54 protein-coding genes and 4 pseudogenes are annotated in these 56,181 nt (G+C 63.9%); 48 read left to right on the forward strand and 10 right to left on the reverse strand.

Going from position 1 to position 56,181, the window contains the following annotated elements:
- Positions 1-104: 104 nt before the first annotated feature.
- The 31 genes and pseudogenes from B597_RS24685 (at position 105) to B597_RS24830 (ending at position 27,324) form a co-directional block, all read left to right on the forward strand.
- A complete protein-coding gene (locus tag B597_RS24685) occupies positions 105-932 on the forward strand; it encodes a DUF932 domain-containing protein (RefSeq protein ID WP_003296474.1) in 828 nt (275 codons plus the stop codon).
- A 98-nt stretch (positions 933-1,030) separates the two neighbouring features.
- Positions 1,031-1,723, forward strand: a complete 693-nt coding sequence (locus B597_RS24690; protein ID WP_003296475.1) for a DUF3275 family protein — start codon at positions 1,031-1,033, stop codon at positions 1,721-1,723.
- A gap of 89 nt (positions 1,724-1,812) precedes the next feature.
- Positions 1,813-2,154 (forward strand): hypothetical protein, encoded by a 342-nt coding sequence (locus tag B597_RS24695; protein WP_003296476.1) that lies wholly within the window; start codon positions 1,813-1,815, stop codon positions 2,152-2,154.
- 83 nt (positions 2,155-2,237) lie between these two features.
- Positions 2,238-2,894, forward strand: coding sequence for a hypothetical protein (locus B597_RS24700; protein ID WP_003296477.1), 657 nt, complete (start codon positions 2,238-2,240; stop codon positions 2,892-2,894).
- A gap of 66 nt (positions 2,895-2,960) precedes the next feature.
- Positions 2,961-4,070, forward strand: a complete 1,110-nt coding sequence (locus B597_RS24705; RefSeq protein WP_003296478.1) for a DUF6094 domain-containing protein — start codon at positions 2,961-2,963, stop codon at positions 4,068-4,070.
- A gap of 55 nt (positions 4,071-4,125) precedes the next feature.
- A complete protein-coding gene (locus B597_RS24710; RefSeq protein ID WP_003296479.1) occupies positions 4,126-4,446 on the forward strand; it encodes a hypothetical protein in 321 nt (106 codons plus the stop codon).
- Between the two features lie 86 nt (positions 4,447-4,532).
- Positions 4,533-4,841, forward strand: a complete 309-nt coding sequence (locus B597_RS24715; protein ID WP_015879476.1) for a hypothetical protein — start codon at positions 4,533-4,535, stop codon at positions 4,839-4,841.
- Between the two features lie 96 nt (positions 4,842-4,937).
- Positions 4,938-7,223: a helicase-related protein gene (locus B597_RS24720; protein WP_024161563.1), complete on the forward strand. Its 2,286-nt coding sequence runs from the start codon at positions 4,938-4,940 to the stop codon at positions 7,221-7,223.
- Positions 7,224-7,360: 137 nt separating this feature from the next.
- A complete protein-coding gene (locus tag B597_RS24725) occupies positions 7,361-7,924 on the forward strand; it encodes a PFGI-1 class ICE element type IV pilus protein PilL2 (RefSeq protein ID WP_003296482.1) in 564 nt (187 codons plus the stop codon).
- Positions 7,921-8,568, forward strand: a complete 648-nt coding sequence (locus tag B597_RS24730) for a hypothetical protein (protein ID WP_003296483.1) — start codon at positions 7,921-7,923, stop codon at positions 8,566-8,568. Before B597_RS24725 ends, B597_RS24730 begins: the two co-directional genes overlap by 4 nt.
- Positions 8,569-8,580: 12 nt before the next feature.
- Positions 8,581-9,309, forward strand: a complete 729-nt coding sequence (locus B597_RS24735; protein ID WP_003296484.1) for a TIGR03759 family integrating conjugative element protein — start codon at positions 8,581-8,583, stop codon at positions 9,307-9,309.
- Positions 9,291-9,881, forward strand: coding sequence for a transglycosylase SLT domain-containing protein (locus B597_RS24740; protein WP_024161564.1), 591 nt, complete (start codon positions 9,291-9,293; stop codon positions 9,879-9,881). Before B597_RS24735 ends, B597_RS24740 begins: the two co-directional genes overlap by 19 nt.
- Entirely contained in the window at positions 9,878-10,423 is a 546-nt protein-coding gene (locus B597_RS24745) for an integrating conjugative element protein (protein WP_003296487.1), read from the forward strand. The genes B597_RS24740 and B597_RS24745 overlap by 4 nt, the downstream gene beginning before the upstream one ends.
- Positions 10,424-10,427: 4 nt before the next feature.
- A complete protein-coding gene (gene traD, locus B597_RS24750; protein ID WP_003296488.1) occupies positions 10,428-12,617 on the forward strand; it encodes a type IV conjugative transfer system coupling protein TraD in 2,190 nt (729 codons plus the stop codon).
- Positions 12,614-13,363: a TIGR03747 family integrating conjugative element membrane protein gene (locus B597_RS24755; RefSeq protein ID WP_003296489.1), complete on the forward strand. Its 750-nt coding sequence runs from the start codon at positions 12,614-12,616 to the stop codon at positions 13,361-13,363. Before traD ends, B597_RS24755 begins: the two co-directional genes overlap by 4 nt.
- A 278-nt stretch (positions 13,364-13,641) precedes the next feature.
- Entirely contained in the window at positions 13,642-14,019 is a 378-nt protein-coding gene (locus B597_RS24760) for an integrative conjugative element protein, RAQPRD family (RefSeq protein WP_015879489.1), read from the forward strand.
- Positions 14,016-14,249, forward strand: coding sequence for a TIGR03758 family integrating conjugative element protein (locus B597_RS24765; RefSeq protein ID WP_003296490.1), 234 nt, complete (start codon positions 14,016-14,018; stop codon positions 14,247-14,249). The genes B597_RS24760 and B597_RS24765 overlap by 4 nt, the downstream gene beginning before the upstream one ends.
- A 16-nt stretch (positions 14,250-14,265) precedes the next feature.
- The gene (locus B597_RS24770) at positions 14,266-14,628 is read left to right on the forward strand and encodes a TIGR03745 family integrating conjugative element membrane protein (RefSeq protein WP_015879490.1); all 363 of its coding nucleotides are present in this window, start codon (positions 14,266-14,268) and stop codon (positions 14,626-14,628) included.
- Between the two features lie 10 nt (positions 14,629-14,638).
- Complete coding sequence (locus tag B597_RS24775; protein WP_003296492.1) at positions 14,639-15,037, forward strand: TIGR03750 family conjugal transfer protein; 399 nt, start codon at positions 14,639-14,641, stop codon at positions 15,035-15,037.
- Positions 15,034-15,714 carry a PFL_4703 family integrating conjugative element protein gene (locus B597_RS24780; RefSeq protein WP_015879492.1) on the forward strand — a complete coding sequence of 227 codons (681 nt, stop codon included), beginning with the start codon at positions 15,034-15,036 and terminating at the stop codon, positions 15,712-15,714. Before B597_RS24775 ends, B597_RS24780 begins: the two co-directional genes overlap by 4 nt.
- Positions 15,711-16,613: a TIGR03749 family integrating conjugative element protein gene (locus B597_RS24785; protein WP_003296493.1), complete on the forward strand. Its 903-nt coding sequence runs from the start codon at positions 15,711-15,713 to the stop codon at positions 16,611-16,613. Before B597_RS24780 ends, B597_RS24785 begins: the two co-directional genes overlap by 4 nt.
- Entirely contained in the window at positions 16,603-18,012 is a 1,410-nt protein-coding gene (locus B597_RS24790; protein ID WP_015879493.1) for a TIGR03752 family integrating conjugative element protein, read from the forward strand. Before B597_RS24785 ends, B597_RS24790 begins: the two co-directional genes overlap by 11 nt.
- Positions 17,993-18,427, forward strand: coding sequence for a TIGR03751 family conjugal transfer lipoprotein (locus tag B597_RS24795; RefSeq protein ID WP_003296495.1), 435 nt, complete (start codon positions 17,993-17,995; stop codon positions 18,425-18,427). The genes B597_RS24790 and B597_RS24795 overlap by 20 nt, the downstream gene beginning before the upstream one ends.
- Positions 18,427-21,303, forward strand: coding sequence for a conjugative transfer ATPase (locus B597_RS24800; protein ID WP_024161565.1), 2,877 nt, complete (start codon positions 18,427-18,429; stop codon positions 21,301-21,303). The genes B597_RS24795 and B597_RS24800 overlap by 1 nt, the downstream gene beginning before the upstream one ends.
- 15 nt (positions 21,304-21,318) lie before the next feature.
- The gene (locus tag B597_RS24805; protein WP_024161566.1) at positions 21,319-22,080 is read left to right on the forward strand and encodes a DsbA family protein; all 762 of its coding nucleotides are present in this window, start codon (positions 21,319-21,321) and stop codon (positions 22,078-22,080) included.
- A 210-nt stretch (positions 22,081-22,290) separates the two neighbouring features.
- Positions 22,291-22,482 (forward strand): annotated as a pseudogene (locus B597_RS46155) (JAB domain-containing protein); the annotation flags it as partial.
- A gap of 210 nt (positions 22,483-22,692) precedes the next feature.
- The gene (locus B597_RS24810; protein WP_003296501.1) at positions 22,693-23,118 is read left to right on the forward strand and encodes a TIGR03757 family integrating conjugative element protein; all 426 of its coding nucleotides are present in this window, start codon (positions 22,693-22,695) and stop codon (positions 23,116-23,118) included.
- Positions 23,115-24,047 carry a TIGR03756 family integrating conjugative element protein gene (locus B597_RS24815; protein ID WP_003296502.1) on the forward strand — a complete coding sequence of 311 codons (933 nt, stop codon included), beginning with the start codon at positions 23,115-23,117 and terminating at the stop codon, positions 24,045-24,047. Before B597_RS24810 ends, B597_RS24815 begins: the two co-directional genes overlap by 4 nt.
- A gap of 10 nt (positions 24,048-24,057) precedes the next feature.
- Complete coding sequence (locus B597_RS24820) at positions 24,058-25,455, forward strand: integrating conjugative element protein (RefSeq protein ID WP_024161568.1); 1,398 nt, start codon at positions 24,058-24,060, stop codon at positions 25,453-25,455.
- A complete protein-coding gene (locus B597_RS24825; protein ID WP_003296505.1) occupies positions 25,452-25,802 on the forward strand; it encodes a hypothetical protein in 351 nt (116 codons plus the stop codon). Before B597_RS24820 ends, B597_RS24825 begins: the two co-directional genes overlap by 4 nt.
- A 13-nt stretch (positions 25,803-25,815) precedes the next feature.
- Positions 25,816-27,324: a conjugal transfer protein TraG N-terminal domain-containing protein gene (locus B597_RS24830; RefSeq protein ID WP_003296506.1), complete on the forward strand. Its 1,509-nt coding sequence runs from the start codon at positions 25,816-25,818 to the stop codon at positions 27,322-27,324.
- A 26-nt stretch (positions 27,325-27,350) separates the two neighbouring features.
- Here B597_RS24830 and B597_RS24835 read toward each other — a convergent pair whose 3' ends face one another.
- The 3 genes from B597_RS24835 to B597_RS24845 are packed head-to-tail and all read right to left on the reverse strand — an operon-like array spanning position 27,351 to position 28,525.
- Positions 27,351-27,722 carry a DUF3742 family protein gene (locus B597_RS24835; protein ID WP_024161569.1) on the reverse strand — a complete coding sequence of 124 codons (372 nt, stop codon included), beginning with the start codon at positions 27,720-27,722 and terminating at the stop codon, positions 27,351-27,353.
- A gap of 27 nt (positions 27,723-27,749) precedes the next feature.
- Positions 27,750-28,208 carry a type II toxin-antitoxin system YhaV family toxin gene (locus B597_RS24840; RefSeq protein ID WP_003296509.1) on the reverse strand — a complete coding sequence of 153 codons (459 nt, stop codon included), beginning with the start codon at positions 28,206-28,208 and terminating at the stop codon, positions 27,750-27,752.
- Entirely contained in the window at positions 28,208-28,525 is a 318-nt protein-coding gene (locus tag B597_RS24845; protein WP_003296510.1) for a type II toxin-antitoxin system PrlF family antitoxin, read from the reverse strand. The genes B597_RS24840 and B597_RS24845 overlap by 1 nt, the downstream gene beginning before the upstream one ends.
- Positions 28,526-28,831: 306 nt before the next feature.
- Between B597_RS24845 and mobH the strand changes: the two genes are divergently transcribed.
- Positions 28,832-30,634 carry a MobH family relaxase gene (gene mobH, locus B597_RS24850; RefSeq protein WP_003296511.1) on the forward strand — a complete coding sequence of 601 codons (1,803 nt, stop codon included), beginning with the start codon at positions 28,832-28,834 and terminating at the stop codon, positions 30,632-30,634.
- A gap of 292 nt (positions 30,635-30,926) precedes the next feature.
- Here mobH and B597_RS24855 read toward each other — a convergent pair whose 3' ends face one another.
- Genes B597_RS24855 through B597_RS24865 form a run of 3 tightly spaced genes read right to left on the reverse strand, consistent with a single transcriptional unit; the run spans position 30,927 to position 33,066 of the window.
- Positions 30,927-31,634, reverse strand: coding sequence for a hypothetical protein (locus tag B597_RS24855; RefSeq protein WP_003296512.1), 708 nt, complete (start codon positions 31,632-31,634; stop codon positions 30,927-30,929).
- A gap of 48 nt (positions 31,635-31,682) precedes the next feature.
- Entirely contained in the window at positions 31,683-32,291 is a 609-nt protein-coding gene (locus B597_RS24860) for a sll1863 family stress response protein (RefSeq protein ID WP_003296513.1), read from the reverse strand.
- A gap of 37 nt (positions 32,292-32,328) precedes the next feature.
- Positions 32,329-33,066 (reverse strand): CerR family C-terminal domain-containing protein, encoded by a 738-nt coding sequence (locus tag B597_RS24865; protein WP_223123710.1) that lies wholly within the window; start codon positions 33,064-33,066, stop codon positions 32,329-32,331.
- Between the two features lie 22 nt (positions 33,067-33,088).
- On the opposite strand from B597_RS24865, the pseudogene B597_RS47480 reads away from it, so the two are divergent.
- A pseudogene (locus tag B597_RS47480) lies at positions 33,089-33,298 on the forward strand (transposase); the annotation flags it as partial.
- 160 nt (positions 33,299-33,458) lie between these two features.
- Here B597_RS47480 and B597_RS47230 read toward each other — a convergent pair.
- Positions 33,459-33,656 (reverse strand): annotated as a pseudogene (locus B597_RS47230) (DUF3363 domain-containing protein); the annotation flags it as partial.
- Positions 33,657-33,922: 266 nt separating this feature from the next.
- Here B597_RS47230 and B597_RS24875 point away from each other — a divergent pair.
- Complete coding sequence (locus tag B597_RS24875; RefSeq protein ID WP_082321452.1) at positions 33,923-34,198, forward strand: helix-turn-helix domain-containing protein; 276 nt, start codon at positions 33,923-33,925, stop codon at positions 34,196-34,198.
- A gap of 27 nt (positions 34,199-34,225) precedes the next feature.
- Here B597_RS24875 and B597_RS24880 read toward each other — a convergent pair whose 3' ends face one another.
- A complete protein-coding gene (locus tag B597_RS24880; protein ID WP_024161572.1) occupies positions 34,226-34,975 on the reverse strand; it encodes an SDR family oxidoreductase in 750 nt (249 codons plus the stop codon).
- Positions 34,976-35,146: 171 nt separating this feature from the next.
- On the opposite strand from B597_RS24880, the gene B597_RS24885 reads away from it, so the two are divergent.
- Together B597_RS24885 and B597_RS46170 are read left to right on the forward strand one after the other, a co-directional pair.
- A complete protein-coding gene (locus B597_RS24885; RefSeq protein ID WP_226924937.1) occupies positions 35,147-35,455 on the forward strand; it encodes a winged helix-turn-helix transcriptional regulator in 309 nt (102 codons plus the stop codon).
- A 143-nt stretch (positions 35,456-35,598) separates the two neighbouring features.
- Positions 35,599-35,769, forward strand: a pseudogene (locus tag B597_RS46170) (nitroreductase family protein); the annotation flags it as partial.
- A gap of 78 nt (positions 35,770-35,847) precedes the next feature.
- On the opposite strand, the gene B597_RS24890 reads toward B597_RS46170, so the two are convergent.
- The gene (locus B597_RS24890; RefSeq protein WP_024161574.1) at positions 35,848-37,794 is read right to left on the reverse strand and encodes an esterase/lipase family protein; all 1,947 of its coding nucleotides are present in this window, start codon (positions 37,792-37,794) and stop codon (positions 35,848-35,850) included.
- The gene (locus tag B597_RS24895; protein WP_024161575.1) at positions 37,791-38,834 is read right to left on the reverse strand and encodes an Lnb N-terminal periplasmic domain-containing protein; all 1,044 of its coding nucleotides are present in this window, start codon (positions 38,832-38,834) and stop codon (positions 37,791-37,793) included. Before B597_RS24895 ends, B597_RS24890 begins: the two co-directional genes overlap by 4 nt.
- A gap of 415 nt (positions 38,835-39,249) precedes the next feature.
- Between B597_RS24895 and B597_RS24900 the strand changes: the two genes are divergently transcribed.
- The 12 genes from B597_RS24900 to B597_RS24955 all read left to right on the forward strand — a co-directional run bounded on the left by B597_RS24900 (position 39,250) and on the right by B597_RS24955 (position 56,098).
- Positions 39,250-40,737, forward strand: a complete 1,488-nt coding sequence (locus B597_RS24900; protein WP_024161576.1) for an efflux transporter outer membrane subunit — start codon at positions 39,250-39,252, stop codon at positions 40,735-40,737.
- Positions 40,738-40,751: 14 nt separating this feature from the next.
- Positions 40,752-41,831 (forward strand): HlyD family secretion protein, encoded by a 1,080-nt coding sequence (locus B597_RS24905; RefSeq protein ID WP_003296523.1) that lies wholly within the window; start codon positions 40,752-40,754, stop codon positions 41,829-41,831.
- Between the two features lie 3 nt (positions 41,832-41,834).
- Positions 41,835-44,597 (forward strand): ribosome-associated ATPase/putative transporter RbbA, encoded by a 2,763-nt coding sequence (gene rbbA, locus B597_RS24910; RefSeq protein WP_003296524.1) that lies wholly within the window; start codon positions 41,835-41,837, stop codon positions 44,595-44,597.
- A 1-nt stretch (position 44,598) separates the two neighbouring features.
- On the forward strand, positions 44,599-45,729 hold the full coding sequence (locus B597_RS24915; RefSeq protein ID WP_003296525.1) for an ABC transporter permease: 1,131 nt from the start codon (positions 44,599-44,601) through the stop codon (positions 45,727-45,729).
- A gap of 47 nt (positions 45,730-45,776) precedes the next feature.
- Positions 45,777-46,238, forward strand: coding sequence for a phasin family protein (locus tag B597_RS24920; RefSeq protein ID WP_003296526.1), 462 nt, complete (start codon positions 45,777-45,779; stop codon positions 46,236-46,238).
- Positions 46,228-46,974 carry an acetoacetyl-CoA reductase gene (gene phbB, locus B597_RS24925; protein WP_003296527.1) on the forward strand — a complete coding sequence of 249 codons (747 nt, stop codon included), beginning with the start codon at positions 46,228-46,230 and terminating at the stop codon, positions 46,972-46,974. Before B597_RS24920 ends, phbB begins: the two co-directional genes overlap by 11 nt.
- 73 nt (positions 46,975-47,047) lie before the next feature.
- Positions 47,048-49,429, forward strand: coding sequence for a DUF3141 domain-containing protein (locus B597_RS24930; RefSeq protein WP_226924938.1), 2,382 nt, complete (start codon positions 47,048-47,050; stop codon positions 49,427-49,429).
- The gene (locus tag B597_RS24935; protein WP_024161578.1) at positions 49,426-50,850 is read left to right on the forward strand and encodes a bifunctional enoyl-CoA hydratase/phosphate acetyltransferase; all 1,425 of its coding nucleotides are present in this window, start codon (positions 49,426-49,428) and stop codon (positions 50,848-50,850) included. The genes B597_RS24930 and B597_RS24935 overlap by 4 nt, the downstream gene beginning before the upstream one ends.
- Positions 50,851-50,893: 43 nt before the next feature.
- A complete protein-coding gene (locus B597_RS24940; protein WP_003296530.1) occupies positions 50,894-51,646 on the forward strand; it encodes an SDR family NAD(P)-dependent oxidoreductase in 753 nt (250 codons plus the stop codon).
- Positions 51,647-51,722: 76 nt separating this feature from the next.
- On the forward strand, positions 51,723-52,964 hold the full coding sequence (locus B597_RS24945) for an acetate/propionate family kinase (RefSeq protein WP_003296531.1): 1,242 nt from the start codon (positions 51,723-51,725) through the stop codon (positions 52,962-52,964).
- Positions 52,961-54,166: a sodium/glutamate symporter gene (gene gltS, locus B597_RS24950; protein ID WP_003296532.1), complete on the forward strand. Its 1,206-nt coding sequence runs from the start codon at positions 52,961-52,963 to the stop codon at positions 54,164-54,166. The genes B597_RS24945 and gltS overlap by 4 nt, the downstream gene beginning before the upstream one ends.
- Positions 54,167-54,346: 180 nt before the next feature.
- Positions 54,347-56,098 carry a PHA/PHB synthase family protein gene (locus tag B597_RS24955; protein WP_024161580.1) on the forward strand — a complete coding sequence of 584 codons (1,752 nt, stop codon included), beginning with the start codon at positions 54,347-54,349 and terminating at the stop codon, positions 56,096-56,098.
- The last annotated feature ends 83 nt before the right edge of the window (positions 56,099-56,181 follow it).

Raw genomic sequence — 56,181 nt, forward strand, 5'->3', positions numbered from 1 at the left:
TGCCTGCAGGCCACTGACGTGGCGCGTGGGCGTTCGTCTTTTCATCCCCGCAGTCCGTTCCGCACCGTGCGGATTCGGCTGCATAACAATCCCAGGAGAATGCCATGTCTCTCGCATCCCGTTTCGCACCGCGCTCACCGGTACTGCGCTCGGACCGTCCTCTGTTGGACGACCAGATTCGCGCCGTGGTGCCGTCGATCTTTGCGGAAACACCACACGAAAGCCGTTCCCAGCGGTACAGCTACATCCCGACGGCCACCGTGCTGTCGGAACTTCGTCAGGAGGGGTTCCTGCCCTTCATGGTGTGCCAGACACGTGTCCGCAACGAGGACCGCCGCGAGTACACCAAACACCTGATCCGCCTTCGCCACGCCAGCCAGATCAATGGCGACGAAGCCAACGAGATCATCTTGTTGAACTCGCACGATGGCACCAGCAGCTATCAGATGCTGGCAGGTCAGTTTCGATTCGTCTGCCAGAACGGGCTGGTCTGCGGCGACACGTTCGCGGACATCCGAGTGCCTCACAAGGGCGATGTCGCGGGCCAGGTCATCGAAGGTGCCTACGAAGTCCTGAAAGGCTTCGAGCGGGTGCAGGAAGCGCGCGAGAGCATGCGCGCGATCACGCTGGAGGCCGGGGAGGACGACGTTTTCGCCCGTTCGGCCCTGGCGCTCAAGTACGACGATCCGGACAAGCCCGCGCCTGTCACGGAGAGTCAGTTGTTGGTCCCCAGACGCTGGGACGATCGCAAGAGCGACCTCTGGTCGATCTTCAACCGCGTCCAGGAAAACCTCGTCAAGGGAGGGCTGACCGGACGCACTGCGAACGGCCGCCGCCAGCGTACCCGCCCTGTACAGGGTATCGATCAGAACCTGCGCCTGAACCGCGCCCTCTGGATGCTCGCCGAAGGCATGCGCCAGTTGAAGTCCTGAGCCACTACTCGGACCTCGCCCGTCAGGGCGGGTCCATTTTCTTCCTGACCCGTTGCGCGCCGCGCAAGACGGTTCCATTCATCACAAGGAGATACGCCATGGCTACAGCAGCCGTTCAATCCGATCCGCCCCTCATCGTCCGCGGCCAACTCGCCATCCGCACCATCCCGGGCCGCAACGGACGGTTCACGGTCGGTCGCCTCACGACCCGCCTTGGACTGTTCCATGTGAAAGACCCGGAACTGGAGCAGTACCCCGAAGGGAAGTACGAGGGTGAGTTCGTCATCCGCTACATCTATCCGAAGGCCTATCCGGTTGGCGATGGCATGCGCTTTGAAATCCGCGCCAACCTGGACGGCATGACCCTGTCGGGCATCGACAAGCTGAGCAAGGCCGAGGCTCGCGCCTTCGCCGCACAGGACGTCGATCCGCTCGATGAAGAGCTGGGCACGCCACCGGCGACAACGCCGGCAGCAGCCGAGAAATCCAAGTCCCGGTCCAAGCCGGAGCCCGCGCCCGTGCAGGCATCGAAAGACCCGCTGGTCGATACCACGCCATTCGGCGTCGATACGCCGTCCGCCACCGTGGCCGCTTCGGGTGGTCCCGAGAGCGACGACGCGGCGCTGTTCGGCATTCTCTGGCCGTTGGAAGAGTCGGTGAAACTCGACTCGACCATCGATCGCCGCACCCTGCGTCTGCAGATCGCGCGGCTCAACCAGTTGGGCTATGCCTTCGACGCCACGGCCCAGCAATGGAACCTGCAACTCGCACCCGAACCGCAGGCTGCCTGATCGTCCTGCCGCATCCGCGGCATTTCATCCACCCGCCGGGGCGACCCCGATGGGGAGGTTCCCGGCTATTTCAATCGAGGAGCTTCACCATGAGTCGGCACTACTTCGACACATTCCACAAAGGATTTCCCGTCACCGTACTACTCGGCTGGGATCGGCCGATGAACTACTTCTTCTTAGTCATCGAGAAGCCAACCGAGTTGATCGACGACACCATGAAGGTCGAGAGCGACGACTTCTTGTACAGCAATCTGCACGAGAGCGATCCGTTCAACCATGACCTGGACTACTACCGTGAGGTCTTACGTCATTTTCAGATCCTTGTGCCGGAAAGCCTGTTCATCGAGGTCCAGCACGACGCTGAGAGAAATGTCGGCAACCGCGTAGTCAAGCATCAGGCCGACGGTTCGTTCACCGAACGTGAACTCTGAGTAGTCCGCGTTCTTTCATCCCTAACGGGGCATTCACTGCCCCTGCGGGTGGTGGTGCCCCTGACTTCATTGAGGACTCCACCATGTCTGCACCTTCATCCCCACAGTTGCTGTACCGCATCGACGAATGCGGCGACGTGATGGCCGATGCTTGCGTCTGCGGCGAAGACGGCGATCTGGTCTTTCTATCGGTCTGGGCGCGGGACACCGCGATCCAGCAGTTTCTCGCCCGGCTCACCTTGGGCCGCGACGAGGATGGACTGGACCAGTTCCATCTCGTCACCGACCAGGGCGGCTCCGTGCCCGTGTTCGTTCCCTCGGTCGAGCGTCTGGAAAAGCGCTTGACCCGCAGCTATCGCCGCACCCTGTTCGGGTCGCTCGTCAATCTCTGGCTGTTCGATCGGCGCTGCATCCGGCCGGACAAGGCCACCACCAGCGCGCTCGCACTGTTGCCGCGCGCGGCGGCCGATCCTACGTCGCGCCTCTGGCTGCTCGTCAAGGAGACGTGCCCGCTGCCCTTGCTGGATCACTGGCAAGGGACGGTGCTGGCACTGCTGCGAGACCGCGACATGCTCCGCGACCTGCCGACGGCCCTCGGGCCGCTGCGTGGATTTCGTCTGGGGCTGGATGTGCCAGCGCTCACCGAAGCACTGAGCAGCCTGATCCGCCAGGGCGTACTGACCGCCCATCCGCTCCCGCAGCCGGCGACCACCCAAGGGTCGCTGGAAGCGGTGGCCTGACCCACGGCAGGTGCGTGCGACCGGCGCGCACCCGCTTTCCTTCATCCCCGCTACAGGAGATTTCTTATGGCACTCATGTTCCCGCGGCTCGCCCGCAATTTCGTCAAGGCCGGCTACTTTCCGACCGACGAACCCACGCTCGAAAGAGCGCTCAGCGCACTGGCGTCCGGCGACGGGCCGATGTGCATCCTCGATCCTTGTGCAGGCGAAGGCGTCGCCATCGCGGAGGCTGCGCATGCCCTCGGGCGTGACCAGGTCACCGCCTATGCGGTGGAGTTCGACCCGGAGCGCGCCAACCATGCGCGTCTGCTCGTCGATCACTGCATCCAGGGCGACCTCATGGACACCCTGATCGCACGCCAGAGCTTCGGTTTGCTGTGGCTCAACCCGCCATACGGGGATCTGTCCAAGGATGCGAACGGCAACATCGGCTACGACGGCAAGGGCCGCGCACGGCTGGAAAAGCTGTTCTACCAGCGCACGCTGCAACTGCTGCAGTACGACGGCATCCTGGTTTTCATCGTCCCGCACTATGTGCTCGATCAGGAACTGGTCGGCTGGCTGACGCGGCACTTTGCCGATCTGCGCATCTACCGAGCGGTGGATACGCAGTTCAAGCAGGTGGTCGTGTTCGGTCGCCGGGTCCGCCAGCGCGAGCTGGTGGGCGATGAGGTCAAGAACGTCCGTGCTCGCCTGTTGCAGATCGGGCAAGGCGACCTGGAAGCGGAGGAACTGCCACCCGCGTGGCCATCGCTTCCGTATGCCGTCCCTGTCGCCCAGCACGAGCCGGAGCATTTCTACCGTCTGAGCATGGAGCCGGCGCAGTTCGCCGACGAAGTGCAGCGCCTGCATGGCCTGTGGCCGTCGTTCGAGACCCATCTGGGCGCCGCCCAGCAGTCCTTGCGCCGCCCGGCGCGCGCATTGTCCCAGTGGCACCTGGCACTGGCCCTCGCGGCCGGCGCGATCTCCGGTGTCGTGCAGTCGAAGAACGGCCGCACCCTGGCCGTGAAAGGCGACACCTACAAGCAGAAGGCGACGACCACCGAATATCGCGAGCGCGATGACGGTTCAATCGCAGAGACACGCATCCTCACCGACAAGTTTGTCCCCGTGATTCGTGCCTGGGACTTGTCCCCGGACTCGGCCACCCTCGGCCGGATTCTCACCATCCACTGATCGCATCGGGCGGCTCGCCGCCTTGCTTCATTCATCCACCAGAAGGAGAACTCCCATGCTTTCGCGTTTGTTCGCGCGGCGCGAGCCGCAAGCCCGTCCGTTGTTCGCCCTCGGTTCGCTGAGGCTGAGCGAGAAGGTGCACTGGTTGGCCAGCAAAGGCCTCATCGATCCCTTGCCTTATGTGCAGCGCCATGTGCGCGGCGATTGGGGCGATGTCGACGAGACCACCCGCCAGGTCAATGATGTGGCACTCGACCAGGACAATCCCATGATCTCTCGCTACAGGATCACGCCGCAGCTGCTGCTGATCGTGATGACCAGCGAGGATCGCCGCACCACCGTGGTCCAACTGCCCGAAGAGCAGTCCTCGATCTAGCACCAGCCCATTTCATCCACCCACCGGGGTCATGTCGCCCCGATGGGGACGCCATGGCCCTTTCTTTCATCGAAGGAGCTATCACCATGGCAACTGTAATGTCCATCAGCACGGCCCCCAATCTGCGCTTCTCGCCGGGCGCGACGGTCATGACCGTCGGCGTGGCCAATCTGGTCGAACAGGGACGGCTCAACCCGAGCCCGTACCTTCGCCGCCACCTCAGCGGCGACTGGGGCGACCTCGACGAGGACGATCGGCGATCGAACGATGCCGCGCTGGCATCGGGCGAGGCCCGGTTGCTCTCTTCGTACCAGGTCGATCCCGATCTGAAACTCTGGATCATCACTGAGTGGGACCGCAGCGTCACGACGCTGTTGTTACCCAGCGAGTATTGATTTCCGGGCGGCTGCGCGCCGTCCACTCACCTTCACCCCCAGGGGCATCCATCGCCCCTGGGGGCGGTGCATGCCCCATTTTTTTGGAGCATCACCATGACCATGCAACTCGAAGCGGCCCCCGCCGCACCTTCCATGCCCGCCACGGGCGATCTGTTCAACCCTGCGGACAGCGAAAGCGATCTGTCTTTCAGCCTGCAGGATTTCGTCACCGAGTTTGGGGATGAGTTACTCGACTCCCTCAACCGGGCCAACCCGCCCGTTTACAACGGTGTGCCGCGCGCCAACCGCCAGCTCGTCCTCGCCAGCCTCAAGCGGCAGCTGTTCCCCGCCCAGGCCGAGGTCGTCCATGCGGCCGCCGAACTGCTCGTCAATCAGGGCGAGCGCGCGGCCATCGTCAATGGCGAGATGGGGACGGGGAAAACCACCGTCGGCATCGCGCTAGGGGCGGTGCTCAACGCGGAAGGCTATCGCCGCACGCTCGTCCTCAGCCCGCCCCATCTGGTCTACAAATGGCGGCGCGAGATCCTCGAAACCGTCGCCGGTGCGAAAGTCTGGGTGCTCAACGGCCCGGACACATTGCTCAAGTTGATCAAGCTGCGCGAGCAGTTGAACGTGCCGGCCGAAGGGCAGGAGTTCTTCATCATCGGCAGGGTCAGAATGCGGATGGGATTCCACTGGAAGCCCGCCTTCGTCCGCAAACGCACCCGTTACGGCATGGTCGGCGCCTGCCCGCACTGCGGGACGGTGGTCACTGATCTCGACGGCGAGCCGGTCAATGCTCTGGAGCTGGAGGCGGAAGAAATCCGCCGCAAGTGCAATGTCTGCGACGGCGCACTCTGGACGCTGATGCGGCCGCGCAGCCTGTCGGGCAGTGATCAGTCCTCGGCGGTGCTGCGTGCGCTGAAGAGAATCCCGACCATCGGCGAGGCCACGGCCAACAAGCTGATGAAGACCTTCGGCGATTCGTTCCTGGCGTCGATGCTCGGCGACAACCTGCACAACTTCATCAACCTGATGGACGAGCGCGGGGAGTTGGTGTTTTCCGCTCGGCAGGCGCAGCGCATGGAACGCGCCATGTCCTCGATGGAGTTCGGCTTCGGAGAAGGCGGTTATCAACCCTCGGAATATGTGAAGCGGTATCTGCCGCAAAGCACCTTCGACTTGCTCATCGCAGATGAAGCCCATGAATACAAAACGGGTGGATCGGCGCAGGGCCAGGCGATGGGCGTCATCGCGGCCAAGGCCCGCAAGACCGTACTGCTGACCGGCACCCTCATGGGGGGCTATGCAGACGATCTCTTTCATCTGCTGTTCCGGGCCTTGCCCGCGAGGATGATCGAAGATGGCTACCGCCCGAGCGCCAGCGGCAGCATGAATGCCGCTGCCATGGCGTTTATGAGGGACCACGGTGTCCTCAAGGACATCTATTCCGAGAGCAACGGGCCGGCCCACAAGACCGCCAAAGGCTCGAAGATCACCGTCAGAACGGTCAAGGCACCCGGGTTCGGGCCGAAAGGCGTACTGCGCTGCGTGCTGCCGTACACGATCTTCCTCAAGCTCAGAGACATCGGCGGCGTGCTGCCGCCGTATGACGAAGAGTTCCGGGAGGTCGCCATGGATGCCGGGCAGGCCGACGCCTACCGCAATCTGGCCGCCAGTCTGACGGCGGAACTCAAGGAGGCCCTGCGCAAGCGGGATACCACCTTGCTGGGCGTAGTCCTCAATGTGCTGTTGGCGTGGTCCGACTGCTGCTTCCGGGCGGAAACCGTGCGCCACCCGCGCACGCGCCAGGTCCTGGCCTTCACACCGGCTCAGTTCAACGAGCTGGAGATCATGCCGAAAGAGCGTGAGCTGATCGACATCTGCCGCGAGGAGAAAGCCGCGGGTCGCAAGACCCTGGTGTACTCCGTCTACACCGGCACGCGCGATACCACCAGCCGTTTGAAGATGCTGCTGGAGCAAGAGGGTTTTCGGGTGGCGGTACTGCGCGCAAGCGTGGATGCCTCTCGCCGCGAAGACTGGATTGCCGAGCAGCTCGATCGGGGGATCGACGTCCTCATCACGAATCCGGAACTGGTGAAAACCGGCCTGGATTTGCTGGAGTTCCCCACGATTGTGTTCATGCAGTCGGGGTGGAACATCTACACGTTGCAACAAGCCGCGCGCCGGTCATGGCGGATCGGCCAGAAGCAGCATGTGAAGGTGATCTACCTGGGGTATGCGGCCACGTCGCAGATGACGTGCCTGTCCCTGATGGCGAAGAAGATCCTGGTGTCGCAGAGCACCTCCGGCGACGTCCCGGAATCGGGGCTGGATGTGCTCAACCAAGACGGCGATTCGATCGAGGTCGCCCTGGCCCGGCAACTCGTCGCGGCCTGATGTTCCCGTTCATGCCGGCGTCCCTCTGGGCGCCGGCTTTTTTCTTCAAAACGGGGCAAACCACGATGCGCATTGTTTGCTGATCGGAATGCCGCCCACGGCGAAGGTATCGGCTCATCGCCACCGAGAGCCGAACCATGCCAGCAACCCAACTTCTACGGCGCCTGACCGGCAGCAGCCTGCTGATCGCCGCTGTGTTGAGCGGCGGCTGCGCCACCACCGCCGCACCGCCCGTTGATCCTCCTGTCGAGGAAGCCGACGCCGCGCCGCAGTCACCCGAACTGATTCCGGTGGTGCGCTACGGCCGCTACACGCTCGTGGAGCTTGCTCCCACCGCGGCCCAGCGTGACCTGCTGCTGCAGGTCATCGACGTGGCGATGCCGGCGGATGCCAGAGCGACGGTGGGCGATGGCCTGCGCCACGCACTCCAGCGCAGCGGCTACCAGCTTTGCGAGAACGCCCATGCGGTGATCGAGCTGTATTCGCTGCCGCTGCCGGCGGCGCACCTGCATCTGGGGCCGATGACGCTGCGCGACGCACTGCTCACCCTCGCCGGGCCGGCCTGGGATGTACAGGTCGATGACCGGGCGCGCCAGATCTGCTTCGTACCTGCCGGCGAGCCCTGCGCAGATCCCGAGACCGACACGCCACTGGCCGCGCCGGTGCAGACCTTTCCCATCATCGACGGAGGCCAGCCATGAGCGCAGTGGCCCATGCGTCGCGTTCGCGCGCGGCCTTCGTGCTGTACCTGCTGCTGTGGGCCTGGATGGTCGGACTCAGCGCACTGGTGCTCGTCAACTTCCGCGTCGCGGGCGACCTGGCCGGTCAGAGTCAAGTTGATTCGGCCTTACGCCAACTGCAGGTGCTCGAAGGCCGGCTCGCCGAATTCGCCGACGACGTCCAGACGCTGCAAGCCCGCCCCGAAGCGGCGACCACGGCAGCTTTGCAGGACACCCGCCAGCGCCTCGAAGCGGACATCGCCCGTCTCGAACAGTCGCTGGCCGGCTACGCCACCGAGGCGGCCCTGCAGACACTGCACAGCGACGTCGAGCAGCTCAAGGCGCAGCGCCAGACCGCCGCGCGCACGCCCGCAGCGCCGCGCCCCGCCAGGGCGACGACGGCTGCACCAGCACAGGTGCCGTTTCCCTTCCGCGTGATCGGTGCGGAACTGCGCGCCGGGCAGCGAGCCGTTTCCATCGCCCCCGCCGGCGACTCGCTCTCGGCCGGACAGATCCAGGTGCTGCTGCCCGGCGAGCATGCCGGGCGCTGGCAGTTGCAGACCATCGACGGCAACACCGCCGTGTTCCAGGCCGGCGACCAGACGCGCCGGCTGGCGATTCCTTGATCGGGAGGTGCCATGCAACGTCGCGCACTTTCCATGCTGTTCCTGCTGGCCTCGCTGACCGCACCGGCCTTCGCGCAGCAGCCCGCCACCCAGAGCACACCCGCACAGTCTTCCCGTGTCACGCCGAGCCAGATCGATCAGGCACGCGATGAACGCCTGGCGCGGGACTGGGGGCTGCGCGGCGACGAATGGGGACGCTACCGCGAACTGATGGAAGGGCCGCTGGGCATCCATTCACCCAACCTCGACCCGCTGACCGCACTCGGCATCGAAGCCCGCTCCGACGAGGAGCGGCGGCGCTATGCCGAACTGCAAGTGCAGGTCGAAGCGCGCCGCGTGGAAAAGTTGCTGGCGTATCAACGAGCCTACGACGAAGCCTGGCAACGCCTGCATCCCGACGCCCAGCGGGTGAATCTGCCCGATGCGCTGCCGGGCGGCAGCGCGATGACCGGCAGCGGTCGTACCGCCGTGTTCGTCCGGGACGGCTGCGCGCCGTGTGCCCAGGTCGTGCAGCGTCTGCAGACGGCGAACGCCGAGTTCGACCTGTACATGGTCGGCAGCCGCCAGGACGACGCGCGCATCCGCGAGTGGGCCCAGCGCGCGCAGATCGATCCGGCGCGCGTGCGCAGCGGCTCGATCACGCTCAACCACGACGGTGGCCGCTGGCTGGCGCTGGGTTTGCCCGGTGAACTGCCCGCGGTGGTGCGTCAGGTGAACGGCCAATGGCAGCGCCAGCCCTGATGCCGACGTGGCCGCTGCGCGTGCTGCTGGCCGCCGCGCTGGCGACCGGGCCAGTCCAGGCCCAGGAAATTCCGCCGCCCGCCTACCAGTTGGCGGCCCAGCGCGCCGGCATTCCTTCGACGGTGCTCTATGCCGTGGCGCTGCAGGAAAGCGGCGTGCGCCGGGACGATCGCATCGTGCCGTGGCCCTGGTCGCTCAATGTCGCCGGCCAGTCGCGCCGCTACGCCTCGCGCGCGCAGGCTTGTGCGGGCGTGCGCCAGGCGCTGCGCGAGGTGCCCCCTACGCGCATCGACGTGGGCCTGGGCCAGATCAACCTCGGCTACCAGCAGCACCGCTACCGCCAGCCCTGCGATCTGCTCGACCCCTACGACAACCTGCGCATCGCCGCCGACATCCTGAAAGAGCAGCACACCCCCGGCGAAGACTGGCTGCTGGCGGTCGGGCGTTACCACCGACCGGCTGGCGGCGCGCCCGCGGCGCGTTACCGGCGCAGCGTTTCACAACACCTCCAGCGCGTGCTCGGCCCGCAACAGACCGCCGCACACGCGCCCCGCCAGGAGAACAGCCGATGACCTCATCCATCCGGGCCACGCACGGCCTTCTTGTCGTAATGCTCGCCACCGTGCCGATGAGCGCGGTGCGTGCCACGCCGCCCCTGATCGTGGTGGAAGACCGGGGCGGCGCTTCCGCGCTGCTGTACTACGAAGCGCTCGACCTGCAGCCGCGCGCCACGAGTCAGCCACTCCCCTCCATCGTCATTCCCGAGGCACCGACCGCCGCTGTCGATGAGACGGCCATGCTGCCGGTGCGCAGTGCCAGGCTCACGCCGGGAACGGTTGCCCGCCGCGTCATCGAGGCCCCCGGACTGCAACCATTCTTCCTGGTCGGTGACGATGCGACCTCTCAAGCCTGGTTGCGTCAGCACGCCGACACGCTGCGCCAACGCAACGCCTGGGGCCTGGTGGTCAATGTCGAGACGGCCCAGGCGCTGGCACAACTGCGTGCAATCGCGCCCGGCCTGAATCTGTCGCCGATGTCCGCCGACGATCTGGCCGAACGCCTGGGCCTGCGGCATTACCCGGTGCTGGTCACGGCCACCGGCATCGGGCAATGACGCCATGTCGCAGACGCAGCCCGTCGAAGTTCTGCTGCACCCCGCGGTGGAGCTGTACACCGTGGCGGTCTGCGCCGGCGCCGCGTTTCTGTGCCTGGTGGCACCGTGGTCGCTCGCGCTGAGCCCGGCCATGGGTATCGGCAGTGCGCTGGCGTTCGCCACCTTCGGTGCGATCCGCTGGCGCGACGCGCAGGTGATTCTGCGTTATCGCCGCAACATCCGCAGGTTGCCGCGCTACGTCATGACAAGCCGCGACGTGCCGGTCAGCCAGCAGCGGTTGTTCATCGGCAAAGGCTTTCGCTGGGAACAGAAGCACACGCACAGGCTGATGCAGACGTACCGGCCCGAATTCCGGCGCTACGTTGAACCGACACCGGCCTACCAGTTGGCGCGGCGCCTGGAGGAACGGTTGGAGTTCGCGCCGTTTCCACTTTCGCGCCTGTCGAGCCTCACCAGCTGGGACATGCCGCTCAACCCCGTGCGCCCCTTGCCGCCAGTAGGCGGCCTGCCGCGCCTGCACGGCATCGAACCCGAGGAAATCGACGTCAGCCTGCCGCTGGGCGAACGCGTCGGACACTCTCTGGTGCTGGGCACGACACGCGTGGGCAAGACGCGGCTCGCCGAGTTGTTCGTGACCCAGGACATCCGGCGGCAAAACGCTGCGGGCGAGCATGAAGTCGTCATCGTCATCGACCCCAAGGGTGATGCCGATCTCCTGAAGCGGGTGTACGTCGAGGCCAAGCGCGCCGGCCGCGAGAACGAGCTGTATATCTTTCATCTCGGCTGGCCAGATATCAGCGCGCGCTATAACGCCGTGGGACGGTTCGGCCGCATCAGCGAGGTCGCAACGCGCATCGCCGGCCAGCTTTCTGGCGAAGGCAACAGCGCGGCCTTTCGCGAATTTGCCTGGAGATTCGTCAATGTCATTGCCAGGGCGCTGATCGAGCTGGGGCAACGTCCGGACTATCTGTTGATCCAGCGTCATGTGATCAACATCGATGCGCTGTTCATCGAGTACGCCGCGCATTTCTTCGCCCGCACCGAGCCGAAGGCCTGGGAAGTCATCGTCCAGATCGAGGCCAAGCTCAACGAGAAGAACATCCCCAGGAACATGATCGGACGCGAGAAGCGTGTCGTGGCCCTGGAGCAGTACCTCAGCCAGGCGCGCAACTACGATCCGGTGCTCGACGGCCTGCGCTCGGCGGTCCGGTACGACAAGACGTATTTCGACAAGATCGTCGCCTCGCTGCTGCCTCTGTTGGAAAAGCTCACCAGCGGCAAGGTCGCCCAGTTGCTGGCCCCGAACTACTCGGACCTCGGTGACCCCCGCCCTATTTTCGATTGGATGCAGGTGATCCGGAAGCGCGCCATTGTCTATGTCGGCCTGGATGCGCTTTCTGATGCCGAAGTCGCTGCGGCGGTCGGCAATTCGATGTTCAGTGACTTGGTTTCCGTCGCAGGCCACATTTATAAACACGGTATCGACGACGGTCTGCCGTGGGCCTCCGCGAACACCAAGGTGCCGATCAATGTTCACGCGGATGAATTCAATGAGTTGATGGGCGACGAGTTCATTCCGATGATTAACAAGGGGGGCGGCGCCGGGCTCCAGATCACCGCTTACACGCAGACCCTGAGCGACATCGAGGCGCGCATCGGCAATAGGGCCAAAGCCGGTCAGGTCGTCGGGAATTTCAACAATGTGTTCATGTTGAGGGTGCGCGAAACCGCCACCGCCGAACTGCTGACCAGGCAGTTGCCGAAGGTGGAGGTCTACACCACGACCATCGTCAGCGGTGCGACCGATAGTTCGGAGATCCGCGGTTCAACCGATTTCACCAGCAACACGCAAGACCGCATCAGCATGTCCAGCGTGCCGATGATCGAGCCCTCTCATGTCGTAGCGTTGCCGAAGGGTCAATGCTTCGCCCTGATGCAGGGCGGACAGCTGTGGAAGGTCAGGATGCCGCTGCCGGCGGCCGACCCTGATGAGGCCATGCCGGAGGATCTGCAGCAGCTCGCGGGGTACATGCGCCAGCACTACACCGAGGCTGCGCACTGGTGGGAGAACCTGGGGTCGCCGATGCTGCAGGATGGCCCCTTGCCCGACGACTTGCTCGACGAAGCGCCCATTGCGAGCGACCCTCCCGCGAACGTCACGGGCGACACGGGCCTGGATGAGCACGCACCATGAGCGACCCGGCATCCACTGCGCAGCGGCAGCAACAGCGCCGGCAGGGCCTGATCGCCACTGCGATCTCTTTGCCGCTGCGCCTGTTCGGGGTACTGATCGCCTCGCTGATGCTGTCGATCCTGATCGAGTGCGTGGGCATGCACCTGTTCTGGAAGGACCAGGGCTGGCGCCATGCGCAATCGATGCTGCAGTACGAGCTGGGACATCTGTCGAATCACTTCACGCGCAGCGCCATCGTGCAGGAGCCAGGGCGCACCGCGCACCGGCTGGTGGAGACGGGTTACGAGTGGGTGTTCGTCAAGACCGGGCTGCTCGACAAGATGAGCGATACCGCAGAACGCGCCCGCGCGCCGGGCCAAGGACAATCCCGTGATTTCCGCTACTTCATCAGCCAAGTCTATGTCTGGGCCGAGCGCTATCTGATTGCCGCCGCTTTCATCACCTTGACCTTTATGGTGCGCCTGCTGGTTCTGGTACTGACACTGCCGCTGGTGCTCACGGCAGTGTTCGTCGGTCTGGTCGATGGACTGGTGCGCCGCGACGTGCGCAAGTTCGGCGCCGGCCGGGAATCGGGCTTCGTCTACCACCGCGCGAAAGCCTCGCTACTGCCACTGGCGATACTGCCTTGGGTGATCTACCTGGCGATGCCGGTCTCGGTGCATCCGCTGCTGATCCTGCTGCCCAGCGCGGCGCTGCTGGGCTTGGCGGTGGCCCTGACCGCGAGCAGCTTCAAGAAGTACCTGTAGAGGGTGACAGGGCGGCGCGCGCTGAGATTTGACGCTCAGTCCTGGAGCCAGTCGAGCACTTACGTCTCCACCACCGCTACTTGCGCAATCCCGCCTACCCATGTCCGCTCGGACACCTCGAAACACCGGCCCTGAATACTCCATTGCGCGACGCGTCCCAGCGTTCCGGCGCCAGCCGCCTATCAATCCGGTCGGCTCACAGTGCCCATTGTTTGCGGCTTTGACGCGTCTGACTCGCCACGATCGAGCCATTGCTGATCGAACCGAGGAATGGCGCGATGGTGTTTTCGTTTCCACGCCACGCCGCGCATCGCGGCGTGGCCGCCCTGCTGCTGATGGCGCTGACGGCGAGCCCGCCGCTGGCGGCCCATGCCGGCACGCCAGCCCAACGCCAGGAGCTGGCTGCGGCCCTGCGCCAGCTCGACGCGCTGGAACGCTTCGTCGCACAGAGTGCGGCGAATACCCCGATCACAGCGGGCGAGCGCTACCACTTCGACTACCCACGTCTACTCGATGACCTCGCGCGCGTGCGCGCCGGCATCCAGTTCCACCTCGCGCCGTCTCGCGCCCAGCCACGCGACCCCGCCGTACTGAGCGGCGATTACCGCAACGAGTCCGCCCCCGACGTTTTCTCGGCACCGGAGGCCCAGCCATGACCTCCGCGCAGATCAGCGCCTTCCAGGCCAACAGCAGCATCGCACCCGCCGCGATGGCGACGGTGATCGTCGGCCTCGTGTTCGCGGTGCTGCTGCTGTGGGGGGCCTGGGCCATTCGCACCGCCTACGTCGGCTGGGCGGAAAACCAGCTCAACCAGCGTCAGTTCCTCGGCGTCGTCGTGCGTTTTCTCGCGATGTACCTGGTGCTGACTTTTTTCCTCCTCTCCTAACCACAAGGGTCAGACCATGAAAACCGCTCATTTCCCCCGCATCTGTCTCGCCCGGCGCGCCGCGCTGGCACTGAGCCTCACCACGCTGCCCGCGCTGTCGTTCGCACAGGGCCTGCCGCAACTGGAGAATCCGTCGCGCGGCACCGGCGGCGGGATCATGGAGACCATTCGCAACTACGGCTACGACATCGTGCTCCTGGTCGCACTGCTGGTCGTGGCGTCGATGTTCATTGGCGTGTGCTACCACGCCTACGGCACCTACGCGGAAATCCACACGGGCAGGAAGACCTGGGGCCAGTTCGGACTCACGGTAGCCATCGGCGCGGTGCTGTTGGTCATCGGTATCTGGCTGCTCACCGAAGCGACCGGGATTCTCTGAGGCCGCGCCCATGTCCGAGCATCAGCACATCCGTGCGGACGGCACCGTGATGTTCCTTCCGCACCGGCTCAACCGGCATCCCGTGGTGGTGCGCGGCCTGACGGCGGACGAGCTGTGGATCTGCTGCGGCCTGTCCGGCGCAGCCGGATTGCTGGTCGGCGCGCCCCTGTCCTGGCTGTTCTCGACCATCGCGATCGCGCCCACCTTCATCGTGCTGGGTATCGCCTTCGGCGTGTTCATCGGCGGAGGCATCCTGCGCCGTCAGAAACGCGGCAGACCCGACACCTGGTTGTACCGCCAACTGCAATGGCGCATCGCGACCCGCTATCCCTTGGTAGCCGGCTGGATCGGCGGGCATGCACTGATCACGCGTTCGGGCCGCTGGTCGAACCGGAGGGTAGCGCGATGAGCCGCTTCCGGAACGAAGTCGCGCACTTGCAGGCGCACATCAAGACCCTGCGCCTGGGTGCTGTTGCGCTGCTGCTGATCGCGCTGGTGATGGGCGGCGGCTGGTGGAGCGCGCCCCGCGACCTGACCATTCACGTTCCGCCCGATCTGCGCTCAGGCAGCACCCGGCCCTGGTGGGACGTGCCGCCGGAAAGCGTCTATTCATTCACTTTTTATGTGTGGCAGCAACTGCACCGCTGGCCCACGAATGGCGAAGAGGACTACGCGCGCAACCTGCATGCGCTATCGCCGTACTTCACCCCCGCCTGCCGCGCCTTTCTGCAGGCCGACTATGACTACCGCCGTTCTACGGGAGAGCTGCGCCAGCGGGTGCGTGGCGTGTATGAGATCCCCGGGCGCGGCTACGGCGACAACCCGACCGCGCGCGTGCGCACGGTCTCCGATCGCAACTGGGTGGTGACGCTCGATCTCAGCGCGGACGAGTACCACGGGCCGGAGCAGGTCAAGCGCGCGCTGGTGCGCTACCCGCTCAAAGTCGCGCGGTCGGACGTTGATCCCGCGCGCAACCCCTTCGGCCTGGTTCTCGACTGCTACGACGGTGCGCCGCAGCGCATCGCCACGCCCGAACCGGAGCCACCTGCTCGCGGCGGCCTGGGCCAGCAAGGAGACTCCCCATGAAGACCCGCCTTCTCGTCTGGCTGGGCATGCTGGCCTGCGCGCTCGTGCCCATGGCCCATGCCGTGGAAATCCTGCGCTGGGAGCGCCTGCCTCTGGCCGTGCCGCTGCAGGTCGGAGAGGAACGCATCGTGTTCGTGGATCGCAATGTACGCGTCGGCGTTCCGGCCAGCGTCGGCGACCGGCTGCGCGTGCAGAGTGCCGGCGGCGCGGTCTATCTGCGCGCCAGCGAACCGATCGAGCCCACGCGACTGCAATTGCAGGATGCTGACAGCGGCGCGCTGATCCTGCTGGACATCGCTGCCGAGCCGGCCAAGGACGGCGAGCCGCCGTTGGAGCCAGTGCGCATCGTTGAGGGCAACGCCACGCCGCAGCGCTACGGCCAGGCACAGGAATCCGGCACCGCTGCACCATCCCCAGATCAAGCCCGTCCGCCCCGGCGCGAAACCCCGGTGGCAGTGGTGCTGACCCGCTATGCGGCCCAGAACCTGTACGCGCCGCTTCGCACCGTGGAGCCCGTGCCCGGCGTCATGCGCGTGAATCTGCGCCGCGACCTGCCGCTCGATACCTTGCTGCCGACCCTGCCTGTACGCGCCGAGGCGCTGGCGGCATGGCGGCTGGAGGATCAGTGGGTGACCGCCGTGCGGCTGACCCATACCGGCGGCGGCTGGATCGATCTCGATCCGCGCGCGCTGCAAGGGGACTTTCTCACCGCCACCTTCCAGCATCCGACGCTCGGTCCGCGCGGTACGCCGGAGGACACCACGGTGCTGTATCTGGTCACGCGCGGTCGCGGCCTGCCGCAGTCGCTGCTGCCGGCCATCCACCGCTTCGACCCGGCCGCACTGTTGCCCCAGGTCGCTCCTGGTCACGACCTCAAGGAGTCCGGAGATGCGCAGTAACGGCTTGCTCAAATGGCTAGTGCTTCCGGTCGCCTTGCTGGTGCTGTTCTTTGGCATCCGCCTGTTCTCCGGCGGCGGCGACCAGCCCCCCACCAGCGTCGATGCCGAACCGCAGCTCACCGCCGAAGAAATGCAGGCGCTCGGCATCGAGGGCGATACGCCCCGCGATACGGTCGCCACCCTGGTGGCGCAGGTGCGGCAGTTGCGCACCGAATTGCAGACGGCCACGGCGGACAACCGCACCCAGCGCGAGGAAAACCAACGCCTGCGCCAGCGCGAAAGCGCGATCGACCAGCGTATCGGCACGGCGCTGGAAGCCGAGCGCACCGCATTGCGTCGCGACCAGGAGCAACTGGCCGGCGAGCGCCGGCAGACCGAAGGCCTGTTGCAGGATCTGCAGCGCCGGTTGGAGAACATCGGTGGCGGCGGTCATGCCGATCTGCCGGTCGGATTGGGTTTGCGCGAAGGTGACGGCGATGGTTTCGCTGGCGAAGGCGGTATCCGCTGGGTGGAGCCGGATGACGCCAGGCAGACCGACGGACGCGGCGGCGCGGGTACAAGCCTGAGCTTCCCGACCAGCTTCGGACCGGCACAGAAAACGCTGGAGGCCACCGTCGGGCATGTTGCCGATGCCGGTGCCAGGGCTGCCGGCGTCAAGACGGCCCAGGCGGTCTACACCGTACCGACGAACTCCACCCTGATGGGATCGGTCGCGATGACCGCATTGATCGGCCGTGTCCCGGTCGATGGCACCGTCAACGACCCGTTCCCGTTCAAAGTCCTCGTCGGGCCGGACAATTTGACCGCCAACGGCATCGACATCCCGGATGTGGCTGGCGCGGTGTTCAGTGGCACTGCCAGCGGCGACTGGACCTTGTCCTGCGTCAGGGGGCAGGTACGTAGCATCACGTTCGTGTTCCATGACGGGACTGTGCGCACGATTCCCGAAGACAGCGAGCGCAGCAGCCAGCAGAACAACCAGCAGGATGGCCTGGGCTGGATCAGCGATCCGTATGGGATTCCTTGTGTCAGTGGCGAACGCCGCAGTAATGCGCAGCAGTATCTCGGTACCCAGGCCTTGATCACCGCCGCGGGCGCGGGCGTCGCTTCGCTGATCGACTCCGACAGCGGCCAGATGTCCTATGTCGGTGCCGATGGCTCGATCGGCACGGTCGGCATCAGCACCAACGAGGCGGTCGGACGCATCCTCGCCGGCGGCGTGCAGGACATGTCGCAGTGGGTGAACCGGCTCTACGGCCAAGCCTTCGCGGCGGTCTATGTCCAGCCCGGCGCACAGGTCGCCGTTCATCTCGAAAAACCCCTTGAGATTGACTACGACCCCGAAGGCCGCCGCGTCGACCATCGCGCAGGAGAAGCTCATGCACTCGAACTGGATTAAACCGCTGCTGCTGGCGGCGGCCGTGGCGGCGCTGGCCGGCTGCGCCACCAGCAAGGAAGAATTGATGCCGCATGGCGGCCGCACGATGCAGGACATCTGGCACCAGGCGGCCGGCGACGGCGGCAGCGGTCAGGTGGCTCGCCGCCAACTGCTGGACGCGCGCCAGAGCCTGCGCCGGCCGCTGACGGATGCGGATGTACAGGCCGCGCCCGCCGAGCAGATGCGCTACACGCGTACGGCCGCGAACGAAATCCATCACCAGTTCCCGAGGCTGCCGAATCCAGACCTGGTGATGTATGTGTATCCGCATCTGGCCGGCACCGATCCCGTGCCGGTGCCAGGCTATTCGACTGTTTTCCCCTTGTATCAGCGCGTCCAGTACGCGATGCCGGGCGAACGCACGGAGGCGTACTGATGGCCTGGTCGTTGCCCTGGCGCCGGCGGGCACCTAACGATGCGGCGCAGATCGATGACCGGCAGGATGGCTGGACGCGCCATGTACGCGCGCTGCGCGAGGCCGGCATTCCCGAACCCGGCGAGGCGGTCGCGCCCAGCCGCCCGGCCACGGTGGCCGATGAGCAGGCACTGTACGATGCGGCACCGTCATTCGTCGCGCTGCTGCCGTGGGTTGAGTACCTGCCGGATTCGCAGTGCATGCTGCTTGAGGATGGCGTCTCGGTTGCCGCCTTTTTCGAGCTGACGCCGCTGGGCACTGAAGGTCGCGAGGCCGCCTGGCTGGCACGGGCACGCGATGCGTTGGAAAACGCCTTGCAGGACAGCTTCGACGAGCTCGATGCGAATCCATGGGTGCTCCAGCTCTACGCCCAGGACGAGGCCAACTTTGACCAGTACCTGGACACGCTGCGCGGCTACGTTCAGCCGCGTGCCGAGGGTAGCCGCTTCACGGAGTTCTACCTGACCTCGTTCGCCCACCATCTCCGCGCCGTTGCCAAATCCGGCGGGCTGTTCGAGGACACGGCTGTCACACGCCTGCCGTGGCGCGGTCAGAGCCGGCGCGTGCGGATGGTGGTCTATCGCCGCGCTGCGGGCCAGACCGGCCGCCGCGGCCAGACACCCGAGCAGGCGCTGAACGTCGTGTGCGACCGCCTGATTGGCGGCCTGTCCAACGCGGGTATCCAGACGCGCCGGCTGGATGCGCCGCAGATCCATGACTGGCTGCTGCGTTGGTTCAATCCCCGGCCCACCATGCTCGGGCCGACGGCGCAGGATCGCGAACGCTTCTACCGGCTGGCGGCCTATCCGGACGCGCCGGAATCTGACGAGATCGAACTCGCCAGCGGCAAGGATTTCTCGCAGAGGTTGTTCTTCGGCCAGCCGCGCTCCGACGCCGAGCTGGGGTTGTGGTACTTCGATAGCCTGCCGCACCGGGTCATGGTCACCGACCGCCTGCGCATGCCGCCGGCCACCGGCCATCTCACCGGCGAAACGCGTAAGGGCGACGCGATCAACACGCTGTTCGACCAGCTGCCCGAAGGCACCGTGATGTGCCTGACGCTGGTTGCGACGCCGCAGGACATCCTGGAAGCGCACCTCAACCAACTGGCGAAGAAGTCAGTCGGAGAAACCCTGGCGTCCGAGCAGGCGCTCCAGGACGTGCAGGAGGCGCGTTCGCTGATCGGCAGCTCTCACAAGCTGTATCGCGGCTCGCTGGCGTTCTACCTCTCCGGCGACGACGAAGACGAACTGGACCGGCGCGGCCTGCAGCTCGCCAACGTGATGCTCAACGCCGGGCTGCAGCCAGTCCGTGAAGAAGACGAAGTCGCGCCGCTCAACAGCTATCTGCGCTGGCTGCCTTGCGTCTACAACCCCGGCGCGGACCGCAAGCAGTGGTACACGCAACTGATGTTCGCTCAGCATGCCGCCAATCTGTCACCGGCATGGGGACGCAGCCAGGGTACGGGCAGGCCCGGCATCACGCTGTTCAATCGCGGTGGCGGAGTATTGACGTTCGATCCGTTCAGCAGATTGGATCGGCAAATGAATGCCCATTTGTTTTTGTTTGGGCCAACGGGTTCGGGCAAGTCGGCCACGCTCAACAACATCCTCAACCAGGTCGCCGCGATCTATCGCCCACGCATGTTCATCGTGGAGGCCGGTAATTCCTTTGGCTTGCTGGCTGATTTCGCCGCACGGCTGGGCCTGTCGGTGAACCGGGTCAAGCTCGCGCCCGGTTCGGGCGTGAGCCTCGCGCCGTTCGCCGATGCCCGCCGGTTGATTGAATCCCCCAGTGATGTGCAGACGCTGGACGCCGATGCGCTGGATGAGGAACAGCCTACCGACCCGGCCGCCGTGGATGCGGACGAGCAGCGCGATGTGCTCGGCGAGCTTGAGATCACCGCGCGCTTGATGATCACGGGCGGTGAGGACAAGGAAGAGGCACGTATGACGCGTGCCGATCGTTCGCTGATCCGCCAGTGCATCCTGGACGCCGCCCGCCACTGCGTCGCGCAAGACCGGGATGTGCTCACGCGCGACGTGCGCGACGCGCTGCGCGAGCGCGGCCGCGATTCGACCCTGCCCGAAACCCGTCGCACGCGGTTGTTGGAGATGGCTGACGCTATGGACATCTTCACGCAAGGCTCAGACGGCGAAATGTTCGACCGTCCCGGCACGCCCTGGCCGGAAGCCGACATCACGGTCGTCGATCTCGCCACCTATGCCAGGGAGGGCTACAACGCCCAGCTCTCGATCGCCTACATCTCCCTGATCAATACCGTCAACAACATTGCGGAACGCGACCAGTTTCTCGGTCGGCCAATCCTCAACGTGACCGATGAAGGCCACATCATCACGCGCAATCCCTTGCTGTCTCCGTACGTGGTGAAGATCACCAAGATGTGGAGAAAATTGGGCGCCTGGTATTGGTTGGCAACGCAGAACATCGACGATCTGCCCAGGGCGGCGGAGCCGATGCTCAATATGATCGAGTGGTGGTTGTGCCTGTCGATGCCACCGGACGAAGTCGAAAAAATTGCCAGGTTCCGCGAGTTGTCGCCAGCGCAGAAGGCACTGATGCTCTCGGCCAGGAAGGAATCCGGGAAGTTCAGCGAGGGCGTCATTCTCTCCAAGAGCATGGAGGTGCTGTTCAGGGCCGTACCGCCGAGCTTGTATCTCGCACTGGCCCAGACCGAACCCGAAGAGAAAGCCGAACGATACCGGCTCATGCAGCAGTTCGGCATCAACGAGCTGGAAGCCGCGCTCAAGGTATCCGAGAACATCGACCGGGCGCGCGGCATCGAGCCGTTGCCATACGCCGATCTGCTCTCCTGACGGCCGGAGCACGCCATGCCTCTCCATCGCTCAACGAACCCGCCACCGGCTGTACGTCGTCGGCGTTGTCTGCGCCTGTTGCTATGTGCCGTCGGCCTGCTTGCGGTGCTGCTGTTCGCGCTGCTCGCCGTGGTGCTGCGCGACAGTCCCGATGCCGCACCGACCCCGACCACTCAGCACCACCCGGGCGGTCCGCCGTGGCGCCACGGCCAGGCCGACGCCCGTTTCGTGCTGACGTTGTTTGCAGACCTGGAATGCCCATTCTGCAAGGCCTACTACCCGAGCCTGAAGAGCTGGATCGACCAGCATGCCGACGTCAGTCTGCAATGGCATCACCTGCCGCTGGCGATACACGAGCCGGCCGCCTCGGAACTGGCACGTGTGGCCGAGTGTGCGGGCGAGACCGGCGGGCACGGGGCCTTCTTCGATGCCGTCGGCTGGCTGTACCAGCACACGCGCGGCGGCGGCCAGGGGCTGCCCGGGGGGCTTCGCTATCCAGGGCTGACACCGGCGCTCCAGCGCTGCCTGGATAGCGAACGTCCCCAGCTCATCGTGCGCGATCAGGCCGAGCAAGGCGCGCACGGCGGCATCACCGCCACCCCCAGCCTGCGCCTGGAGGATCGCCAGACCGGGCGATCGTTGCTCCTGCAAGGGCCGGTCGAAGGCGATGCGCTGCTGTCCGCCATGGATCTTCTGCTGATGGGCGACGCGCCGGATGCCGCTCCGGCTCGCGCTGCAGGTTTGTCCGCCATCGACGATGGCGACATGCCCAGGTAGCCGAGGTCTTCAAGGCTACGGCGCAGTACTGCTGCGTTGACCTTCGTTCGCAACGCATCCCGAGGCGAACGGCCAGCGTTCCCGCGCTGGTGGATGTGTGTTCTTCCTTCCGTCATTCCCATGGAGGTTCCGCCTCCATGGGGTGCCTCCGCTCTTCCATTGGAGGTTTCCATGACTGCTGTACTTTCCCCCGAAGACTCCTGTATCGAGTTGGAGCGCGATCCCGTCGCCGTCATCTTCGCGCACCAGCACCCTTCGGGGAACTCGGAGCCCAGTGCCGCCGATCGCATGATCACCCGCCGGCTCAGGGATGCCTTGGATCTGATCGACATCCGTGTGCTGGATCATTTCATCATCGGCCAGGGCGAACCGTACTCCTTTGCCGAGAGCGGCTTGCTGTAGCAGCACCTGATCGTGTCTGCCAAGCCCCATCCAACGCATGGACCTGCCCAGGTCCATGCTTTTTTTCGCTTCCCTGAAAGGCCTCTCCGCTCCACGGGACAGCTATCCGATCCCCAAGAAACAGGGATTGTCACAGTGCGCATTGTTCGTGGTGGGCATCTGCACCATGGGTTCGACTACCAGGGTCATTCACCCCGAGACGCGAAGTCCATGCACACCTTTCTTGCCCACCTCAGCCGGACGCTGGCCCTTCCGGCACTGCTGCTGGTCGCCGGCAACGTGACCGCAGCGGAGATCTGGATCGTGACGGACGTCCGCCACCCGGTGGCCGGTGCCCAGGCGGCGGATCGCATCATCCAGCTCGACGCGGCGCAGGCCATCGAAGCGGAACTGTCGGCCCGGTTGCCGGACGATCCGCAGCGGGCCGCGGCGCTCGTCCAGCGGCGGCTGAACGAAGGTGGCCAAGCGCTGCAACAGCGCATGCGTGAGGCTTACCAGGGCGTGACCGATGCCTGGAGCTTAGGCATCACCAGCATTCCGGCGGTGATCGTCGATCAGCGCTACGTCGTGTATGGGGAAAGCGACCTCGGCCAGGCGCTGGTCCGCATCGAGCGTTACCGGGAGGGACAGCCATGATTTCCCGTCGCCTGCGGCTCGGGGCCGCCGTCGCGCTGCTGTGCAGTGCCACGTCGAGCTTCGCCCTCAACACCGCCACCATCATCTCCTCGACCTTGTCGCCGGACTGCCTCGAATACCGGGTCACCGGGATCTGCTACTGGCTGTATTGCACCTGGACGGGCTGCACCGTGCGCACGTCGATCAAGGTACGCCACTACGTTCCCGACGCGGTGGTATCGAGCTACAGCAACACCGGGGAGAATCCCTGGGTCGAGGCGCGGGCAATGAGCCAGCCCAATGCCACGGCGCAGGCCGGTGGTGACGGAACCACCAACGAGGATCACGAAAACAATCTTGCAAAGTTCAAGAACGCCGACGTCATCGGCCACCCGGGCGGCGAGGTATTCAGCCAGTTCGCTTCGGCGTCCGGCTACATCTGCGCAGGCGCCGGTACTGCCTTCATGCCGTACCTGCTCAGCACGCTCGACACCCTGGCCTGGCGCTACAACGTCCCGGAGGCGGTGTACCCCGAGGCGCTGATCCCCGGTATGCGCGAGATCGGCACACGCAGCGGACTGAATCTTTGGGGCGCCGTGTACCCGCGTGGCGGGTTCTTGCACCAGACCGACGACTACAAGGCCGGGGCGGTCGTCGCCCAGCGTGCTGGCGACATCGTGACCCGCCGCGGCCAACTGCATGTGTACCAGCCGCTGCTGGCGAACGCGCGCGACGGCTACTGGCCGGCCGGCGCGTTGATCGAAAGCGACGCCAGCACGGGCAAGTGGCAGCAACTGACCCCACGCCTTTCCAACAGCTGCACCGTGTTTCCCCATGCCGGGTCGCTGCCCCAGGCACAACGGGGCGACTACGCCTGGGCGCTGTGGCGCCCGTACAGCTGCTGCCAGCGCCGCGGGCAGACCTTCCTTGGCAGTGTGGATTTCAACTGAGGACACCACGATGAAGCGCCCTGACCGTCGCCGTCATTCCATGCTTGCAGATCACTTGTGGCGGCCGGCCATACTGGCCGGCGCGCTCGCGTTGGCCAGTGGCTGGGCATGGGCTCAGAGCGGCGGCTTCCAGACCAGCGGCAGCGTGATCGGCGACGAAGTCATGTACTCGATCGGTGGCGGTAACGCGGTTTCCATGAGCGGCGCTGCGGGCATGCGCTCGATCGGGGTCGGGGCCGGCTGGAACAGCAACCTGATCTGCGGCGACATGAGCATCAGCACCACGATCCAGAACCAGCTCAACGGGCTGACCAACGGATTTCAAAACATCATGAGCAACGTGATCCAGAGCGCTACCAGCGCCGTTGCGTCGCTTCCGGCTCTGATCATCCAGAGGGCCGACCCAGGTTTGTATAACCTGCTGACCAATGGCGTCCTCCAGGCAAGGCTGGATTTCGATCGCTCCAAGTTGACCTGCAGGTCGATGGCTGAACGCATGGCCGACATGGCCGGCGGCCAGCTTGGCTGGAGCCAGATGGCGGAAGGCATGGCGCTGCGCGATGCCGTGTCGAGCACGGATGCGGTGTCGGCCATTGAGCAGGCTGAGACGCGCCGGGGCAACGACGGCGTGCCGTGGGTCGGGGGCAACAACGCCGGCGGCGCCGGTCAGCCGGCGATCAGGGTGGTGAGCGACGTTACCAGGGCCGGCTACAACCTCGTCAATGGCCGCAGCGTGACCGACGCCTCGGCCATCGATGCGGCGAGCTGCAACAGCCTGGCCTGCCAGACCTGGACCTCCCCGCAAGAAGCGATCGACTGGGCCACCCGCGTGCTCGGCGAACAGGAGCAGCGCACCTGCGACGCCTGCACCAAAACCGAAACCGTTCCGGGTGTGGGCCTGACACCCCTCATCCAGGAAGAGTACGACACCAAGCTGCAGACGCTGCAGGAGCTGATCGACGGCACACGCAACACCACCTTCGAGAACCTGCGCGACGCCGGCAGCGTGTCACTGCCGATCACCCGTGGCGTCATCGAAGCGCTGCGCGACGAGCCGGATCAGCACATCCTGGCACAGCGCTTGGCCTCGGAAGTGGCACTGGCATCGGTGCTGGAGAAAGCCTTGCTGCTGCAACGCACCTTGCTGACCGGCAGGAAGGAACCCAACGTCGCCGCCAACCAGTTGGCGGTGGCTGCCGTCGATCAGGAGAGCGGCGCGCTCGACCGGGAAATTTCAAACCTCAAGACCGAATTGGAGTTGCGCCGTACGCTCGCCAACAACTCGCCGATGGCGATCATCCAGCGCCATAGCACCCGGGCCGCCGGTTCGCGAGGCATCTACGAGGGCGACCCCGTGCCCGACCGCCTCGACCAGCTGCAGCGGCCCAACCCAGGAGGTACGCCATGAGTCCGACCTGGCTGCGCCCGCGCTGGCTGTTCAACCGGCGCGTGGCGAAGACGCTGCTGTGGACGATGCTGCTGCTTGCGGCGGCGGTGGCAGCCAACATCGCGGGTATCCACTACCTCGGCAGCGTCGTCGGCTGGGAACGCTGGCTGGCGGAGGCATCCGGCTACTTCCTGCTGTGGCGGCTGTGCCTATACGGCGCGACGGGCTACGGGTGGGTATGGATGCGCCGGCGCCTGCTGGCGCGCGAAACCGGCACGGAAGCCAAGCGCCGCCTCCTGCGCGCCGAAATCGCCGGCGTGGCGGGGATTGTCGCGCTTGAGGCCAGCCTGCTGATGCAAGCGGCGTAGTGGGAGGCCGGACATGACGTTGTTCACCACGGACTACCTTGAGTACTACCTGACCCTGCTGGGCTGGATCATCCATAACGGCATCTGGGCGGTTCTCGTTTCCAGCGGCGTGTTCGCCATTCCCTTCGTGGCGATCATCATCCAGGAATGGCTCAAGGCGCGTGCCGAGGGTGCGGACGAAGGCAACAAGGGCGCACTGTCTTCGGTGCGCATCGAGAACCGCGTCTGGGTAGCGATCGTCGTGGTGATGTTCGCTGGCATCCCCTTCATCGACGTCGACCTCAACACCATTCACTATGACCAGGCGCGCTCGGCGCAGTGCCAGGTGAACGTTCCTCAGCCCACCGAAACCGGCTGGTCGCAGTCGTTCAGCACACTCAACAACCAGAGCGCGCGCGTACCGGTGTGGTGGGCCTTCATGCACGCGCTGTCGCGCGCGATCACCGGCGCCTCGGTCGCCGCCATTCCATGCGGGACCGACCTGCGGCAGATCCGCATGGAGGTCAATGCCACGCGCATCGACGACCCCGTATTGGCACAGGAAGTCTCGGACTTCACCCACGACTGTTATGGCCCTGCACGCGCCAAGCTGTTCATGAGCCGGCCGGATCTCGATGAGGCGCAGATGCACGACGTCACCTGGATCGGGTCTCGGTTCTTCCTCGACAATGCGGGCTACTACGACACCTACCGGGCCAGGACGCCGCGCGACGGCTGGGCCTACGACAGCAACCGGGATGCCGGCCTGGCGCAGGTGCCGAGCGGCGCCGGTTATCCGACCTGCCGCCAATGGTGGAGCGACAGCGGCAACGGCCTGCGCACCCGCCTGCTCGAACAGGTCGATCCCAGCCTGCTCAACCGCCTCGCCGGCTGGGCCGGTTTCCTGAGCCGCGCCGAGGTTGATGACTCGGTGATCCGCACCATCGCCTCGCCGCGCCAGCAGAAGCTTAACCAGGGCAGCGTCTATACCGACTACGGCGGGCAGATCGACAAGACGCTACCCAACATCGTCAATCGTGCCACCAGCGACGTCGGCATGACCTTGGGCGCAATCGCCGCCTTTCCAGCCCTCGATGTGATGCGCCAGGCACTGCCCATGGTGCTCTCTCTGCTGAAGATGTCTCTGGTGATCTGCATTCCGATTGTGCTCGTGGTGGGCACCTACGATCTGAAGACCGTCATCACCATCAGCACGGTCCAGTTCGCGTTGTTCTTTGTGGACTTCTGGTTTCAACTGGCCCGCTGGATCGACAGCACGATCCTTGACGCGCTCTACGGGTGGGGCTGGGGCTGGAATCGGCCACACAGCAATTTCGATCCGTTGATCGGATTGAACAATACCTTTGGCGACATGCTGCTGATGCTCGTCATGGGCACCATGTTTCTGGTGCTGCCGACGTTCTGGGTCGCCGCGTTGGGGTGGGCCGGCGTGAAGGCCGGTGTGGTCGCGCAGAATCTCGCGACGGGTTCCAAGGACGCGAAGGACAGCACCGCATCAGGCGTGAACAGGGCGACGCGCTGATCCGGCGCTGCCAGTGTCTGACAGGTTTAATCGTCGTATGGATTGTTGGGGTCGTGCGGATCGAGACGGTGCCCATCCGACGAATACAGGCCGAACCCCGCCTCGCCGTGGCGCAACTCCGTGCTCGGTTGCGAGAGGTCGTCGCTACCCTTGCCAAAACTACGAGCCACGAGCAGCAGGCACACCAGCAGCAGCGCCAACCAGAAGGCGGTATAGAGCAGCACTCCCAGCACAGCGAGCTTGACGATCCACACCAGCGCGGTCGCAACACCGTTCGGCGCACCAGCCGACACCAGCCACGCGGCCACCCGCCGCTCACGACGCACGTAGCCCCGCCATCCACGGCCAAGCCAGCGGCCAAGGCGTTCTGCGGTACTGCTACGGGTTGTCGTGTTCATGGTCGTCACCTGCTGCATGTGAGATGGCTATTCCCGTTTGCTCCAATCCGGCTTGCTTGCCCTTACCAATGCGTTCCATTCGTCTGGCGGGTTTCCGCGTCCGAGCATCTTCTCGAACACCGCATAGGGGTCTGACTTGCTCCCCGATGACCGCAGGGTCTGTTCGTCGTTGACCCAGGCGTACACGATGACCTTCGCCTTCGAGTCGTAGCGGAAGAACAGCCGGTACCGCCTTCCGAGCTTGGCCCGTCGCCAGTGGCGATAAGCCGGCCCCATGGTGTTGCCCTGGCGGTACTCGTCTCGCGCTGGATCGCCCGGCACCACGTCTTGCATCAACTGGACCAGGGCCCGGAAGAACTTGACGTTGGTGTTGGACCCGAAGCCCTCCGGGTCGTTCTCTTGTGCGCGCAGCACGGCCGCACGCAGCTTCATCAACTGCTCGATCAGGTTGTCATGGAACAGCAGCGTCCAGCCATGCTGTTGCATCAGATTGCCACGTCTTCATCGAAATCGTCGCCCAGGACCACGTTGTGGCCCGAATGCTCCAGCATCGTGCGAGCCAGATCCTCCGGGAGCCCACGAACATTCCGGCCAGCTTCGATATCGCGGGCCAGCAGGCTCAGGAACGCGGCTATGGCGGGGTCTTCGTGCTCGGCGTCGGCACGGGTCACGACGACTTCGCCGTCACGCAGGTCGAACGCAACCTTGCCGCCGGTATCCACACCCAGGGCTTGCCGGATGGACTTGGGCAGCGTGATCTGGCCTTTGGAGGTCAGCGTGGCGACTTCATGAATGACAGACATGGCAACTCTCCCGATAGCGATGCCTGTATCGTAAGGAATTATCCTTACCTTGTCAATATAGGGGCCCATGGTGTCCTTCCGAATCCAATATACGGCCCATCGTAGGGCGGGAACAGCGAGCCTTCCCGCATCAAACCGGCTTTGCCGCACCCCGCATTGGCGGTGGACGATCGATGCCCGTCGCCCTATACCCAAAGGCTTAAGGGCCAAGGGGCCAAAAGGGGAAGGGAATGGGGTGCAAGGGGAAAGGCCCTACCCGAAAAGGCCAAAAGGCCTCCCAGTCGGCCCGTCATTAGGACACCTCACATGCTCTCCCTGTTCCAGCGAAAACGGCCCCCGGTCGCTGCCGCACCGACGCCACCACCCGTCACCGCCATCCCGAAAGGGCTCCTGCGTCCTGAGTCGGCCGCATCGCTGCTGGCCACCCCACGCCGGCAGAAGCTGCTGGAGCACATCTGGCAGCGCACCTCGCTCTCACGCAGGCAATTCGCCACCCTGTACCGCACGCCCCTGGAACGCTACGCCGAACTGGTCCAGGCCTTCCCGGCCTCCGAGGCGCATCACCATGCCTACCCGGGCGGCATGCTGGACCACGGCCTGGAGATCGTCGCCTACAGCCTGAAACTGCGGCAGTCCCATCTGCTGCCCATCGGTGCCAGCCCCGAAGACCAGGCGGCGCAAGCCGAGGCCTGGACCGCTGCAGTCGCCTATGCCGCGCTGCTGCATGACATCGGCAAGATCGCCGTCGATCTACACGTCGAACTGGCCGACGGCAGTACTTGGCATCCGTGGCATGGCCCGCTGCACCAGGCGTACCGATTCCGCTACCGTGATGACCGCGAGTACCGCCTGCACAGCGCCGCAACAGGCTTGCTCTATCGCCAACTGCTCGACCGCCACGTCCTGGACTGGCTCAGCGACTATCCGGCTCTCTGGGCACCGCTGCTCTATGTGCTGGCCGGTCAGTACGAACATGCCGGTGTCCTGGGAGAGCTCGTCGTGCAAGCAGACCGGGCGTCGGTGGCTCAGGAACTGGGCGGCGATCCGGCCCGCGCCATGGCAGCGCCCAAGCACGCACTGCAACGCAAGCTGCTGGACGGGTTGCGTTATCTGCTCAAGGAAGAGTTGAAGCTGAATCAGCCCGAGGCCTCCGATGGCTGGCTCACCGAGGAAGCGCTGTGGCTGGTGAGCAAGACGGTCTCCGACAAGCTGCGTGCTCACCTGCTTGCCCAGGGCATCGATGGCATCCCTGCGAACAACACCGCAGTGTTCAACGTGCTACAGGATCACGGCATGTTGCAGCCTACACCGGACGACAAGGCGGTTTGGCGGGCGACCGTGACCAGTTCCAATGGCTGGTCCCACTCGTTCACCCTGTTGCGTCTCGCGCCCGCGCTAATCTGGGAAGCTGGCAAGCGGCCGTCGCCTTTTGCCGGCACGGTGGCGATCGATACGACACCCGCGGAAAACGAGGCCGGTGCGCCAGCCATCCCACCTTCGGCAGTGGCGAAGTCGGCCCCGAGCGGCGCGGAAATCTCGCCTTGGGAAGACAGCAGCATCGCCCCCACTTCGCCGCCCGTAGCCCAGCCCGTACCTGACGTTATGGAGGACATGTTGGCCACGGTGGGCATGAGCGACACGTCCGGCACCCGACAGGAAGCAACGGCTGCCGCGGGCGCGGCACATCCGGTACGCACCGAACCATCCTCGAAGGCAGCACACCCGTCGGGCGAACATTTCATGGCGTGGCTGAAACAGGGAGTGACCTCACGCCGACTCATCATCAATGACGCGAAAGCGCTTGTGCATACGGTGAGCGACACAGCCTATCTAGTCAGCCCAGGCGTGTTCCAACGCTATGCACAAGAATACCCGGGGGTCGGAACGCTTGCCAAACAGGACAACCAGCAGGATTGGCAGTGGGTACAAAAGCGCTTCGAGCGGCTACAACTTCATCGCAAACATCCCAATGGCCTGAACATCTGGACTTGCGATGTCACTGGTCCTAGAAAATCCCGCCGACTGCATGGCTATCTGCTGGAAGATGCATCCCAGTTGCTCGCCGAGATTCCGCCCAACAACCCTTATCTCTCAATCAAGTCTGAATAAGCGGGGATCAACAGCTCAAATCGAGACACAGCCACGTCTCGCTGACCCAGGCGAAAAATTGTGGTCAGTGTCGCATCGCCTCCACCCGCAGGCTGCCGGCGAACAGCCAGTTCTTCCACCGTTGGAATATTCGCTTCCGAGGTGTTGGCCTTCGGTGGCGTTTCGGACTGGCCGCAGCCACGGCCAGAAAACAGCGCAAGTGACGAAGTTCCATGCGTCCCGCCCCTCACCGGAGGCGTGAGCCAGAGACGGGAATATTTAGGGGCTCTCCACGTCTTCGGCGTAAGGAAATTTACTTCGAAGCTTCGTCAATAGACTGACGGATGGACGCATATGTCTCGGAAAAGAGCCGCTGGGCTTCCCCATAGCTCTTTTTCGTGGTCTCCCATACCTCGGCCGAGGCTTTTGAGACCCGGGCCTTGGTCTCCTCCACATCTGCATTCAGTGCAGCAATACGCGCTTCAATGGCTGTGCGCTGATCCGCCTCAAGCTTGGCCGCGTCGGCTCGCAGTCCCGCAAGCGCTTTCTGCTGCGCCTCAAGTTCCGCCTCCAATACGGCGCGGCGCGTAGCGATGCTGGCCTTGCTTTGTTCAAGATATTTGTCTCGGGCGGCCTGAAAGGCGGCCCAATCATTGTCGAGCCCCTGACGTGCTTCGGCAATCTGGGCATCGCTCCAGCTCTGTGCGTTGGCTGCAGCATCTTGAGCCCGGCGGCGATAGGCATCCCGCTGCTTGCGCAGATCCGCCAACGCCGCATCGGCCTTGGTGCGTGCCTCGCCCCGGAGCCTGCTGGCATCTTTTTCCAAAGCGGTAATGTTGGCATCAAGCTGGGCCAGCCGATCCTGCGACCACGCCAGTGCTTGGTGAACCCTTGAGGGCTCCTTCTGTGTGGCGGCTGAATCGGCCTGTGCTCCTACATTTTGCGCCAGGGCGGGATGAGCCGACAACAACGCTGCTTGGGCAAGCAGCGCCAAGGCGATCGTGGAAAAGCGAAGTTTCACGGTGATTTCTCCTGATGAGCCAAAACAAAAGCAACGTGGCGTCTAGGTTCAGATAACCTTGGAAAAGGCATCCTTGATTTTCTGGACCGTGACGGCGTGAGCAGCCTTGGCATCGGCGAACCCCTGCTTGACGGCACGCCAGGATTCATCGCCGGCGTCCTTGACCTCACCGATACGCTCCTGGAACTTCTCGGTCTCGGTAGAAAGGTGATCGAACGCGGTATCGAGTTCGCCGCGGGCCTTCTCAACGGCATCAGCCGCCTGGTCACGCAAATCCTTTAGCGAGTTTTGCCACGCTTGCCGCTGTGCGTGCGCACGGACGACGACAATGCTACGCACGGTTTTCACTTGGTCGCCGGTCGTGGTCACAAACTGCTGGAGGGCGGACTCGACTTCAATCCATTCGGCTTCGAGCTTATCCTGAATTTCGCCCGCTTCCTGCTTCGCGGTGTCCGCCTGGGCGCGCAAATCATCGTAGTACTGCTGTAGTTTCGCGCGGGACGCCGCGAGGCGTGCGCGAGCTGCATCGGCTTGCTTGCGGGCATCTTCCTTGATATCGGCGGTCGATTTCTCGACCTGGGAAAGAATGGCATCAGTCTCATCGAGACGGTGCTTCGCCCATGCGATGGTCTGGTGTATGTAGGATTGGAGAGTCATGGTGCATTTCCTTTCAATTGGAGAGAGATCAATGGAATCAGGCGGGGCCTGTTTTTCGGTCCGTGCCGTCACCGGCCGGCCAAACAGCAAGAAAGCCGCTTCGGCAGAGATCGTGGATCATGTCCGTGATTTGCTTGGTGGCTTGGTTCCGCATGCTTTTCCAGTCCATACCACGGAGCATCACGCCCCGCAGAAACCTGAAACTGAAAATTGCCGTCAGAATTGCGATGACGCGCAGCCGCAGCCCCTCGTCATTGGAGGATCGACCGCTAAATTGGCTGGCGGCATGTACTAGACGTTCCTGCAGAGGAGTGATCGCGCGTTCATGAATCAGGGCGAAGGCGTCGTCGTTGTCGTAAGCGCAACGGGCCACGAATGCCGTCCAGGCATGCGGCTCGGCATCCTCCAGCATGGTGTGGAGCAGTTGGATCAGCGCATGCTCGAAGCGAACGGAAAGCTCAACGTCCGATGTATCGTCGAGCAGGGCCGCAGCCTCACCGAAGCGATCGGCCGCATATTCGGCGATCATGTCCGCTGCTGCCAGATAGAGTTCCTTCTTGCTGCCGAAATGGTAGGGAATGGCCGACAGCTTGGTTTTAGCCGCCTGGGACAAGGCGCGTGTGGTTGCCCCCTCGTAGCCAACGGCAGCGACAACATCAATCGTCGCTTCGATCAACTGTGATCGGGTCCTGGCACTGCGGGCCTCGTGGCCGCTGGTTGTCTCGGCATGATTTGGCATACATCCTCCGGCTGTTCCGATAAAAATATAGTTCATACGAACGATCTTTTCAATGGTAATGGAACTGCGAAGAATTGGGGGACTCGTGGCCAGTGGCAACGGTCGTAGGGGTCTCAAGCCGATGAGGGACGTCGCCTGGCTGATCCGAAACTACTTCGAGGGCATCGTCGCCTGGACACAGCCCCACCAGGCTGACGGCCTCCTGGAAGCCCTGAATGGGTCCTTCCAGGTCACCAAGCGCCAAGCGCGTGGCCGGATCAGCTTCGAGAGGATGAGCACAGTGCTCTTTCGCATCGCCCTTAGGCTCGACTTCACCCGGATCAACCCTTATGCCGCTGAACCCACTCGTCCCCCTGCTGCGAGAGTGCAACCACGCACTGGTGCGAGCGAGCGCCACCATCCTGTGCCACCAAGCGGGCAGGAGCGCCCAGCTCGCGCGGCTCGCCGCGCATGGCCCGCTGCGTCGCGCGGAGAATGTCGCCGCGCTCGCCCAGGGCGCGCAAGGTCTTCTCCGCGTCCGCATGGACGGCCCAGGTGCCGAGCTGCATCTCGTCGGCCAGACCCAGGCGCTGCAAGCGTTGCAGGCGGCCGATCAGCAGCAGGCGCTGGGTTTTCGTGATGCGGGGCTACCGGTTCAACATCAAAGCGTCATCGTTATCGGGTTAGGCTGTAGCGGTTGCTGTCAAGACCGACTGGCTCCGGTGCATTGCGAAAATCGTCTGAATGCGACGGCTGCGCCGCTAGGAATTGACGGGCAGCATCGGACACCGTGCCGCAGTCCGCGCCAAAGACCATAACTGTTTGCAGCAGAGTGATTCCGCTTCGGCGCAAGAGTGCGGTTTCAGACCGGACAGGTCTTAGGTAAGAGTGAAATAGTCACAATGCGCCCTGGTTGGCGAGGGCATTGAAGACGGTCAGGAAAGCGCGTGGCTTGAGCCAGGAAGCGTTCTCCGACGTGTCGAGCCGCACCTACATGAGTACGCTGGAGCGCGACCTGAAAAGCCCGACCATCAGCAAGCTGGACGAACTGTGCGAGGTGATGGAAGTGCATCCGCTCACGCTGCTGACGCTGGCCTATGCTGGCGACAGCACGCGCAAGACCGATCAGCTCCTGGCGCAGGTGCGCCAGGAGCTTGAGGCCGTATTGAAGGAACGCGACACGCCGTAGTCGCGCATCGCGCCACAGGCTGGCGAGCTACAGACTGGCCACGCCGCCATCGACCAGCAATTCCGTTCCGACGACGAAGCGCGATTCGTCCGAGGCGAGGAAGACGGCCGCCTTCGCCAGTTCCCACGGCGTTCCCATACGGCCGATGGGCACCAGCTTGCGGATTTCATCCTGCATGGCGCTCTGCTGCTCGGGGGACAGCCCGAGCTTGCCAAGGGCCGGGGTTTCGGTCGGGCCTGGACTCAAGCCATTGACCCGGATGCCGCGCACGGCCAGTTCGGCCGACAGCGTGCGCGCCAGCGACAGCAGGCCAGCCTTGCTGGCGGCGTAGGCACTGCTTTGTGGCAGGCCGATATGGGCGCTGGTCGATCCGCACAGGATCACCGATGCCGGATCGGCCAGCAGCGGCAACAGCGATTGGATCAGGAAGAACGGGCCTTTGAGGTTGATCGCCATGAGCCAATCCCAGGCCGTCTCGTCCCAGTCCGACAGCGGCCGGTGGGTGACATCGCCTGCGTTGGCGTACAGCACGTCCAGTCGCGGCCACTGCTGTGCAAGTACCCGCGCCAATTCGCACTGCGCACCGATGTCCCCCGCGTCCGAGCGAATCGCCAATACGCTGCCGCCCAATTCCGCCCGTGCGCGTTCCAGTGCTTTCTCATCGCGGCCGGTGATGGCGACCGTGGCGCCTTCGGCGATGAACTGCCGGGCAGTCTCCAGGCCGATGCCGCTGGTGCCGCCCGTGACCAGGGCGAATTTGTCTTGCAGTCGGTTCATGTGTGCTTTCCTGTGATTCGGTTGGAAAGCCACATTCTTTTCCCAATGGTATCCTTTGCATAGTAGGCACCCAGTGGATACAAAGGAGGCTCCAGGATCGTCATGCCCGGTCACGCACCGCCCACCAAATCGTCGTCTTCGCAGCCATCGGGCGCGGCCGAACCTTGCCCGATGGTGAGCTTCGTCAACCTCGTCTCGGGCAAGTGGGCAATTCCTATCCTGTATCGCCTGATCGTGATCGGTGCGCCCGTGCGTTTCAGCGAACTGCAACGCGCCGTCGCCCCGATCACGCAGAAGGAACTGACGCGGCAGCTACGCCTGTTCGAGCGCCGAGGGCTGGTGCAGCGCCGGATCTATGCCGAAGTGCCCCCCCGCGTGGAATACCAGATCACGGCGCTGGGCCGTTCGCTGCGCCCGACGCTGGACTCGCTGGCCAACTGGATGCGGACACATGGCGGGGAATTGGCCGGGGACGATTAACCCCGGTGCGCCCCGCCGCGATGGGCGGTGTGTCGGTGAACCGTCCTTCGTGACGCACAGGCGACGAACCGCCAGCGTCGGGGACGGCATGCTTTGGCACAACCTGCCGCAGCAAGCCGGGGCGTAGCCCCGCACCCTCCCTATTGCGGCGGGGTGCCGCCCAAGCGACGAAGGCTCCGTCTGCGTACAACCTCCAGAACTGGCGATTCATCGCCGCGCGATCTCCCGAGGCCAAGGCCCGCCTGAAGTCGACAGCCTTCGGACAGCGGAAGATCGTGGATGCCTCCGTCGCTTTTATCGTCTGCGGTACGCTGGCCGCATAAGAACCCGAAGTCGAGATCCGGTTGATCGAGGCGCCGCTGTCGCAGCAGATCAAAGGGACTGAACGATGTCTAGCGCTGAGTGGAACGCTCTTCCCGCTGTGTCATGTCCTCTTTCAGAATGCGCTGGATTTCCAGCACGGCCGCCGCGTTCTGCTGCACGCTGTGCCCCGAAATGATCACTTTCTCAGACTGCGCGCCGGGAAGATGAGCGCTGCGGTAAGGCACGAGACCATCATTGGAATCAACGAGGGCCACGTCGGCATTGTTCTGGGCCACGATCGAGTGATAGCGCACCTGGGCAGAGATGGGAAAGCTCGCCGCCGTGCGCACGAAAGGATCGTTCTCGTCGAGGTTGTCCACACTATTGGGAATATATGCCAGGCTTTCATGACTGCTGGCCACCGCATCGGGTGCCAATGTGTGGGCGAGTTCTTCGAGCACAGTAACAGGGAAGCGGATGAATCCCGCCATCCGGCGCCCCAGGCGCCCGCCTGCGACCGACGTGCCCCGATGGGGCGCTGCGATGAAGATGGCGCGGTTGACATGCGGAAAGGGCTCGAAACGCAACATCGGATCTATGCGCTCGATCTGCTGCGGCGTCAGCCGACTGTGATCCGCAGCAAGCTGCACCAGCGACTGATCGGTTGACGACACCATCAACCGCGCGATGACGCCGCCCATGCTATGCCCCACCAGTACCAGGTCGGACGATGCCGGCGCCTGGCCGGATGGGTCGAAATGCGCCAGCGTATCCCCGATCGCCCTGCGAATCATCGCGTGATTCAAGGCGATCGGCATGTTGGTCGGGTAGTAGACCTGCCAGATCTGGTAGTGCTGGCGCAGCGCCTCATCACCGAGGATTTCGTTGGCGAGCTCTACCCAGGCTTCCGGGCTGCTGGCCAGTCCGTGCAGCATGACGATGATCCGCCGGTTCGGATCGTAGGGCTGCATCAGGTAGACGTGCGGGCGGTCGATACCACCCTCGCGCCCAAGCAGACTGCGAAGCGACTGCCGGTTGAACTTGGCACGGGCCAACCACACGCCGTAGCCGGCGGTGAAATTGGCCGCCAATGGTACGCGCTGCCCGCGCAGCATGATGACCGATTCCACATAGGGATCATGCACCGTCAAACGGACGGTACGGGTGCGCAGTACGCTATCCAGATTGTCTCCGTCCGGGTGCAACAGAACCGTCATGGACGGTGCGGGCATCTCGCTCCAGGTTAGAGGCTGCTGGTTGCATTTGGCCGCTGGCCGGCCATCCCGGGCGGGGGCGGAAGTCAGGGGGTCGTCCGGCATGACCGCCACCAGCTCGGCGCCGAAACCGTCGCGCCGGTAGAGGCTACGCAGCCCGCGGAAAGAAAGGGACGAGGCTGGCAGCAGTTCGGCTGGCACCGCCGTATTGCCTGGCAAGCGCGCGCTGCGCATATCCAGTTTCAGCTCCCAGCCTGCAATATTCCAGCTGGTCTGGGCTGGCAGCTGCATCGGCATTTGCTGCCGAACTTCAAACAGGCTGGTGGCGGCATGCTCGACGGCATAGTTATACCAATCCCGTACTTGTGTCTGGCGATCCTCGAAGGCTCGCTCTCCCGGGGTATGGTCGCCGAGGAACAGGTAGGCATAGGCATAACGAATGGTCTCAAGCCAGGCGGCTTGTTGCGCTGATCCGGGCTTCATGGCTTGTGCCTGTGCCAGCCAAAGTTCGGACAGCGCGGCCAGGCGCCGATCCGTGCCAACCCCCGACACGGCGGCCAGGGCCTCGACGCAATCTGCTGAGACCGGTTTTGCGCAAGCCTGCGCATCCAATGCCGCCACCCTGATGGTCTGGACAGTCGCATCGCTGAGCTTGCCACGTGTCAGGATGTCGCCGCGCTTGAGTTCGATGGCTTCCTTGGCTGTCAGCGTATGAACCTCGACTGCAGGTGCGAACTCGCGCAGGATCGAGCAGCCCCCCAGCAACAGAGGAGCTATGACAAGCCATGCTACAAGACGGCAGGAGGATTGCAGGAGTCTCAAGGATGTACCTCGTCGGTCCGAACGCCAGGCACACCCTGTCGAATCGACGTCGAGAAATCATCCCCCGATGCATCAGAAGCCAGTGCGCGTTCGTTGATCTGCCCCAGCGCCTGCAGTTCGGCGTAGCGATGGCCGGGCGTTAATCCATGCAGGTCGTAGACGTATTCTGCAAAGTGCCCGGACAGCAGCAGGCGATAGTCCATCGGTAATGCGGGCGCAATGAGCCGAGCCAACTCGAATACGATGGTCGTGCAGTTGCTGGTCAAGGTGTTGTAAAAGCGCGGTGTGTCCCGTAGTTCATTGGCTGTGTGCAGGTACTCCAGAAACAACGCGCGCACATTCGCCTGATCCATCTGCAACCGATAGAGATAGACATCCTCGCCTCGCGCATTGCTGCGCGTACGCACAATGTCACGCTCATCGGCGGCTACCAGTATCTGCTCGAACTGACGGAAGAATCCGCCGACCTCCGAGAAGGATTCGTGGCGCTCCTTGCGTATTTCCAGCGAGAACACTACCCGCTCACCGCCATCGAAGCCGAACGACACCAACGTGTGAGCAATGTGCGGCCCCATCCAGTAGGAAAGCACCAGGTCGGCGCTGCGCAGGCGGTTCAGGTCGTATGTGCGGCTCTCCCAACGCTGTGTGTAGTCGGTTTCGCTGCGCCACTCGAAGTTGCGGACATTTTTCAGGTAAACATGGTCGCCGTCGATCCTGGCCTCCAGCAACTGGGCGACATCGTCGGCCCATAGGCGATGGTGCGAGGGCTGCAAGGTGCTCCACCACACCGCCAGAATAGCGACGGCGCATGCAAACACCGCTGCCGTGAGATTACGCGCGGCTCGGCCAGGCAGGCCTGTCAGCGCCACCACCATCGAAAGGCCTGCGGCCGTCCACAGCACAAGGGCGATCAAACGAATAGCTGGCTGCGGCACCTGATGCCACAGAGCCAGTACGCCCCACGCAGTCAGCAGTAGCACCGCAAAGCCGATCACCAGGCGCACAGGGAGTTGCCTGGATTTTTGCCTTACCCTGTTCATCGAGGCTGCAAAAGCTCAAGCAGCAATTGCCGATGTGCATCCCGTAACTGCACCAGCGATATGGAAGGGTTGCCCCTGGATAGCATCGAAGAGTTCAGCCACAGCAGTGCGGGAGCGAGCGCCAGCGGGAAAAAATGCTCAGTCAAGACCCCCGGGCGAATGATGCCCCGGTCTATATTGCGTTGGATGATGATCTTTGCACGCTCTCGCAACCCGCACGCAACTCCCTCGCGCCAATGCTGCACCAGCGTCGGCGCTCATATCAACAAGGAGATGAAGTGGGCTTGACAGCACTTGCAAGCAGGAAAGGAAGGCCTGCGGACATCGGCCACGAACTCCGCATTGCGTGGGTGGCAGCTATCCCCTCCTCTGCAACCAGACCCTCTTCAGCCCGATACCCGTACGGAACGTGACCATGCCCCCAGCTTCCCTGTTGTTTCCTGCGTTCAGCTTGCGCACTGCCTCGTTGGCCCTGAGCGCCGTCGTCTTGACCGGCTGCATGTCGCTCGCTCCGGCGCCAGACACCCCGCCGCTGCCCGTGCCCGAAGCCTGGCCTGCGCATCTTGGATCAGGCACCGACGGCGCCCACGCGGGAGAGCTTGCCTGGCAGGCGTACTTCACCGACCCCCTGCTGCAACGCCTCATCGAGACCGCGCTGGAGAACAACCGCGACCTGCGCTTGGCCGCGCTGCGCGTCGAGGAAGCCAGCGCCACATTCCGCATTCAGCGCTCGGATCGTTTTCCTGCCGTGGGCGTGGGCGCCCAAGGTGGACGCGCGCGCGTCCCTGGCGATCTGAACATGTCGGGCCGATCGCAGGTGGGCGGCGAGTATCGGGCCGAGGTGGGTTTAAGCACCTGGGAGTTGGATCTGTGGGGCCGGGTTCGCAACCTGGAGGACGCCGCCCTGCAAAGCTGGCTGGCCTCCGATGCGGCGCGCCAGGCCGTCCATCTGGCGCTGATCGCCCAGGTGGCGGACGGTTATCTTGGCTTGCGCGAGATCGACGAACGCGTGGCTATCGCTCGGCAAACCGTGACAACCCGCGAGGAGTCTTATCGTATCTTCCGGCGCCGCGTCGAAGTCGGCGCGACCTCGAAGCTGGACCTCACACAAGTCCAGACTTTGCTGAACCAGGCTCAGGCGCTGCTCGCCCAGCTTGAGCAAGCCCGCGCCACGCAACTGCACGCGCTGGCGATGCTGGTGGGTGCCGATCCTGGCCCGCTGCCCACCAAGGTGCCCTTCGATGAAACGACGGTGCTGGCTGAGCTGCGGGCCGGTCTGCCTTCGGAGCTGCTGGTCAGTCGCCCGGACATCATTTCCGCCGAACACCAATTGCGTGCCAGCGATGCCCACATCGGCGCGGCCCGCGCGGCGTTCTTGCCGCGCATTGCGCTGACTGGCAGCTTCGGCACGGCCAGCTCCGACTTGAATGGCTTGTTCGATTCCGGCAGTCGCGCCTGGACCTTCATGCCCACCCTGTCACTGCCCATCTTCGATGGCGGGCGCCGACGCGCCAATCTGGAACTGAGCGAAGTGCGCCGCGACATCGCCGTCGCCGGATACGAAAAAACCATTCAAACAGCCTTCCGCGAGGTGGCCGATGCGCTGAGCGCAAAGCACTGGCTGGCTGAGCAGTTGACGATCCAGAGAGCCAACCTGGAAGCGCAAAGCGAACGCGCACGGCTGGCCCAGTTGCGCTACGACAACGGCTCGGCCGCCTTCCTGGAGGTGCTGGATGCCCAACGCGATCTGCTGGGTGCCCAGCAACAACTGGTACAGGCGCGCCGTGCGCTGCTGTCCAGCCAGGTGGCGCTGTATGCCGCGCTCGGCGGCGGCACCCTCGCCGCAACCGGCGAGGCACAGGGTGCGGCCTCGACCCCCGCTTCCACCCCATCAACCCGTTAAGGCACGCCGAACCCATGACTGTCTCCCCCTCTCTCAAGAAAAAACTCCTGGTCGCTGCCGCTGCAGCGGTTGTTATCGCGCTGGCCTGGTGGGGCTGGACGGAGCTTGCCGACAGCGGACCCGGCGAAGGGTTCGCCAACGGCAATGGCCGCATCGAAGCCACCGAAATCGACATCGCCACCAAGCTGCCCGGACGTATCGAAGACATACTGGTGCGTGAAGGCGATTTCGTCGCGGCGGGCCAGCCACTGGCCAGGATGCAACTGGAGACACTTGAAGCGCAGCGCGACGAGGCTCAGGCCATGCGCCAGCAGGCCGAGCACGGGGTGACCGCAGCGCAGGCGCAAGTGGCACTGCGCGAGGCCGACGTAACTGCCGCCCTGGCCCTGGTCGGCCAGCGCGAGTCGGAGCTCGATGCCGCGCAGCGGCGTCTGGCACGTTCGCAGACCCTGTCCCAGGAGGGCGCCGCCTCGATCCAGGAACTGGACGATGACCGGGCGCGTGTACGGGGCGCACAGGCGACGCTCGAGGCCAGCAAAGCGCAGGCCGCCGCCGCCCGCGCCGCAGTCGAGGCAGCCAAGGCGCAGCTTGTCGGCGCGCAGTCCAGCGTGCACGCCGCCACGGCCAGCATCAATCGCATCGAGGCCGACATCCGCGACAGCGAACTGCGCGCCCCGCGCGACGGACGGGTGCAGGTGCGCGTGGCGCAACCCGGCGAGGTGCTGGGAGCGGGCGGACGCGTCCTGAACCTGATCGACCTGTCGGACGTCTACATCACCTTCTTCCTGCCCGAGACCGTGGCCGGCCGCGTCGGGCTGGGCTCCGAGGTACGCATCATTCTGGATGCCGCGCCGGAGTTTGTGATTCCAGCCACCATTTCCTTCGTCGCCAGCGCGGCGCAGTTCACTCCCAAGACGGTGGAAACCGCCAGCGAGCGGCAGAAACTGATGTTTCGCGTGCGCGCGCAGATTTCGCAGGAGCTGCTGCGTGAACACCTGGACCAGGTCAAGACCGGGCTGCCCGGCGTGGCCTGGGTCAAGCTCGACGCCAATGCCGAATGGCCCCAGACCCTGACCGCTCGCGTGCCGGAGTAAGGTATGAGCCACAGCGCGCAGCTCGCGACCGTTGCCAGTGTCCATCAGGTAAGCCTGCGCTACGGCGACGTCATTGCCCTGGATGGCATCGACCTGGACATTCCCGCCGGGCGGATGGTCGGCCTGATTGGCCCCGACGGCGTCGGCAAATCCAGTCTGCTCTCATTGCTGGCCGGTGTGCGCATCATCCAGGAGGGCACGGTCGAGGTGCTGGATGGCGACATGGCCAGCAAGGCCCATCGCACGCAGGTGTGCCCGCGCATCGCCTACATGCCGCAGGGGCTGGGCAGGAACCTGTACCCGACGCTCTCGGTCGAGGAGAATCTGCAGTTCTTCGCGCGGCTGTTCGGTCATGGCGCCGCGGAACGCCGCCAGCGTATCGACGAACTGACCCAGGCCACCGGCCTGTTCAAATTTCTGGCGCGACCGGCAGGCAAGCTCTCCGGGGGCATGAAACAGAAACTCGGCCTGTGCTGCGCGCTGATTCACGACCCGGATTTCCTGATTCTCGATGAGCCTACGACCGGCGTGGATCCGCTGGCACGCGCGCAGTTCTGGGATCTGATCGAACGTATCCGCGCCGATCGCCCCGGCATGAGCGTGATCGTGGCCACCGCCTACATGGATGAGGCGCAGCGCTTCGACTGGCTGGCCGCCATCGACGACGGCAAGGTCCTCGCCACCGGCACACCGCGGCAATTGCTGGAAAGCACAGGCAGCCCGAACCTGGAAGAGGCATTCATCCGCCTGCTCCCGGAAGAGAAAAAGCGCGGGCACGAAGCAGTGGTCATTCCCCCCTTGCCGGATGGCGGCGCGGACGATATCGCCATCGAGGCCGAGGGGCTGACCATGCGCTTTGGCGACTTCGTCGCCGTCGACAGCGTCTCCTTCCGCATCCGGCGCGGTGAAATCTTCGGCTTCCTCGGCTCCAATGGCTGCGGCAAGTCCACGACCATGAAGATGCTCACCGGCCTGTTGCCGGCGAGCGAGGGGCGGGCCTGGCTGTTCGGCCACGAAGTGGACCCGCATGATCTGGACACCCGCCGCCGCGTCGGCTACATGTCGCAAGCGTTTTCGCTCTACAGCGAAATCACGGTACGCCAGAATCTGGAGTTGCACGCCAAGCTGTTCAGTGTGCCCCCGGAGGACATTCCCGGTCGCGTCGATGAGATGGTGGAGCGCTTCGGGCTGGTGGACGTCATCGACAGCCTGCCGGCCAGTCTGCCTCTGGGCATACGCCAGCGCCTGTCGCTGGCCGTTGCCATGGTGCACAAGCCCGAGCTGCTGATTCTGGACGAACCGACCTCCGGCGTCGATCCGATAGCGCGCGACGCGTTCTGGCGGCTGCTCATCGAGCTGTCGCGGCGCGACCGGGTGACGGTCTTCATTTCCACCCACTTCATGAACGAGGCCGAGCGTTGCGACCGCATGTCGATGATGCATGCAGGCAAGGTGCTCGACAGCGATGTGCCTGCCAGACTGGTCGAGAAGCGCGGCGCCAAAACCCTTGAAGAGGCGTTCATCGGCTACCTCATCGAAGCCGAGGGCGGCACGGCCACCCCACCCAGCCAGCCCGAGGCCGCCCATCACGAGGAGCAGCCATCGGCGGCGCCCGCTGAACACGGTGGGCACCGCTCTGGCGGATTCAGCTTGCAGCGCATGTTCAGCTATCTGTGGCGCGAGACACTGGAACTGCAGCGGGACCCGGTCCGCGCCACCCTGGCGCTGGGCGGTTCGCTGCTGCTGATGTTCGTGATCGGCTTTGGCATCACCATGGACGTCGAGGATTTGAGCTATGCGGTGCTCGATCGCGACCAGACCACGCTTAGCCAGAGCTACACGCTGAACCTGGCCGGATCGCGCTACTTCACCGAGCACGCGCCGATCGTCGACTACGAGGACCTCGACCGGCGCATGCGCAACGGCGAACTGTCGCTGGCCATCGAAATCCCCCCTGGCTTCAGCCGCGATGTATTGCGAGGCCAGAACGTGCAGATCGGCGCCTGGCTCGATGGCGCCATGCCGCAACGCGCGGAAACCGTCCAGGGCTACGTTCAGGGCATGCACCAGCACTGGCTGCTGGTACAGGCCAGCGAGCGTGGCGGCGCCAGCGCAGCCGGCAATGCCAGCGTCGAGACGCGCTTTCGCTACAACCCCGATGTCAAGAGCCTGCCGGCCATGGTGCCGGCGGTGATTCCGCTGTTGCTGCTCATGCTGCCTGCGATGCTGACCGCGCTCGCGGTGGTGCGCGAGAAGGAGACGGGCTCGATCACCAATCTCTACGTGACGCCGGTCACGCGCATCGAGTTCCTGCTTGGCAAGCAACTGCCCTATGTCGGTCTGGCCATGGTGAACTTCCTGCTGATGAGCCTGCTCGCGGTCACCGTCTTCGGTGTGCCGGTCACGGGCAGCTTCTTCACCCTGTCGCTGGCCGCGCTGATCTTCTCCTTCGCCGCGACAGGCATGGGGCTGCTGGCCTCGGCCGTCACGCGCAGCCAGATCGCCGCCATGTTCTTTGCCATGATCGGCACCATCATTCCGGCCACCCAGTTCGCCGGCCTGATCGATCCCGTGTCCTCGCTTGAAGGCTCCAGCAAGTTCATCGGCGAGATCTACCCCGCCACGCACATGATCTCCATCAGCCGTGGCGTGTTCAGCAAAGCGCTCGGCCTGGCCGATCTGGCGGGGCCGTTGTGGTCGATGCTGCTGTCGGTTCCGGTGATTCTCGGTGCGGCCGTTTTGCTACTCAAGAAGCAGGAGCGCTGAGATGAGCGGAAGAAACGTTGCCAACATCTACGACCTCGGTGTCAAGGAGCTGTGGAGCCTTTGGCGTGATCCGATGATGCTCGTACTCATCGTCTATGTGTTCACCGCGTCGGTCTACACCTCGGCCACGTCCATGCCGGAGACGCTGCACAACGCGCCCATCGCCATCGTCGACGAGGATAATTCGGCGCTGTCCCAGCGGATTGCCTCGGCCTTCTACCCGCCGCAGTTCACGCCACCGGCCATGATCGACTATGGGGACGTGGACCCGGGCATGGATGCGGGGCTGTACACCTTCGCCCTGGTCATTCCGCCCAACTTCCAGCGTGACGTGCTGGCGGGGCGATCGCCCGCCGCGCAGCTCAATGTCGACGCCACCCGCATGAGCCAGGCCTTCACCGGCAGTGGCTATATCCAGCAGATCTTCACCGGTGAAGTCAATGAGTTCGTCAAGCGTTACCGCGGCACCGACGCGCCACCCGTGGATCTGGCATTGCGCGCCCGCTTCAACCCCGCGCTCGACAAGGCCTGGTTCGGCTCGGTGGTGCAGATCATCAACCACATCACGCTGTTGTCCATCATCCTGACCGGCGCGGCGCTGATCCGGGAGCGCGAGCACGGCACCATCGAGCACCTGCTGGTGATGCCGGTCACGCCCGCGCAGATCATGCTCTCCAAGGTCTGGTCGATGGCCCTGGTCGTGCTGATCGCCTCCTTCCTGTCCCTCAATCTCATGGTGCGCGGCGTCCTGGGCGTTCCCGTCGAGGGTTCCATTGCGCTGTTCTTCGCTGGCGCGGCGCTCAGTCTGTTCGCCACCACCTCGATGGGCATCTTCATCGCCACCCTGGCGCGCAACATGCCCCAATTCGGCATGTTGATGATGCTCACCATCATGCCGCTGCAGATGCTTTCGGGTGGGTCTACCCCGCGCGAGAGCATGCCCGAGATCGTGCAGAACATCATGCTGATCGCACCCACCACCCATTTCGTGGAGCTGAGCCAGGCCATCCTCTACCGGGGCGCTGGCCTGGAGACGGTATGGCAGCCCTTCCTGGCGCTGGCCCTGATCGGCACGGTGCTGTTTTTCCTGTCGTTAGCACGCTTTCGCAAAACGATCGGCCAGATGGCCTGATCGTTTGACCGCCCGAGTGGGCACTCAACCCAGTAAGGAGTTTGACCATGAGCAATGAAACCATCCCTCCCAACCTGTTCAAGGCGAACCTGGAACTGCAGCTGCGCCTCCAACGCCTGATGCAGGAAAACGGCCAGCAATGGCTGGAGAACGCCGCGCGCGCGGGCAAAGACGGCATTGCCGAGTCCGGCGCGGAAATCGAAAGCCTGCTTAAGGCGGAGAACTGGCAGGAACTGGCCACGCTGCCCGCACAAACCTTCTGGCGTCAGTTTCAGCACCACGTGGGCGGCGCGCAGGCGCTGACACAAGTCGCGATCAAGAACCAGACAACCTTCACCCAAGGCCTGCAAAAAGCCATTCAAGACTGGCAGAAATCGGTTACGCAGGCCGTAGGCCAGGGCGATGCGGTACTCCCGTTCCAGGATATTTTCAAACAGTGGGGAGCCGTGTGGGCCTCGGCACAGGACAAGGAGGCACCGGGCAAGACCGGTGGCCGCAATGCCGGCTGAACAACGCACCGCCCTGGTCACGGGCGGCAACGGTGGCCTGGGCGAGGCCATCGCCCGGGCCTTACACGATGCTGGCCATACCGTGATCGTCGTCCACTCGCCAGGCAATGCCAGCATCGGCGCGTGGTTGGAAGCCCAGGCGGGTGAAGGTTACAACTTCATCGCCTACGGCGCGGATGTGGCCGACCATGCCTCCTGCCAGGAGCTGGCCGGCCTCATTCAAGCAGACGGTCACCACATCGACATTCTGGTCAACAACGCGGGCATCACGCGTGATGCTACGTTCCGCAAGCTGAGCTACGCCGATTGGGATGCGGTCCTGCGCGTCAATCTCGATTCTGTATTCAACGTCACTCGGCCATTCATTGACGGCATGCTCGAAAGGGGCTGGGGCAGGATCATCAACATCTCCTCCATCAACGGCTCGAAGGGGCAGTTCGGCCAAACCAACTACTCCGCCGCGAAAGCCGGGATGCATGGATTCACCAAAGCCCTCGCGCAGGAGGTGGCGCGCAAGGGCGTGACGGTCAACACCGTCTCGCCGGGGTATCTGGATACGAAGATGGTGACGAGCATGTCGGAGGAAGTGGTCAAGCAGGTGGTTGCCGGTATTCCCGTGGGTCGTCTGGGACGGCCTGAGGAAATCGCCGCACTGGTTGCATTCATCGCCAGCGAGTCTGCGGGGTTCATGACCGGCAGCAATGCGTCGATGAATGGTGGCCAGCACATGTACTGAGTGAGGAAGGGCCGGCAAGACGATGTGCCTGCGGCCCCTTTCCATTCAATTTTTCAGTTTCATCATAGAGGGAATGCCCATCGCCATGAATCGAGACACCACGACATCACCAACGGCCGATTGGGGGCAGTTGCTGTGGGACCCGTTGCGACTATCGGCGATGGCAACCGAGTATGCAGTGGATGCCTGGCAGCGGTCCATTCTGTATGCCGACGTTCGCCGCCAACGCGGCAACCAGTACCAGGAGCATTTGCAGGAGCAGACGCCGAACGTACTCGACTTCGCCTCAGAGGTCATCATGTCCGGGCTGGAGCTTCCGCGGCCAGTCAACTATGGCCTCGTGCGCATCCTGCCGCCAGCCGACGCGCCGGCCGATCCCAAGAAGCGGCCGTTCGTGGTGGTCGATCCCCGCGCGGGCCATGGCCCGGGCATCGGCGGTTTCAAACCCGACAGCGAGGTCGGTGCTGCTCTGAAGGCAGGCCATCCCTGCTACTTCGTTGGCTTTCTGCCCGATCCCGTTCCCGGCCAGACCGTCGAGGATGTCATGCGTGCCGAAGCGGCCTTCGTGCGCAAGGTCGGCGAGCTGCACCCCGACAGCCGCGGCAAGCCCGCGGTCATCGGCAATTGCCAGGCGGGCTGGCAGATCCTGATGGCAGCTGCCGTCTGGCCCGAACTGTTCGGACCGATCATCGTCGCCGGCGCGCCGCTGTCGTACTGGGCGGGCGACATGCCGATGCGCTATGCAGGCGGCCTGACCGGCGGTAGTTGGTTGACGGCATTGACCGGCGATCTGGGCGCCGGTCGGTTCGACGGCGCCTGGCTGGTACAGAACTTCGAGAACCTGGACCCGGCCAATACGCTGTGGAGCAAACAGTACAACCTGTACGCCAAGGTCGACACGGAAGGCCCGCGCCACTTGCAATTCGAGAAGTACTGGGGCGGCCACGTGTTCCTGAACGATGTGGAAATACAGTACATCGTCGATAACCTGTTCATCGGCAACAAACTGAGTACGGCGCAGCTGGTGACGTCTGATGGCGTGCGCATCGACCTGCGCAATATTCGCTCGCCGATCGTGGTGTTCTGCTCCTATGGGGACAACATCACGCCACCGCCCCAGGCCCTGGGCTGGATCACCGATCTGTACCGCAACGATCTGGACGTGATGGGGCATGACCAGACCATCGTCTACGCCACCCATGACAGCATCGGGCATCTGGGTATCTTCGTCTCCGGCAGCGTCGGGCGTAAAGAGCACCAGGAGTTCGCCGCCAACATCGACGTCATCGACGTGCTGCCGGCCGGTATCCACCGCATGCTGGTCGATGAAAATCCCGACGGGTCGCAGGAAGGCGAGCCGACCGGGAACGCCTACCTGACTCGGATCCAGCGCAGCAACATCGATGAAGTCCGTGAGATCGTCCGTCCCGACCCTGAGAACGATCGCCGGTTCGCCGCCGTTGCGCGGATCTCCGAGGTCAACCTGGCTTGCTACCGCAGCTTCGTGCAGCCATGGATGCGTGCCCTGGTCACGGACCAGGGTGCGAAGTGGCTGGAGCCGCTGCATCCGCTGCGCATGGGCTATGAATTGTGGTCTGACAGGCATCCGCTCGCCGCCGCAGTACATGAGGCTGCGCAACACGTGCGCGACCATCGTCAGCCCGTCTCCGAGGCCAACCCTTTCCTGCAACTGCAGGCGCAGTTTTCCACCGCCGTCGAACAGATGCTGGATCAATTCCGTGATTGCCGCGACCAGATCTACGCACAGGCGTTTGACACGCTGTACAGCCTGCCGCTGGTGCAGGCCATGACTGGACAGAGCCTGCACGACGATGCACCGCCGCGACCCCATCCCAGCGAGACGCCCGAGCATCGCCAGTATCTGGCGCAAGAGTTGACACGGCTCGAAGCGGATATTCACAGCGGCGGGCTCGCCGAAGCCGTCATACGGGCACTGTTCTTCGTGCTCGCGGCGCGTGGCGAGGCCGACGGGCGGCACTTCCGGCACGCAGAGCAACTGGTGCGTCCCCGCCTGGGCAGCGACTTCGACATGCAGGCCTTTCGCCACCTCGTGCGTCGGCAGGCTTTGCTGATGCGGCTCGACCAGGACGCCGTGGTGTCCGCCATCCCCGGATTGCTGAACGACATAGCGCCTGATGAGATCCGCCAGGTAGCGGAGATGATCGTACAGGTGGTCGGCAGCAGCGATGTGCTGTCCGCACAGGAGCAAGCCAGGCTGGAGCAGGTTGCCGCCCTGTTCGAGCAGGCGGACCACCAGGCGCAGGCGGCTTCGGCGCCCGCCATGCCAAGCTCCGCCAGTGACACCCCCGCTGCGGTCGTGGACACGAAACCCAAGACATCCTCGCCGAAGCCGAAGGCGCCTCAGAAGAAAACGGCGTCGAAGACGCCAGCCGCGCCGCGCACAAGTCAAACACTGCGAGGGAAAGACAAATGACGACGTCCTCCGCACCGGTCGATGGCGCCGCCGACGCATTGCAGGTTTTGCGCAACCGCACCTTCGACGAGATCGCCATTGGCGACAGCGCCAGCCTCGAACGCGCGTTTTCGCCGCAAGACATCCAGATGTTCGCGCTGCAATCGGGCGATGATGTGGATCCGGAATCTTCGGTGTCTTCGCCCTCGCGGGACACCACCGAGGCCATTTGTGCAAACGTCCTGATCTCGGCTGTGCTGGGAACACGCCTGCCGGGACCCGGAACCCTGCATGTCAGCCAGAACCTGCGCTTCCTCGGGGCGATTCGGCCCGGCGACAGGCTGACCGTGCAGATGCAGGTGAGCAGCAAAGACACGGCCACCCATCACGTCACGCTGGACTGCACCTGCACCAGCCAGGAGGGGGTGGCGGTTTTCCAGGGCCAGGTAGAGGTCGTAGCGCCCACTGAGCGCATTGAAAGAACGCGCACGGCGTTGCCGGAAATCCATCCGGATGCGCAGGGCCGCACAGGCCTGCAGCACCTGCTGGCGCATGTCGCGCACTTGCAACCGATTCGGGTAGCCGTCGCCCACCCCTGCGATGTCCCCAGCCTGTCCGCTGCGCTCGAAGCGCGCCACGCGGGGTTGATCGAGCCGGTGCTGGTCGGGCCACGAGGGCGGCTGGAAGCAGTCGCCACCGAGGCCGGGCTGGATCTGGCCGACGTCGCCATTGTGGACGTCCCGCACAGCCACGCCGCTGCGCAGCAAGCCGTCGCCTTGGCAGCCGCAGGTGAAGTCGAAGCCCTGATGAAAGGGAGCCTGCACACCGACGAACTGATGTCCGCGCTGGTTTCGGCAGCAGCGGGGTTGCGCACCAAGCGCCGGGTCAGCCATTGCTTCCTGTTGCAGACACCGGCCTATCCGCGCCCGTTCATCGTCACCGATGCAGCGATCAATATCGCCCCGACTCTGGAACAGAAGGCAGACATCATCCGCAACGCCATCGAGCTGGCGCAGGTGATCGGCGTGCGCGAACCCAAGGTCGCAATCCTGGCCGCAGTCGAGACGGTCAGCCCGACGATGACGGCCACGCTCGACGCGGCGGCGCTGTGCAAGATGGCCGATCGCGGCCAGATCACTGGCGGCCTGCTCGACGGGCCGTTGGCCTTCGACAACGCGATCTCCATCGCCGCTGCGCGCACCAAGGGGATCGTCTCCGAGGTCGCCGGGCAGGCCGACATCCTTGTCGTGCCTGACCTGGAGAGCGGCAACATGCTTGCCAAGCAGTTGATATTCCTGGGCGGCGCAGCCAGCGCCGGAATCGTCCTCGGAGCGAAAGTGCCGGTCATTCTGACCAGCCGCGCCGACTCGCGCGATACACGCATCGCCTCATGCGCGATTGCACTGATGCTGGCGCACCACTATCGGCTGTCACCCCCGTGAATCGACTTATCAGCAACGTATCCACCCCATTGGAGGAAACACTATGAAGTACTCATTTTCTGGCCGCGTAGCCCTGGTCACCGGTGCAGGATCCGGCATTGGCGAGGCCATCGCGCGACTTCTTGCGAGCAACGGCTTGAGTGTCGTCGTCTCGGATGTCAGCGCCGACAATGCGAAGCGCGTCGCCAAGCTCATCAGCGCCGATGGCGGCCAAGCCGTGGCCAATGTGGCCGACGTGGCACGCATCGATGACGTTGAGGCTGCTGTGGCCTGCGCAGTCGATACGTTCGGCGGCCTTCATTTTGCGGTCAACAACGCCGGTATCAGTGGCGACCAGAGCCCAGTGGGGGAATTGGACCCTGCCGCCTGGAGCCGGGTAATCGATATCAACCTGAACGGCGTGTTCTATGGCCTGCGCCATCAGATTCCCGCGATCCTTCGTTCAGGAGGTGGTGCCATCGTCAACGTCTCTTCGATCCTGGGAGTGGTCGGCGATGCAGCGAACCCCGCGTACGTCGCAGCCAAGCACGCTGTGACCGGGCTGACCCGGTCGGCAGCGCTGGCCTATGCGTCCCAGGGAATCCGGATCAACTCGATCCATCCCGGTTACGTGCGTACGCCCATCTTGGATTTCCTGGACGAATCGGCCCTTCAGGAGGCCGTTGGCCTGCATCCGATCGGCCGTCTGGGGACCCCGGACGAAATCGCCCATGCCGTGGCGTTTTTGCTATCGGAAGGAAGCAGCTTCTTTGCGGGCACCCAGCTCATCGCGGACGGCGGCTACACGGCACGCTGAATCTGACGACGATGAGAGTGCAGGCATACCCGCACACCGTGGCGACGTCACCGGGGCCGGGCAAAAAGAGGACGACATGATGGATGCGACCACGGCCCGCTCCGGACGCCCCGGGCACGGACTGATCCTTGTACTGAACTGCGGTTCATCCAGCATCAAGTTTGCGGTGTTCGATCCCTCGGCCACGCCACTGCCTCGCCAGGCATTGTGGAATGGCAAGGTGCAGGGGATCGGCGGTGCCGATCCGGATTTCGGAGAGACCGGGGTTGCGCCGTTCCCGATCAAACTGGACACGGCACATCCCTATCCTGCCGCGCTGCGCCTCATCCGTGATCGTGTCAGTCAGCGGCTCGACGGTCGCCGGATCGGTGCGGTCGCCCATCGGATCGTCCACGGCGGCAGCAAATATTTCATGCCAGTGTGCGTGGACGAGAATGTCCTGGCCGACCTCAAGGGCTACATTCCTCTGGCCCCGCTACACCAGCCATTCGCACTCGAAGCCGTGGAGATCCTGCTGCGGGAGCAGCCCGATCTGCCACAGATGGCCTGCTTCGACACGGCCTTCCACCACACTTTGCCCCAGGTCGAGCAGATCCTGCCGTTGCCCTATGCCGCATGGGAGCGCGGTCTGCGCCGGTACGGGTTTCACGGCCTGTCGTATGAGTACATGGCGGTGGCCTTGCCCGAGCGCCATGGCGACGCTGCACGGGGACGCACCGTCGTCGCCCACCTGGGCAGCGGCGCCAGCCTGTGCGCCATGCAAGGGCTCAAAAGCATGGCCACCACCATGGGTTTCTCCGCGCTTGACGGCCTGATGATGGGCACCCGCACCGGCGCGCTCGATCCGGGCGCGGTGCTCTACCTGATGGAAATCGAGAAGCTCTCACTGGAGCAAGTGGGGCGCGTCCTCTATCACGAGTCCGGTCTGCTCGGCGTTTCGGGCATCTCGGCCGAGCCGCGCGTCATTGTCCGGCACGAGAACGATGCAGGCGAAACGGGTGAGCGAGCGCGCTTGGCGCTGGCCCTCTACGTGCGCCGCATCGTGCGCGAGATCGGGGCCTTGATTGCTGTTCTGGGCGGCCTGGACATGCTGGTGTTCACGGCGGGTGTCGGTGAACACAACGCCTTCATTCGCGAGCGCATCTGTGCGGCACTGGGTTTTCTTGGCATTGCCCTGGATACCGACGCCAACGCCAGCCACGCAGCGACGATTTCCACCGACCACAGCCAGGTCCTCGTGGCGATCGAACCCACCAATGAAGAGTGGATCGCCGCCAACCATGCGCTGTCCGGCCTGGACAGGGAGAAGGTGCGATGAAGATCGATGCCTTCCATGGATTCACGCTCGCCATTCTGCTGTTGTTCGTTGGCAAGGGCTTGGTAGCGCGTTCGGGCATCTTGCGTCGATACAGCATCCCGGAATCCCTGGTGGGCGGCCTGGCCTGCGCCTTGGTTGTCTTCCTCCTGTACTACGGGATGGGGATCGTTGTCAGTTTCGATCTGGAAGCGCGCGACGCGCTTCTGCTGTACTTCTTTGCCGCTATTGGCCTGAGTACCGACGCCCGCACACTGCGCCATGGTGGACGGCCCTTGCTGATCCTGTCGGGGCTGGCCATCGGGTTCATGGTGCTGCAGAACCTGGCCGGGATGGAGACGGCCCGCGCCTTCGGGCTGGATCCGCGCGCCGGGCTGATGGTGGGTTCGATTTCCCTTACCGGAGGCGTGGGCACCACCTTGGCCTGGTCCGACTACTTCGTTGAAACCCTCGGCATTGCACAGGCGCAGGAACTGGGGTTGGCGGCGAATATGATCGGCCTGATCGTGGCCTGCACCATCGGTGGCCCGATCGCAAGTCTGCTCATGCGCAGGCATCGGCTTCGAGCCTCCGGAGACAGCGCCCTGGAAATTGGCACGCTGCACAGCGATGAGCAGCATGCCCGCCTGGACTACTACGGCGTGCTGCTGGAATTGCTCTGGCTCAACTGCGCCTTGATGTTGGGCTCAGGAATCAATGCCTTGGTCGCGCTTACCCCTGTCACGCTGCCCGCCTTTGTGGGCTGCCTGCTGGCCGGCATTCTCCTGCGCATGATTGGCGACTGGATGAGGCCGAGTGGGCGCGGGCGTCTATGGAACTGGCCGAGCATGCAGCCGGGCATCGCTTTGATCTCCGACATGTCATTGGGCCTGTTTCTGACCATGGCGCTGATGGGCCTCAGGCTCTGGGAGCTGCAGCCTGTGCTTGCCTTCATCACCGTGGCGATGCTGGTGCAGATCATCCTGGTCATCGCATTCGTGCTTCTGATCGTTTTTCGGGCAATGGGCAGGGATTACCAAGCCGCAGTGATGTGCGCCGGTTTCGGCGGAATCGCGCTGGGATCTACCGCCACCGCCATCGCCAACATGACGGCGGTCACTCGGGAGCATGGCGCTGCGCGCGAGGCGTTCATTGTGGTGCCCCTGGTGTGCGGGTTCGTCATCGACATTGCGAACGCACTGGTGATCAGCCTGATGGCCGGTTAAGACGAAAGAATTAACGGAATGCGCCGGCAGGCGGAGACATCTCTAGCACGCTGGCACGGTGTCATCGCAAAAGCGCTGATGACATGAGTGCCGGTGTGCATGAACACAAGCGAGCACAACTACCCCCGTGTTCAAACGAGGGCGCTCCATCTATTTGAATAGCAATTGAGGTAATGCGTTTTGACAAAAAATAAGAAAGGTAATACTTCATCGACAATCGTTCCGGCAATGGATATGCAAGCGCATATGGCTTGGGCCCAGGCTTGGTCCTCAATTTCACCTGAATCGTCGCTGTTGGCTTGGACTGATTGGGCAAGCCATTTGGCGAACAGCCCCGGAAAGCAAGCCGAGCTTTTGGCGTTTGCAGGCTCCTTGTCTGAGCAATGGATGTCTCTGCTGAAGAAGAGCTTGGTCAGTCCGGACCAGGAAGCTACACCTCCTGAACCGTCACCTACCTATGGCCGTCGCTTCAATGATCCTGCATGGGATCAATGGCCCTACAACCTTTACCGCAGTTCCTTTCTTATTCAGTCAAAATGGTGGGAGCAAGCCACGCAGGGTGTGTGGGGTGTTGATCCACAACACGAACGCCTATTGGCGTTTGGCGCAAAGCAATGGCTGGAATTGGTATCGCCAACCAACTCTGCGCTTTTTAACCCCGTTGTACTGAAAAAAACAATGGAAGAACAAGGCGCCAACCTGGCGCGTGGCATGTCCAACTTTCTCGATGACCTGCGCCGACAACTATCCGGCGAGCCTCCTGCGGGAACCGAGAACTTCGTCGTTGGGCGCGACGTGGCGGTGACGGAGGGAAAAGTCGTACTGAGAAACCAATTAATCGAGTTGATTCAATACACGCCCACCACCGAGAAAGTCCATCCTGAGCCGATACTGATCATTCCTGCCTGGATCATGAAGTACTACGTACTCGATCTGTCTCCCCATAACTCACTGATACGGTATCTCGTTGCACAAGGCCATACGGTTTTTTGCATCTCTTGGAAAAATCCGGATGCTGGTGATCGAGACTTGGGCATGGATGAGTATCTTGAGCTTGGCTTGTGTGCGGCGCTGGATGCCGTGACATCCATTGTCCCCGAGCAGGGAATCCACGCGGCCGGCTACTGCCTGGGCGGGACATTGCTGTCTATTGGGGCTTCAGCCATGGCGCGCGATGGCGATACGCGGCTGGTGTCCGTAAGTCTACTGGCTGCGCAGACAGACTTCAGCGAGCCGGGCGAGCTTGGCCTGTTCATCAACCAGAGCCAGGTGGCGCTATTGGAGGCCAGTATGGCTCAAACAGGCTACTTGAGCTCAAGCCAGATGAGTGGAGCGTTCCAGCTACTGCGGGCCTACGATCTTGTATGGTCCCGCATGATTGACGAGTACGTATTGGGCGATCGCCGGCCAATGACCGACCTGATGGCTTGGAATGCCGATGGGACTCGCCTGCCGGCGAAAATGCATTCGCAATATCTCCGACGCCTTTACCTGAATAACGATCTCAGCGCAGGGCGCTATCCCGTCCTGGGTCGTCCGGTTTCAGTAGGAAACATCACCGTACCGATGTTTTGCGTCGGCACTGCCTCCGATCATATTGCGCCGTGGCGCTCCGTTTACAAGCTGCATCTCCTGTCTTCAGCCGAACTGACTTTTGTATTGACCACCGGAGGGCACAACGGCGGCATCGTGAGCGAGCCTGGCCGGGGCAAGCGCCAGTATCAAATCCATACGCGCGCCGTGAATGAGGGGTACATGGCGCCGGACGAGTGGCAAGCCACTGCACAGACGCATCTAGATTCGTGGTGGCCGGCATGGTCGGGATGGCTCCAGGAGCGTTCCGGTGATGTTGTTGCACCTCCGCTCATGGGGTCTGAGTTCAATGGATACCCGACTATTGGCGATGCCCCGGGGGAATACGTACGCAGCTGAATAAGCGAATACCGCGTCCGCTACTGCGGGACGGTATGCGCAATATCTATTTGGCACCCCGTCCTACTCTGATAACTGGAGAC

This window comes from Stutzerimonas stutzeri KOS6 (assembly GCF_000307775.2).
Lineage (GTDB): Bacteria > Pseudomonadota > Gammaproteobacteria > Pseudomonadales > Pseudomonadaceae > Stutzerimonas > Stutzerimonas stutzeri_B.

Excerpts from the sequence above, each read along its gene's own strand:
- rbbA (WP_003296524.1), top strand. The coding sequence starts at position 41,835 with ATGAGCCACAGCGCGCAGCTCGCGACCGTTGCCAGTGTCCATCAGGTA.
- B597_RS24880 (WP_024161572.1), bottom strand. The coding sequence starts at position 34,975 with ATGAACCGACTGCAAGACAAATTCGCCCTGGTCACGGGCGGCACCAGC.
- B597_RS24700 (WP_003296477.1), top strand. The coding sequence starts at position 2,238 with ATGTCTGCACCTTCATCCCCACAGTTGCTGTACCGCATCGACGAATGC.
- B597_RS24860 (WP_003296513.1), bottom strand. The coding sequence starts at position 32,291 with ATGACTCTCCAATCCTACATACACCAGACCATCGCATGGGCGAAGCAC.
- B597_RS24775 (WP_003296492.1), top strand. The coding sequence starts at position 14,639 with ATGTCCGAGCATCAGCACATCCGTGCGGACGGCACCGTGATGTTCCTT.
- B597_RS24895 (WP_024161575.1), bottom strand. The coding sequence starts at position 38,834 with ATGAACAGGGTAAGGCAAAAATCCAGGCAACTCCCTGTGCGCCTGGTG.
- B597_RS24725 (WP_003296482.1), top strand. The coding sequence starts at position 7,361 with ATGCCAGCAACCCAACTTCTACGGCGCCTGACCGGCAGCAGCCTGCTG.
- B597_RS24830 (WP_003296506.1), top strand. The coding sequence starts at position 25,816 with ATGACGTTGTTCACCACGGACTACCTTGAGTACTACCTGACCCTGCTG.
- traD (WP_003296488.1), top strand. The coding sequence starts at position 10,428 with ATGTCGCAGACGCAGCCCGTCGAAGTTCTGCTGCACCCCGCGGTGGAG.
- phbB (WP_003296527.1), top strand. The coding sequence starts at position 46,228 with ATGCCGGCTGAACAACGCACCGCCCTGGTCACGGGCGGCAACGGTGGC.
- B597_RS24715 (WP_015879476.1), top strand. The coding sequence starts at position 4,533 with ATGGCAACTGTAATGTCCATCAGCACGGCCCCCAATCTGCGCTTCTCG.
- B597_RS24790 (WP_015879493.1), top strand. The coding sequence starts at position 16,603 with ATGCGCAGTAACGGCTTGCTCAAATGGCTAGTGCTTCCGGTCGCCTTG.
- B597_RS24710 (WP_003296479.1), top strand. The coding sequence starts at position 4,126 with ATGCTTTCGCGTTTGTTCGCGCGGCGCGAGCCGCAAGCCCGTCCGTTG.
- B597_RS24920 (WP_003296526.1), top strand. The coding sequence starts at position 45,777 with ATGAGCAATGAAACCATCCCTCCCAACCTGTTCAAGGCGAACCTGGAA.
- B597_RS24690 (WP_003296475.1), top strand. The coding sequence starts at position 1,031 with ATGGCTACAGCAGCCGTTCAATCCGATCCGCCCCTCATCGTCCGCGGC.
- B597_RS24865 (WP_223123710.1), bottom strand. The coding sequence starts at position 33,066 with ATGAACTATATTTTTATCGGAACAGCCGGAGGATGTATGCCAAATCAT.
- B597_RS24685 (WP_003296474.1), top strand. The coding sequence starts at position 105 with ATGTCTCTCGCATCCCGTTTCGCACCGCGCTCACCGGTACTGCGCTCG.
- B597_RS24740 (WP_024161564.1), top strand. The coding sequence starts at position 9,291 with ATGGCAGCGCCAGCCCTGATGCCGACGTGGCCGCTGCGCGTGCTGCTG.
- B597_RS24915 (WP_003296525.1), top strand. The coding sequence starts at position 44,599 with ATGAGCGGAAGAAACGTTGCCAACATCTACGACCTCGGTGTCAAGGAG.
- B597_RS24805 (WP_024161566.1), top strand. The coding sequence starts at position 21,319 with ATGCCTCTCCATCGCTCAACGAACCCGCCACCGGCTGTACGTCGTCGG.
- B597_RS24810 (WP_003296501.1), top strand. The coding sequence starts at position 22,693 with ATGCACACCTTTCTTGCCCACCTCAGCCGGACGCTGGCCCTTCCGGCA.
- B597_RS24900 (WP_024161576.1), top strand. The coding sequence starts at position 39,250 with ATGCCCCCAGCTTCCCTGTTGTTTCCTGCGTTCAGCTTGCGCACTGCC.
- B597_RS24795 (WP_003296495.1), top strand. The coding sequence starts at position 17,993 with ATGCACTCGAACTGGATTAAACCGCTGCTGCTGGCGGCGGCCGTGGCG.
- B597_RS24785 (WP_003296493.1), top strand. The coding sequence starts at position 15,711 with ATGAAGACCCGCCTTCTCGTCTGGCTGGGCATGCTGGCCTGCGCGCTC.
- B597_RS24935 (WP_024161578.1), top strand. The coding sequence starts at position 49,426 with ATGACGACGTCCTCCGCACCGGTCGATGGCGCCGCCGACGCATTGCAG.
- B597_RS24835 (WP_024161569.1), bottom strand. The coding sequence starts at position 27,722 with ATGAACACGACAACCCGTAGCAGTACCGCAGAACGCCTTGGCCGCTGG.
- B597_RS24905 (WP_003296523.1), top strand. The coding sequence starts at position 40,752 with ATGACTGTCTCCCCCTCTCTCAAGAAAAAACTCCTGGTCGCTGCCGCT.
- B597_RS24735 (WP_003296484.1), top strand. The coding sequence starts at position 8,581 with ATGCAACGTCGCGCACTTTCCATGCTGTTCCTGCTGGCCTCGCTGACC.
- B597_RS24845 (WP_003296510.1), bottom strand. The coding sequence starts at position 28,525 with ATGTCTGTCATTCATGAAGTCGCCACGCTGACCTCCAAAGGCCAGATC.
- mobH (WP_003296511.1), top strand. The coding sequence starts at position 28,832 with ATGCTCTCCCTGTTCCAGCGAAAACGGCCCCCGGTCGCTGCCGCACCG.
- B597_RS24730 (WP_003296483.1), top strand. The coding sequence starts at position 7,921 with ATGAGCGCAGTGGCCCATGCGTCGCGTTCGCGCGCGGCCTTCGTGCTG.
- B597_RS24840 (WP_003296509.1), bottom strand. The coding sequence starts at position 28,208 with ATGCAACAGCATGGCTGGACGCTGCTGTTCCATGACAACCTGATCGAG.
- B597_RS24705 (WP_003296478.1), top strand. The coding sequence starts at position 2,961 with ATGGCACTCATGTTCCCGCGGCTCGCCCGCAATTTCGTCAAGGCCGGC.
- B597_RS24815 (WP_003296502.1), top strand. The coding sequence starts at position 23,115 with ATGATTTCCCGTCGCCTGCGGCTCGGGGCCGCCGTCGCGCTGCTGTGC.
- B597_RS24695 (WP_003296476.1), top strand. The coding sequence starts at position 1,813 with ATGAGTCGGCACTACTTCGACACATTCCACAAAGGATTTCCCGTCACC.
- B597_RS24825 (WP_003296505.1), top strand. The coding sequence starts at position 25,452 with ATGAGTCCGACCTGGCTGCGCCCGCGCTGGCTGTTCAACCGGCGCGTG.
- B597_RS24720 (WP_024161563.1), top strand. The coding sequence starts at position 4,938 with ATGACCATGCAACTCGAAGCGGCCCCCGCCGCACCTTCCATGCCCGCC.
- B597_RS24745 (WP_003296487.1), top strand. The coding sequence starts at position 9,878 with ATGACCTCATCCATCCGGGCCACGCACGGCCTTCTTGTCGTAATGCTC.
- B597_RS24780 (WP_015879492.1), top strand. The coding sequence starts at position 15,034 with ATGAGCCGCTTCCGGAACGAAGTCGCGCACTTGCAGGCGCACATCAAG.
- B597_RS24760 (WP_015879489.1), top strand. The coding sequence starts at position 13,642 with ATGGTGTTTTCGTTTCCACGCCACGCCGCGCATCGCGGCGTGGCCGCC.
- B597_RS24800 (WP_024161565.1), top strand. The coding sequence starts at position 18,427 with ATGGCCTGGTCGTTGCCCTGGCGCCGGCGGGCACCTAACGATGCGGCG.
- B597_RS24820 (WP_024161568.1), top strand. The coding sequence starts at position 24,058 with ATGAAGCGCCCTGACCGTCGCCGTCATTCCATGCTTGCAGATCACTTG.
- B597_RS24930 (WP_226924938.1), top strand. The coding sequence starts at position 47,048 with ATGCCCATCGCCATGAATCGAGACACCACGACATCACCAACGGCCGAT.
- B597_RS24770 (WP_015879490.1), top strand. The coding sequence starts at position 14,266 with ATGAAAACCGCTCATTTCCCCCGCATCTGTCTCGCCCGGCGCGCCGCG.
- B597_RS24945 (WP_003296531.1), top strand. The coding sequence starts at position 51,723 with ATGATGGATGCGACCACGGCCCGCTCCGGACGCCCCGGGCACGGACTG.
- B597_RS24765 (WP_003296490.1), top strand. The coding sequence starts at position 14,016 with ATGACCTCCGCGCAGATCAGCGCCTTCCAGGCCAACAGCAGCATCGCA.
- gltS (WP_003296532.1), top strand. The coding sequence starts at position 52,961 with ATGAAGATCGATGCCTTCCATGGATTCACGCTCGCCATTCTGCTGTTG.
- B597_RS24885 (WP_226924937.1), top strand. The coding sequence starts at position 35,147 with ATGGTGAGCTTCGTCAACCTCGTCTCGGGCAAGTGGGCAATTCCTATC.
- B597_RS24755 (WP_003296489.1), top strand. The coding sequence starts at position 12,614 with ATGAGCGACCCGGCATCCACTGCGCAGCGGCAGCAACAGCGCCGGCAG.
- B597_RS24940 (WP_003296530.1), top strand. The coding sequence starts at position 50,894 with ATGAAGTACTCATTTTCTGGCCGCGTAGCCCTGGTCACCGGTGCAGGA.